51 protein-coding genes, 1 tRNA gene, 1 other RNA gene and 1 pseudogene (2 of these 54 running past the window's edge) are annotated in these 56,702 nt (G+C 67.3%); 25 read left to right on the forward strand and 29 right to left on the reverse strand.

From position 1 onward, the window contains the following. Positions 1-12, forward strand: partial view of a hypothetical protein gene (locus tag ACCQ05_RS19600; protein ID WP_228961839.1) — the 3' portion only. Its footprint begins 915 nt before the window's first position; the window shows 12 of its 927 coding nt (coding positions 916-927); its start codon lies beyond the left edge, outside the window; it ends in the stop codon at positions 10-12. A 211-nt stretch (positions 13-223) separates the two neighbouring features. On the opposite strand, the gene ACCQ05_RS19605 is transcribed toward ACCQ05_RS19600, so the two are convergent. The 3 genes from ACCQ05_RS19605 to ACCQ05_RS19615 form a co-directional block, all read right to left on the reverse strand. Next, positions 224-1,846, reverse strand: coding sequence for an ABC transporter ATP-binding protein (locus ACCQ05_RS19605; protein ID WP_372392179.1), 1,623 nt, complete (start codon positions 1,844-1,846; stop codon positions 224-226). A 207-nt stretch (positions 1,847-2,053) separates the two neighbouring features. After that, complete coding sequence (locus ACCQ05_RS19610) at positions 2,054-3,355, reverse strand: aminotransferase class V-fold PLP-dependent enzyme (protein WP_228961841.1); 1,302 nt, start codon at positions 3,353-3,355, stop codon at positions 2,054-2,056. A gap of 756 nt (positions 3,356-4,111) precedes the next feature. Beyond that, positions 4,112-4,188 (reverse strand) — tRNA-Arg (locus ACCQ05_RS19615). Between the two features lie 285 nt (positions 4,189-4,473). On the opposite strand from ACCQ05_RS19615, the gene ubiA reads away from it, so the two are divergent. Then, positions 4,474-5,379, forward strand: a complete 906-nt coding sequence (gene ubiA, locus ACCQ05_RS19620; RefSeq protein WP_104543137.1) for a 4-hydroxybenzoate octaprenyltransferase — start codon at positions 4,474-4,476, stop codon at positions 5,377-5,379. A 485-nt stretch (positions 5,380-5,864) separates the two neighbouring features. Here ubiA and ACCQ05_RS19625 read toward each other — a convergent pair whose 3' ends face one another. After that, positions 5,865-6,590 (reverse strand): ComF family protein, encoded by a 726-nt coding sequence (locus tag ACCQ05_RS19625; protein WP_228961842.1) that lies wholly within the window; start codon positions 6,588-6,590, stop codon positions 5,865-5,867. Positions 6,591-6,639: 49 nt separating this feature from the next. Between ACCQ05_RS19625 and bioB the strand changes: the two genes are divergently transcribed. From bioB to bioC, 6 genes are all read left to right on the forward strand, one after another. Then, positions 6,640-7,674 (forward strand): biotin synthase BioB, encoded by a 1,035-nt coding sequence (gene bioB / locus ACCQ05_RS19630; RefSeq protein ID WP_372392180.1) that lies wholly within the window; start codon positions 6,640-6,642, stop codon positions 7,672-7,674. A 515-nt stretch (positions 7,675-8,189) separates the two neighbouring features. After that, positions 8,190-9,395: an 8-amino-7-oxononanoate synthase gene (gene bioF / locus ACCQ05_RS19635; protein WP_372392181.1), complete on the forward strand. Its 1,206-nt coding sequence runs from the start codon at positions 8,190-8,192 to the stop codon at positions 9,393-9,395. 341 nt (positions 9,396-9,736) lie between these two features. After that, positions 9,737-10,132 (forward strand): DUF7079 family protein, encoded by a 396-nt coding sequence (locus tag ACCQ05_RS19640; protein WP_372392182.1) that lies wholly within the window; start codon positions 9,737-9,739, stop codon positions 10,130-10,132. Positions 10,133-10,189: 57 nt separating this feature from the next. After that, positions 10,190-10,951, forward strand: coding sequence for a pimeloyl-ACP methyl ester esterase BioH (gene bioH / locus ACCQ05_RS19645; RefSeq protein ID WP_372392183.1), 762 nt, complete (start codon positions 10,190-10,192; stop codon positions 10,949-10,951). 44 nt (positions 10,952-10,995) lie between these two features. Further along, on the forward strand, positions 10,996-11,778 hold the full coding sequence (locus ACCQ05_RS19650; protein WP_372392184.1) for an SDR family oxidoreductase: 783 nt from the start codon (positions 10,996-10,998) through the stop codon (positions 11,776-11,778). Between the two features lie 492 nt (positions 11,779-12,270). Next, complete coding sequence (bioC, locus tag ACCQ05_RS19655) at positions 12,271-13,155, forward strand: malonyl-ACP O-methyltransferase BioC (protein ID WP_372392185.1); 885 nt, start codon at positions 12,271-12,273, stop codon at positions 13,153-13,155. A 4-nt stretch (positions 13,156-13,159) separates the two neighbouring features. Here bioC and ACCQ05_RS19660 read toward each other — a convergent pair. Further along, positions 13,160-13,233, reverse strand: a non-coding RNA gene (locus ACCQ05_RS19660) — sX9 sRNA. A 244-nt stretch (positions 13,234-13,477) separates the two neighbouring features. Here ACCQ05_RS19660 and lpxO point away from each other — a divergent pair. Next, positions 13,478-14,383, forward strand: coding sequence for a lipid A hydroxylase LpxO (gene lpxO, locus ACCQ05_RS19665; RefSeq protein WP_064507780.1), 906 nt, complete (start codon positions 13,478-13,480; stop codon positions 14,381-14,383). Between the two features lie 192 nt (positions 14,384-14,575). Here lpxO and ACCQ05_RS19670 read toward each other — a convergent pair whose 3' ends face one another. From ACCQ05_RS19670 to ACCQ05_RS19680, 3 genes are all read right to left on the reverse strand, one after another. Continuing rightward, positions 14,576-14,995 carry a nuclear transport factor 2 family protein gene (locus ACCQ05_RS19670; RefSeq protein WP_228961849.1) on the reverse strand — a complete coding sequence of 140 codons (420 nt, stop codon included), beginning with the start codon at positions 14,993-14,995 and terminating at the stop codon, positions 14,576-14,578. 243 nt (positions 14,996-15,238) lie between these two features. Beyond that, a complete protein-coding gene (locus tag ACCQ05_RS19675; protein WP_104543153.1) occupies positions 15,239-15,856 on the reverse strand; it encodes a YdcF family protein in 618 nt (205 codons plus the stop codon). Continuing rightward, positions 15,841-16,800 carry a pyridoxal-phosphate dependent enzyme gene (locus tag ACCQ05_RS19680; protein WP_372392187.1) on the reverse strand — a complete coding sequence of 320 codons (960 nt, stop codon included), beginning with the start codon at positions 16,798-16,800 and terminating at the stop codon, positions 15,841-15,843. The genes ACCQ05_RS19675 and ACCQ05_RS19680 overlap by 16 nt, the downstream gene beginning before the upstream one ends. Before the next feature lie 157 nt (positions 16,801-16,957). Here ACCQ05_RS19680 and ACCQ05_RS19685 point away from each other — a divergent pair, with 157 nt between their 5' ends. From ACCQ05_RS19685 to ACCQ05_RS19700, 4 genes and pseudogenes are all read left to right on the forward strand, one after another. Beyond that, a complete protein-coding gene (locus ACCQ05_RS19685) occupies positions 16,958-17,410 on the forward strand; it encodes a hypothetical protein (protein ID WP_372392188.1) in 453 nt (150 codons plus the stop codon). A gap of 588 nt (positions 17,411-17,998) precedes the next feature. Continuing rightward, entirely contained in the window at positions 17,999-19,903 is a 1,905-nt protein-coding gene (gene mnmG / locus ACCQ05_RS19690; protein ID WP_372392189.1) for a tRNA uridine-5-carboxymethylaminomethyl(34) synthesis enzyme MnmG, read from the forward strand. Positions 19,904-19,978: 75 nt separating this feature from the next. Beyond that, a pseudogene (locus tag ACCQ05_RS19695) lies at positions 19,979-20,800 on the forward strand (nucleotidyltransferase domain-containing protein). 261 nt (positions 20,801-21,061) lie between these two features. Further along, on the forward strand, positions 21,062-21,772 hold the full coding sequence (locus ACCQ05_RS19700) for a DUF2490 domain-containing protein (protein ID WP_372360485.1): 711 nt from the start codon (positions 21,062-21,064) through the stop codon (positions 21,770-21,772). Positions 21,773-21,925: 153 nt separating this feature from the next. Here ACCQ05_RS19700 and ACCQ05_RS19705 read toward each other — a convergent pair whose 3' ends face one another. The 3 genes from ACCQ05_RS19705 to ACCQ05_RS19715 form a co-directional block, all read right to left on the reverse strand. Then, the gene (locus ACCQ05_RS19705; protein ID WP_372392190.1) at positions 21,926-22,873 is read right to left on the reverse strand and encodes an alpha/beta hydrolase; all 948 of its coding nucleotides are present in this window, start codon (positions 22,871-22,873) and stop codon (positions 21,926-21,928) included. Positions 22,874-23,151: 278 nt separating this feature from the next. Continuing rightward, on the reverse strand, positions 23,152-23,382 hold the full coding sequence (locus tag ACCQ05_RS19710) for a hypothetical protein (protein ID WP_372392191.1): 231 nt from the start codon (positions 23,380-23,382) through the stop codon (positions 23,152-23,154). A 40-nt stretch (positions 23,383-23,422) separates the two neighbouring features. Continuing rightward, positions 23,423-24,280, reverse strand: a complete 858-nt coding sequence (locus tag ACCQ05_RS19715) for a PA4780 family RIO1-like protein kinase (RefSeq protein ID WP_104543169.1) — start codon at positions 24,278-24,280, stop codon at positions 23,423-23,425. Between the two features lie 147 nt (positions 24,281-24,427). Here ACCQ05_RS19715 and ACCQ05_RS19720 point away from each other — a divergent pair, with 147 nt between their 5' ends. Then, a complete protein-coding gene (locus ACCQ05_RS19720; protein WP_372392192.1) occupies positions 24,428-25,291 on the forward strand; it encodes an IclR family transcriptional regulator domain-containing protein in 864 nt (287 codons plus the stop codon). 86 nt (positions 25,292-25,377) lie between these two features. Here the strand turns inward: ACCQ05_RS19720 and ACCQ05_RS19725 are convergent, their stop codons facing one another. The 9 genes from ACCQ05_RS19725 to ACCQ05_RS19765 form a co-directional block, all read right to left on the reverse strand. After that, positions 25,378-26,334: an alpha/beta hydrolase gene (locus ACCQ05_RS19725; RefSeq protein WP_372392193.1), complete on the reverse strand. Its 957-nt coding sequence runs from the start codon at positions 26,332-26,334 to the stop codon at positions 25,378-25,380. Between the two features lie 74 nt (positions 26,335-26,408). After that, the gene (gene pcaC / locus ACCQ05_RS19730; RefSeq protein ID WP_104543173.1) at positions 26,409-26,795 is read right to left on the reverse strand and encodes a 4-carboxymuconolactone decarboxylase; all 387 of its coding nucleotides are present in this window, start codon (positions 26,793-26,795) and stop codon (positions 26,409-26,411) included. 24 nt (positions 26,796-26,819) lie between these two features. Next, positions 26,820-27,602 (reverse strand): 3-oxoadipate enol-lactonase, encoded by a 783-nt coding sequence (pcaD, locus tag ACCQ05_RS19735; RefSeq protein WP_104543175.1) that lies wholly within the window; start codon positions 27,600-27,602, stop codon positions 26,820-26,822. 10 nt (positions 27,603-27,612) lie between these two features. Continuing rightward, complete coding sequence (locus tag ACCQ05_RS19740) at positions 27,613-28,965, reverse strand: 3-carboxy-cis,cis-muconate cycloisomerase (RefSeq protein WP_372392194.1); 1,353 nt, start codon at positions 28,963-28,965, stop codon at positions 27,613-27,615. 271 nt (positions 28,966-29,236) lie between these two features. Then, a complete protein-coding gene (gene pcaG, locus ACCQ05_RS19745; RefSeq protein ID WP_372392195.1) occupies positions 29,237-29,800 on the reverse strand; it encodes a protocatechuate 3,4-dioxygenase subunit alpha in 564 nt (187 codons plus the stop codon). A gap of 4 nt (positions 29,801-29,804) precedes the next feature. Beyond that, positions 29,805-30,536, reverse strand: coding sequence for a protocatechuate 3,4-dioxygenase subunit beta (pcaH, locus tag ACCQ05_RS19750; protein ID WP_372392196.1), 732 nt, complete (start codon positions 30,534-30,536; stop codon positions 29,805-29,807). 82 nt (positions 30,537-30,618) lie between these two features. After that, positions 30,619-31,827, reverse strand: coding sequence for a 3-oxoadipyl-CoA thiolase (gene pcaF, locus ACCQ05_RS19755; RefSeq protein ID WP_372392197.1), 1,209 nt, complete (start codon positions 31,825-31,827; stop codon positions 30,619-30,621). After that, complete coding sequence (locus tag ACCQ05_RS19760; RefSeq protein ID WP_372392198.1) at positions 31,824-32,612, reverse strand: CoA-transferase subunit beta; 789 nt, start codon at positions 32,610-32,612, stop codon at positions 31,824-31,826. The genes pcaF and ACCQ05_RS19760 overlap by 4 nt, the downstream gene beginning before the upstream one ends. Then, positions 32,609-33,472 carry a CoA transferase subunit A gene (locus tag ACCQ05_RS19765; protein WP_104543185.1) on the reverse strand — a complete coding sequence of 288 codons (864 nt, stop codon included), beginning with the start codon at positions 33,470-33,472 and terminating at the stop codon, positions 32,609-32,611. The genes ACCQ05_RS19760 and ACCQ05_RS19765 overlap by 4 nt, the downstream gene beginning before the upstream one ends. A 259-nt stretch (positions 33,473-33,731) precedes the next feature. On the opposite strand from ACCQ05_RS19765, the gene ACCQ05_RS19770 reads away from it, so the two are divergent. From ACCQ05_RS19770 to glpK, 7 genes are all read left to right on the forward strand, one after another. Next, a complete protein-coding gene (locus tag ACCQ05_RS19770; protein ID WP_104543187.1) occupies positions 33,732-34,808 on the forward strand; it encodes an aromatic ring-hydroxylating dioxygenase subunit alpha in 1,077 nt (358 codons plus the stop codon). A 22-nt stretch (positions 34,809-34,830) separates the two neighbouring features. Then, a complete protein-coding gene (locus ACCQ05_RS19775; protein ID WP_372392200.1) occupies positions 34,831-35,634 on the forward strand; it encodes a GntR family transcriptional regulator in 804 nt (267 codons plus the stop codon). Further along, positions 35,627-36,610 (forward strand): PDR/VanB family oxidoreductase, encoded by a 984-nt coding sequence (locus ACCQ05_RS19780; RefSeq protein WP_104543238.1) that lies wholly within the window; start codon positions 35,627-35,629, stop codon positions 36,608-36,610. Before ACCQ05_RS19775 ends, ACCQ05_RS19780 begins: the two co-directional genes overlap by 8 nt. A 139-nt stretch (positions 36,611-36,749) precedes the next feature. After that, positions 36,750-37,577, forward strand: coding sequence for a DeoR/GlpR family DNA-binding transcription regulator (locus ACCQ05_RS19785; RefSeq protein ID WP_372392201.1), 828 nt, complete (start codon positions 36,750-36,752; stop codon positions 37,575-37,577). A 286-nt stretch (positions 37,578-37,863) separates the two neighbouring features. Continuing rightward, complete coding sequence (gene glpD / locus ACCQ05_RS19790; RefSeq protein ID WP_372392202.1) at positions 37,864-39,378, forward strand: glycerol-3-phosphate dehydrogenase; 1,515 nt, start codon at positions 37,864-37,866, stop codon at positions 39,376-39,378. Positions 39,379-39,557: 179 nt separating this feature from the next. Next, positions 39,558-40,379, forward strand: a complete 822-nt coding sequence (locus ACCQ05_RS19795; RefSeq protein WP_372392203.1) for an MIP/aquaporin family protein — start codon at positions 39,558-39,560, stop codon at positions 40,377-40,379. A gap of 132 nt (positions 40,380-40,511) precedes the next feature. Continuing rightward, a complete protein-coding gene (gene glpK, locus ACCQ05_RS19800) occupies positions 40,512-42,011 on the forward strand; it encodes a glycerol kinase GlpK (protein ID WP_372392204.1) in 1,500 nt (499 codons plus the stop codon). A gap of 123 nt (positions 42,012-42,134) precedes the next feature. Here glpK and ACCQ05_RS19805 read toward each other — a convergent pair whose 3' ends face one another. Together ACCQ05_RS19805 and pobA are read right to left on the reverse strand one after the other, a co-directional pair. Then, positions 42,135-42,647, reverse strand: coding sequence for a nuclear transport factor 2 family protein (locus tag ACCQ05_RS19805; protein WP_104543199.1), 513 nt, complete (start codon positions 42,645-42,647; stop codon positions 42,135-42,137). A gap of 213 nt (positions 42,648-42,860) precedes the next feature. Next, on the reverse strand, positions 42,861-44,048 hold the full coding sequence (gene pobA, locus ACCQ05_RS19810; protein ID WP_372392205.1) for a 4-hydroxybenzoate 3-monooxygenase: 1,188 nt from the start codon (positions 44,046-44,048) through the stop codon (positions 42,861-42,863). 93 nt (positions 44,049-44,141) lie between these two features. Between pobA and ACCQ05_RS19815 the strand changes: the two genes are divergently transcribed. Further along, positions 44,142-45,038, forward strand: coding sequence for a helix-turn-helix domain-containing protein (locus ACCQ05_RS19815; protein ID WP_372392207.1), 897 nt, complete (start codon positions 44,142-44,144; stop codon positions 45,036-45,038). 84 nt (positions 45,039-45,122) lie between these two features. On the opposite strand, the gene ACCQ05_RS19820 is transcribed toward ACCQ05_RS19815, so the two are convergent. The 6 genes from ACCQ05_RS19820 to ACCQ05_RS19845 all read right to left on the reverse strand — a co-directional run bounded on the left by ACCQ05_RS19820 (position 45,123) and on the right by ACCQ05_RS19845 (position 52,297). Next, on the reverse strand, positions 45,123-46,604 hold the full coding sequence (locus ACCQ05_RS19820; protein ID WP_372392208.1) for a benzaldehyde dehydrogenase: 1,482 nt from the start codon (positions 46,602-46,604) through the stop codon (positions 45,123-45,125). A 49-nt stretch (positions 46,605-46,653) separates the two neighbouring features. After that, positions 46,654-47,421, reverse strand: a complete 768-nt coding sequence (locus tag ACCQ05_RS19825; RefSeq protein ID WP_104543207.1) for a coniferyl-alcohol dehydrogenase — start codon at positions 47,419-47,421, stop codon at positions 46,654-46,656. Between the two features lie 33 nt (positions 47,422-47,454). Next, the gene (locus tag ACCQ05_RS19830; RefSeq protein ID WP_372392209.1) at positions 47,455-48,474 is read right to left on the reverse strand and encodes a SphA family protein; all 1,020 of its coding nucleotides are present in this window, start codon (positions 48,472-48,474) and stop codon (positions 47,455-47,457) included. Positions 48,475-48,609: 135 nt separating this feature from the next. Beyond that, positions 48,610-49,086: a MarR family winged helix-turn-helix transcriptional regulator gene (locus tag ACCQ05_RS19835; protein WP_372360487.1), complete on the reverse strand. Its 477-nt coding sequence runs from the start codon at positions 49,084-49,086 to the stop codon at positions 48,610-48,612. Positions 49,087-49,613: 527 nt separating this feature from the next. Further along, positions 49,614-50,843, reverse strand: a complete 1,230-nt coding sequence (locus ACCQ05_RS19840) for an HD-GYP domain-containing protein (protein ID WP_228961882.1) — start codon at positions 50,841-50,843, stop codon at positions 49,614-49,616. Between the two features lie 149 nt (positions 50,844-50,992). Further along, positions 50,993-52,297 (reverse strand): MFS transporter, encoded by a 1,305-nt coding sequence (locus ACCQ05_RS19845; protein WP_372392211.1) that lies wholly within the window; start codon positions 52,295-52,297, stop codon positions 50,993-50,995. A 672-nt stretch (positions 52,298-52,969) separates the two neighbouring features. Between ACCQ05_RS19845 and ACCQ05_RS19850 the strand changes: the two genes are divergently transcribed. Next, positions 52,970-53,515, forward strand: coding sequence for a gamma carbonic anhydrase family protein (locus tag ACCQ05_RS19850; protein ID WP_372392212.1), 546 nt, complete (start codon positions 52,970-52,972; stop codon positions 53,513-53,515). An 80-nt stretch (positions 53,516-53,595) separates the two neighbouring features. Beyond that, a complete protein-coding gene (locus ACCQ05_RS19855) occupies positions 53,596-54,492 on the forward strand; it encodes a DUF2167 domain-containing protein (RefSeq protein ID WP_372392213.1) in 897 nt (298 codons plus the stop codon). Positions 54,493-54,762: 270 nt separating this feature from the next. Here ACCQ05_RS19855 and ACCQ05_RS19860 read toward each other — a convergent pair whose 3' ends face one another. After that, positions 54,763-55,029, reverse strand: a complete 267-nt coding sequence (locus tag ACCQ05_RS19860) for a YkgJ family cysteine cluster protein (protein WP_104543218.1) — start codon at positions 55,027-55,029, stop codon at positions 54,763-54,765. A 263-nt stretch (positions 55,030-55,292) separates the two neighbouring features. Between ACCQ05_RS19860 and ilvD the strand changes: the two genes are divergently transcribed. Further along, positions 55,293-56,702, forward strand: partial view of a dihydroxy-acid dehydratase gene (gene ilvD / locus ACCQ05_RS19865; RefSeq protein ID WP_228961877.1) — the 5' portion only. 429 nt of this gene lie beyond the right edge of the window; only the first 1,410 of its 1,839 coding nucleotides appear in the window; it begins with the start codon at positions 55,293-55,295; its stop codon lies beyond the right edge, outside the window.

Genomic DNA, 56,702 nt, shown 5'->3' on the forward strand with positions numbered 1-56,702 from the left:
CCGGCAGTCTGAGGCCCGACGCACGCCGCCGCCAGACCGGCAGGCCTGGGCCTGGTACCGGGGTGGCGGTCGCTGTCGTATCGCTGCTGGCCGCGCAACCAGGCGCCATGACGACTGCATCGCGCATCGGCCCCGACGCCACCGGCAGGAGATGCCATGCATGTGCATGCCAAGGCACAGGTGCGCAAGCAATCGATCTGCCGTCGACGCGGGCGCACGCGGCTTACGCAGATGTATCGCGAACCGGCCGCGCATGACTGTTTGGGACCGCGCCGGGCGATGACCGCGCATGCTGGCTGTCGCCGTCCAGCCAGATCACCCGATCGGTGGGCGCAACGCCGCTCCGGCGATGAGTGATGGCAAGAATGGTGACGTCGGCGGCAACGGCACGCAGGTGCATCATCACCGCATGTTGGGTGTCATCGTCCAGCGCGGAACTGGCCTCGTCCAGCAGCAGCACGGCGGGACGGCCATACAGCGCACGGGCGATCGCAATGCGCTGGCGCTCGCCACCGGAGAGCTTGAGGCCGCGCTCGCCGACGACGGTGTCCAGCCCGTCCGGCAGCGCATCGATGAGCGGCAGGATCGCTGCATTGGCCGCCGCCTCGCGCAGGCGCGTGTCCTCGCGCGGGCGGCCAAGCAGGATATTGTCGGCCAGGGTTTCGTTGAGCAGCATCACTTCCTGTGGCACCACCGCCACGCAGGCATGCCAGTCGGCGCGGTCGACGTAGGCAAGGTCCACTCCGTCCACCAGGATCCGCCCGGCATCCGGTTCGATGCTCTTCAACGCAAGCCGGAAGATCGTCGACTTTCCTGCGCCGGTGTCGCCCATCAGGAAAGTGATGCCGCCACGCTCGACCTGGAAGCTCACTCCAGCGACGCCTCGCCCATTGTCATAACGATATCCAACCGCATCGAACTCAATACGCCCATGACCGGGAACAAAGCGCCGTGCTCCATGCAGGCGCGGCTCCTCAGGCGCTGTCCAGAGCGCCACGAGCGGGACCAACATTGCCTTAGCGCGCGCAACGTCGTCGATGGCGCGGGCAATCGCTTCGAACGGCGTGTTGAGCTGCAACAGCAATAGGTTGAACAAGACCAGGTCGCCGATACTGACCGTACCAAGCTGATAGCGCGGCAGCAACAGATGGAACGTCACGCCGAACTGCAGCGCCAGGCCGAGCCCCAGCAGCGCGATATAGCCCAGACGCTGCAGCACATAGGCGCGCCAGTTATCGCGCACCTGGCGCGCCCGTTGCTCGAAGCGCCGGGTCATCCACGCATGGCTGCCGAACTGGCGCAGCGTCTCCATCGCATTCATCGCATTGCCGATAAAGCGGGCATTCTCCTGCCCGGCGTTGGTCGCCGCCTCAAGATACACGCGCGCACGCCGCGTGGCGAAGGACGACAGGCCGATGGCCACCGCCCCGTAGACCACCACGACCACCACCAGCTGCAGATCGATCAACGCACCCAGCGTCAGGAGACTCAGCAGGATCTGCAACACCCCGGGAATGAAGGCCACCAGCGCCAGCTGCACCAGGATCTTCAGCCCGCTACGCCCACGCTCGCCGGCAGCCTGGATCTCCGCCGGATTGTGTTCGACGAAGAACGCCGCGGTCTTCTTGAGGATCGTGGCGAAGTAGCGGGTGCTGGCGATGAAGCCAAGGTTCTCCGAGCTCAGGAAGGAGAGGTATTGCACCATCTGCTGCAGGGCCGCGCTCGCGCCCAGCAGCGCTCCATATCCGGCGAATGCCCAGGCCAGCGCAGGGGCGCCATCCAGCGGCAGGCGGTCGATCAGACGCGAAAACAGCAAGGGCGCCGCCACGGTCGCGAGGCTGGCCACGACGACGACTCCAACCACGCGTAGCACCGCCCAGCGATCCGAGCGCCAGTACGCAGCCAGGACTTCAGATGCAGGAGAGATCATGCAGACCGGCCGCGTGGTGAATGGACGTCTGGCCGGCCGTCCTCGATGACCGGCCGACTTTTGCCACTAACGATGACATCCACTGCAGCTTGGGACGGGCGCAAGTTGGCGACCGCAGGCGCCTCATGCATGTCGAGCGAGCTGGGCGACTGCATCGACCAGTCGATGTATGTCGGCCACCGGGGTGAAGATCTGCGGTGTCACCCGCAGACAGGAGCCGCTGTGCAAGTCGCTGCGAACCACGGTGAAAATGTCGAACGCGTGCTGCAGGCGCTGTTGCAGCGCATCGACCTCTGCCTTGGACGATCGGCCGCGCAAGCGGAACGCACCCATGCCCGAGGCATTGTGCTCGCTCGCCGCTCCCAAGACCTCCACCGCCTCCATCGCCCCCAGCGCGCTGGCCCAGACCTGGCGCAGGTAGCGCAAGCGTGCCTGCTTGTTGGCGCCACCAATTGCCTGGTGGAACTGCACAGCGGCCGGGACCGTCATGAATGCGGCAAAGTCGCTGGTAGCCAGGTGAACCCGGGTGGTGATGTCGGCATCGGAGTCCGGCTCACCGGGGAACGGCCTGACCGGACTGAGCGTGCCGCGCCGCATATACATGGCACCAACGCCTACCGGCGAACCGATCCATTTGTGCAGGTTGAACACCGCCCAGTCAACGCCCAACGTCTCGATGGTGAAATCGAGCAGGCCCCATGACTGCGCGCAGTCGCAGATGACCTGGATGCCGCGCTGTCTGGCAAGCGCTGCGATCCGGCGCACCGGCAGCACCAGCCCGTGCTGGTTGCTGACATGGGTCAGCAGTAGCAGCTTCAGGCGGGGGTGCGCATCAAAGGCCTGTGCGTAAGCGCGCACATAATCGTCGTCGGTGCCGCTACTCGGCAGTGCCAGCATGTGGCCGTCCACCTGCCGCGCGCGGGCCAGCCACGACATCATGCGTTTGAACTCCGGATAATCCGCATCGGCCCATGCGATTGCATCGCCCGGCGACAATCCGTCGTACTGCGTGATCACGTTGACGAACGATTCGGTGGCGTTGCGGGTCAACATCACCTCTTCAACGCGCGCTCCAAGCGCATCGGCCACGACCGTCCGCGTGTGCAGGAAATCCGCCTCGTACTCACGCCTGGCGTACCAGGACAGCTCACGATTGACGCGGTGCGTGTTGCGCGCCAGCGCCTCTTCCACGGCAGTGGACATTTTGCCCCAGTAGCCGTGTTCCAGATTGATGATGTCGTCCTGCACCGGATACAGGCGCCGGACTGCCTGCCAGTGCGCCTCCTCGCGCGCCAACGCCTCCGGTGCCTGGCGGCTGACCGGCACGACGCTCGCGACCGGCGTCGCGAGTGCCGGAACAGCCTCGACCATCGCCATCGCGGCCGCCGAAGTGAAACGCATCAGGAAGCGCCTGCGGTCGTGCATGCCACGAGTCCGTCATGTGTTATTTAATAACAATAGCCGACCTGGGGCGCTACATCTAGCACCGCAGTCGACGTTGGGCACGCCTTGCATCTGCATGCTTGCCGTGCAGTGCAGTGCAGCGCTAGCACAGCCGACACCGGGCGCAAGCGCGATGCCGCCGGACCGAGAGACACAGCACGGGGTCCGGAGCCGGCTGCTCCATGCTGCTGCACCCACCCAGCCCAAGACGCACCTTCGATGCGCTGCCGTGAGCACCGCCGCAGGAATGCGTGCGTTGCGAGGCGCTTTACGGTTGCGAGACGCTTTACGGAAGTCTCGCGCGCTCGCTTCAACCCACCGACGTCGGCCCCTGCCCCAGGCATGCGCGATCTCAGGACCACGCGGCCCAAGGTCCCAGACATCCGCCGCGTGACCCTAGGTCGGAAATGGATCGAATCCCCCCGAGTTTTGGAGCCGACGGCGACTCAAGGCGACAGGACATCGCACGACAGCCTTCAGGATCACCGGCCCATGCCTGCGTCATCTTTCCACGCTGGGTGAGCGTTGCGGGCGTCGCGCTGCGCACCGCAGAGTCACGTCGGGGCAGGGAGGTCTCCGTATCCGTGCAGGGAGCGCTGATACCGCGATCCACGCTTCCGCGACGCGGCTGGATTTCAATCGATCAGGGGATAAACCAGGGAATCTGCTGACAACAAAAAAACCCCCGGTGTCCCGGGGGTTTTCTGGATCTTCCCGGATGGTCCCGGAAGATGTATCTGGTGCGCCCGGAGGGATTCGAACCCCCGACCAATGGCTTCGGAAGCCACTACTCTATCCGGCTGAGCTACGAGCGCCTGGCCGCACAGTATGCCAGAACCCACGCCGCCGCGTGATGCCTGCCTCGGCAGCGTGGCCGGTAGCGAAGGGGCCGATCGCTGGCAGCGCCACTGACGCACCGCAAGCCGGCGCGTTGTTCCATGTGCGCCGCCCGACAAGACTGCCAGGCTCCCTCGGCACCCAAGTGGCACGCGGTGACTTGAGGCATCGCCCCTGCTGACCATGCAAGGTTCGGTTCGCACCCCACCGCTGCGCCGGCCTGCGCATGGCCGCATCCAGAGCGCGCTGCTACCCTTTGCAGCATGAGCAAGCATGGTTTCGAACAGGCCCCTGCGGCGCCCGCGCTGAGCTGGTCCGAGCGGCTGGGGCAGTACTGGAAGCTGGTGCGCGGCGACCGCCCGATCGGCAGCCTGTTGCTGCTGTGGCCCACGTGGTGGGCGCTGTGGCTGGCCGCCGACGGCCTGCCGCCGTTGTGGACGCTGTGCGTGTTCACTGCCGGGGTGTGGCTGACCCGCTCGGCCGGCTGCGTGATCAACGACTACGCCGACCGCTGGCTGGACCCGCATGTGGAGCGCACCAAATCGCGTCCACTGGCCACCGGCGCGGTGTCCGGACGCGAGGCGCTGTGGGTCTTCGTGGCGCTGATGCTGATTGCATTCGCACTGGTGCTCAGCCTCAACTGGCTGACCGTGGCGCTGAGCGTGCCCGGGGTGTTCCTGGCCGCCAGCTACCCGTATCTCAAGCGCCATACCCACCTGCCGCAGGTCTACCTGGGCATGGCCTTCGGCTGGGGCATCCCGATGGGCTTTGCCGCCGTGCAAGGCAGCGTGCCGCTGTTGGGCTGGCTGCTGTACGCGGCCAACATCCTGTGGGCCACCGCCTACGACACCTGGTACGCCATGGTCGACCGCGACGACGACCTTCGCATGGGCAGCAAGTCCACCGCCATCCTGTTCGGCAGCTACGACTTGCTCGCCCAGGGCGCGTTGTATGCATCGATGTTTGCCATCCTGGCCGCGGTCGGCCTGCGTGCCGCTCTCGGCCCAGCCTATTGGGCCGGCCTGTGCGTGGCGGCGCTGCTGGTGGCCTACGAATTCCGCATCGCCCGCCACCGCGAACGCGGCCCCTGCTTTCGCGCCTTCCTGCACAACAACTGGGTCGGCCTGGCGATCTTCGTTGGCATTGCGGTAGCGGTGGGCGGGCGCTGAGGGGCGGGGATTCGGGATTCGGGATTCGGGATTGGGGATTCGGAACTGCGGACTGCGGACTGCGCAGTCGAACTCGCTGCGATAGCGTTGCAAGGCTCCCACGTCGACCTATTCCTCGACAGGGAAAACGTCGCGCCTTGCCCGGCTGCGCCTTCCGGCGACAAGCCCCTCGCCTGAGTGAAAGAGGAACCGGGCCCAGGCAACTAGCCGTCCCCAGGCACCGACGCACCGGTGCCTTCAACGCTGCAGGGGGCTCTACCGATCCGCTCTACCGTCCTACGAGACACCTTCTCCTGCGGGAGAAGAGGAACCGCGCGTCACTTCCGCACTTCCGTCGAGACAACCGCCGATCGATCCAATCAGCCATATAGCCAGATCCGCAGCCCTGACGCGGAGCGCCAAACCACGCCCGCATTGCGCGCCGGCCCTGTCGTATCAACGCGATCGGCACCGGTGACGTACAAAGCCCCTGCCGAAGCCTGCCCTCATGGCACCCGCGCGCAGACCCAGGCATCCACCCGCTGCACGCCGGCCCGGCGCAGGGCCTGGGCGGCGGCGTGCAGGGTCGCGCCGGTGGTCATCACGTCGTCCACCAGCGCCACGTGGGCAGGCAAGGCGCCGCGGGCGATGAAGGCATCGCGCAGGTTGCGCTGGCGCTCGGCGGCATCCAGCTCCGATTGCGGCGCGGTGGCGCGCACCCGGCGCAGCAATGGCAGGCACGGCAGCTGCAGCGCGCGGCCCAGTGGCCTGGCCAGCTCCAGCGCCTGGTCGTAGCCACGCTGACGCAGCCGCTGCCGATGCAGGCTCACCGGCACCAGTGCCTGCGGCCGTGGCAACTGGGCACAGCGCCGGGCCATCAACTCGCTCAGCAGGCGACCGGCCGCCAGGTCCTGATGGAACTTGAAGCGTCGCAGCAGGCCATCCACCGGCCAGCGATAGGTGAAGCAGGCATGGACCCGCTGCAATGGCGGCAGCCGCTGCAGGCATTGCCCGCAGAGCGCCACGCCATCGGAGGCGAACAACGGGGTGGCACAGCACAGGCAGGCATGGCCGTGCTCCGGCAGGGCGGCGCGGCAGGACGGGCACAGGTCGCAGTCGGCCATGCCCGCTTCCGCGCACACCAGGCACAGGCTCGGCAGCAGCAGCCGCAGCACCCGCTGCGGCCACCTGTAAACCGAACCTACCGCATTGAAGTTGACAGCCTCGTCCATGCTCACCAGACTGCCTGGCTTCCAAGCCGCTGACTGTCAGGAAACTCCGATGTCCGTTGTCGTCCGCCATGACTGGGATCGCAAAGACGTGCAGGCGCTGTTCGACTTGCCTTTCCCCGAGTTGCTGCATCACGCGGCCAGCGTGCACCGCGCACATTTCGATCCGGCGCAGGTCCAGGTCTCCACGTTGCTGTCGGTCAAGACCGGCGGCTGCCCGGAGGATTGCGCGTACTGCCCGCAGGCACAGCGCTACGACACCGGCGTGAACGCGCAAAAGCTGATGGACACCGATGCGGTGGTCGCCAAGGCACGCCAGGCCAGGGATGCCGGCGCCTCGCGCTTCTGCATGGGCGCGGCCTGGCGCTCGCCCAAGGAGCGCGACATCCCCAAGGTGGCCGCGATGATCCGCGAGGTCAAGGCGCTGGGACTGGAAACCTGCGCCACGCTGGGCATGCTCGACGCCGGCCAGGCACGCGCACTCAAGGACGCCGGGCTGGACTACTACAACCACAATCTGGACACCGCGCCGGATTACTACGACTCGATCATCCACACCCGCCAGTACCAGGATCGGTTGAACACGCTGGAACATGTGCGCGACGCCGGGCTGAAGACCTGCTGCGGCGGCATCGTCGGCATGGGCGAGACCCGCGAGCACCGCATCGGCCTGTTGCTGGCCCTGGCCACCCTGCCCGCGCACCCGGACTCGGTGCCGATCAACCAGCTGGTGCAGGTGCCGGGTACTCCGCTGCACGGTACCCAGCAGTTGGATCCGTTCGAGTTCGTGCGCATGATCGCCGTGGCCCGTATCACCATGCCCAAATCGATGGTGCGCCTGTCCGCCGGCCGCGAGGCGATGAGCGACGAGTTGCAGGCGCTGTGCTTCCTGGCCGGTGCCAACTCGATCTTCTACGGCGAAAAACTGCTCACCACCGGCAACCCGGACACCGAACGCGACCAGGCCCTGTTCCAGCGCCTGGGTCTGCGCCCGATGCAGATCACTGTCGACGCCGCCGGGCACGACCACCCGGGCACCGTGCATGCGGACATCACCTGCGGTACGGCGTGCGAGCACGCGGCATGACGACGGATTTTCCGCGCAGCATGGGATCGTGATGCAGCGACGTCGTTGCGGTGGCCGGACGGAGTTCCACCGCTGCGGAGCAACTCCCTGACCACCCGCCGGAGATGCTGCTGCCAGTCGGCGATGATCGGCACGGTGCGATGACCCGATCGTGCCGGTAGATCTGTGACCGGTCTCGCTGCAGCCCCGTCACGCAAGTCCGCTGGCGCCTGTCGTTGCAGGACGGCCATGATTCGTCGATGCCGAATCACAGCCGCAGGTCTGATCCACTGGCGTTGAAGGCCATCCCCGCCACGCATGCACGCCGCCGATGCGCGAAGCCCCCTGGGGTCGGTCGGGCTGTTGAACCATCCGATTGGTGGACATCGCCGGCATCAGGCGGCACAGCATTCCGTCGGCATCCAGCAGCTGGCACGCGGGCGAACCCGGCATCGCCGGCACCGGCCGTCGGTACCAGCTGGGCGGCGCAGGCGCGGCACGCTACGCTAGCGGCCCTTTCCGTGACCGAATTCCCCATGACTCGCCCCGATCTGCACGAACGGATTTCGTCGCTGCGCAAATTGCGCGTGGCCCAGGAACGGGTGCGGGTGCGGCGGCAGGTCGGCCGCCGCGACGGAGTGCGGCTGGAGATCGACGGCCGCTGGCTGACCGGATTCTGCTCCAACGACTATCTGGGCCTGTCCCAGCAATTCGAAGTGGTCGCCGCGTTGCAGGATGCCGCTGCGCGCGATGGTGCCGGCGCCACCGCCTCGCACCTGATCTGCGGCCATCACACCGCGCACGAAATGCTGGAGCGCGAAATCGCCGACTGGTTGGGCTACCCGTCGGCCCTGCTGTTCGGCAGCGGCTTCATCGCCAACCTGGCCGTGCAGCAGGCCCTGCTCAGCGAAGAAGACGATGTGTGCGTGCAGGACCGGCTCAATCACGCCAGCCTGCTCGATGCCACGCGCTTGGCCGGCTGCCGGCTGCGGCGCTATCCGCATCTGGACGTGGAAGGCGCGATGCGCCAGCTCAAGGCTGCGCCCGAGGGCGCGGCGATGCTCGCCAGCGATGGTGTCTTCAGCATGGACGGCGACGTGGCGCCGCTGCGCGCGTTGAGCCTGGTGGCGCGCATGCAGCAGGCGCTGTTCTATGTCGACGATGCGCATGGCGTGGGCGTGCTGGGTCCGCAAGGGCGTGGCTGCGTCGCCGATGCCGGGCTGGGCGTGGCCGAAGTGCCGCTGCAACTGGTGACCCTGGGCAAGGCGCTGGGCGGCTATGGCGCCGTGGTGGTCGGCGAGCAAGCGCTGGTGCGCCACCTGGCCGAAACCGCGCGCCCCTACATCTACACCACCGCCCTGCCACCGGCACAGGTGGCCGCCACCCTGGCCGCGGTGCGCCTGGCACGCCGCGACGAGTGGCGCCGTGCGCGCCTGGTCGAACTGATCGGCACCTTCCGCGACGGTGCACGCCGGCACGGCTTCGAACTGATGGCCTCCGATACGCCGATCCAGCCCTTGCTGTGCGGCGAAGAGGCCACGGTGATGGCGATGTCGGCCGCGCTCGAGCAGGCCGGCTTCATGGTCGGTGCGATCCGCCCGCCCACGGTGCCTGAGGGCAAGGCGCGCCTGCGCGTGACCTTGTCGGCGTTGCATACCCCGCAGCAGGTGCAGGCGCTGGTCGAGGCCATCGTGCAGGCGCGCGATGTGGTCAGCCGGCAACCGCTGCGCGCGTCGGCCTGACGGTGGGCGACAGCGCGCCGGGGGGCTGGCCGGTGCCGGACTGTCGAGCGCCTCGCCGACACATCGATCCATCGCCCCGGCATGCGGGAGACGCTGCCCGAACGGAGGTTGGAACATGCCTATGGATGGACGAACACGGCCACGGGCGGTCCACCTGCGTGCTGGCTCCGGCACGTTGCTGACACCCGCATGAGCCGCGCGCGCGCCAGTTCGCCTGGCCCTTCCAGCCGGCATGTTGGAAACCGTTGCGTCTGTGCCAGGCGGATGGGCGAACCGTTTCGCTGTTTGCACGCTGTCCGCGCAAGCTACAGGCACCACGCGTCACCACATCCCGCGGCGACGTGGTTGCCACTGTGACCTCCGGCGCGCCCGATCCAACCGCCGCCACACCGGCACAACGCCGTGTCTGGGAAGCGCTGTCCTTGCTGTACCTGGACAGCGCCGGCGAGGACGAACATACCGGTATCGCGCAGGCACTGGCCGCTTCGCCATTCACGCTACCGCAGTTGCGCACGATGCTGCTGCATGAGGTGCATCCGGCGTTGATCGGCAATCTGCGCAGCGTGGCGGGCGTGTGGGATGCGTTCGATGCCGACTGGCTGGCGGCGACGATCGCCGCGCGTCGCGCGCGCCGCTGGCGATGGCCCGACCGCTGGTGCCGGCGTGGCTACGCACGCGCGCAGTGGGCAGTGCTCGCACCCAGGATCGAGGCGCTACGCGCCATCGACAGGCACTGACCCGAGCACACCACACCGGGCACCCTGCGGCGTCCACCGATCGGCGACAATGCGCGCATGCATATCGATGTTGTCGGCCACGGGCCTGCGCTGGTTCTTCTGCACGGTTGGGCGCTGCACGGCGGGGTGTTCGCACCGCTGGTGGAACGGCTGTCGCCGCACTTTCAATTGCATCTGGTGGATCTGCCCGGGCACGGTTTCAGCCGGCAGGAGCCCACGCCGCTGGCGCTGCCCGATGTGGTGGCCGGCGTAGCCGCCGCCACGCCGCCGGCGGTATGGCTGGGCTGGTCGCTGGGTGGCCTGTTCGCGCTGCATGCGGCTGCCACGCTGCCGCAGGTGCGTGCGCTGGCGATGATCGCCGCCACGCCCCGCTTCGTGCGCGGCAGCGACTGGCCGGAGGCGGTCGAACGCGAAGTATTCGTGCAGTTCAGCCACGACCTGGCGCGCGATTATCGCGGCACGCTGGAACGGTTCCTGGCACTGGATACGCTGGGCTCGGCGCATGCGCGCACCGAGTTGCGCAGCCTGCGCCAGACGCTCACCGCGCGCGGCGAGCCGGCTACCGAGGCCTTGCAGCAAGGTCTGCAGCTGCTGGAGCGCACCGACCTGCGCCGTACGCTGCCGCAGCTGACCCGGCCCAGCCTGTGGATCGGCGGCCAGCGCGACCGGCTGGTGCCGGCGGCCGGCATGCAGGCCGCTGCCGCACGCACGCCGCAGGCACAGACGCTGACCATCGCCGGTGGCGGTCATGCACCGTTCCTGGGCCACGCCGACCAGGTCGCCGAGGCGCTGCAACGCTTCGTTGCGTCCGTGCCCTGAGCAGATCGTCGATCATGCGGCTTCGCTGATCGAGGACGCACTGCATGGATTTGGGAATCGCCGGGCGCTGGGCACTGGTGTGCGCCGCCAGCAAGGGCCTGGGACTGGGCTGCGCACGCGCGCTGGCCGGTGAAGGCGTCAACGTGGTGATCGTGGCGCGTGGCCACGCTGCGCTGGAACAGGCCGCCGCGGCATTGCTTGCGCTCCCCGGCGCGGGGGACGTGCGCAGCGTGGCGGCCGACATCGCCACCGCACAAGGCCGCAGCGCCGCGCTCGCCGCCTGCCCGCAGGTCGACATATTGATCAACAACGCCGGTGGCCCGCCGCCGGGGGATTTCCGCCAGTGGGAACGCGAGGACTGGCTGCGCGCGCTGGACGCCAACATGCTGGCGCCGATCGAGCTGATTCGCGCCACTGTCGACGCGATGCGCGCGCGCCGCTTCGGTCGCATCGTCAACATCACCTCCAGTGCGGTGAAGGCGCCGATCGACATCCTTGGCCTGTCCAATGGCGCGCGCGCCGGCCTCACCGGTTTCGTGGCGGGCGTGGCGCGCAGCGTGGTGGCCGACAACGTCACGATCAACAACCTGCTGCCCGGCCAGTTCCTCACCGACCGGCTGCACGGCAATTTCGCTGCCATCGCCAAGCAACAGGGCGTTGCGCCCGAGGACGTCGCCGAACGCAAGCGCGCCGGCATTCCGGCCCGGCGCTTCGGCGAGCCGGATGAATTCGGCGCCGCCTGCGCGTTCCTGTGCGGCGCACAGGCCGGCTACATCACCGGGCAAAACCTGCTGATCGATGGCGGCAATTATCCGGGCACGTTCTAGCGCGCGTGCGCCTTGCCAGTGGCCGGCGCAAAGTGGGGCGGTCAGCTGAGGCCGCGCGCCCACCTTCGCGCACATGTCAGCGCTGCATGAGATGGCGGACTGCTGGCTGTGGACCATGCCTGGCAGGACGATGTGGCGAGGACCGACATGCACTGCGAACCGTGCCAGCGTGCGCACTGCAACCGCAGCCCCTCACCCGATCAGCCGGGCACGAGAGTCGTCACAGGACCGCCTTGGCAGGCCCGAGCGCGGCGCAGACGCGCAGTTGCATCGATGCAACCAGCGTATCGGCACGCGGCATGCCATAGCGAGCACGACGCAGTGATCGGTCGAACGCGCTGCACGCAACCCGGCGCGTCGCAGCACCTGGCCAGTCTCCATCCAAACCTTGCTCGACTGGCCCCTGGCCACAGTCAGATCTCCAGGCAAACGCGACACCAAAAACCCGCATCGATTCCCTCCACACCGGCCACAGGCGACAATAGCGCCGCAATGAACAGCACTTTCGACCCCCGCCACGTCCGCCGCGCCTTCGCGCGCGCCGCCAGCAGTTATGCCGCCGCCGCCGCGCTGCAGCGCGAAGTGGAAACACGTCTGCTCGAATCGCTGGATTACCTGGGCGACCAGGTGCCCAAGGTGGTGCTGGATGTCGGTGCCGGCCCGGGCAATGCCAGCAGCAGCATCAAGAAGCGCTGGCCCAAGGCCCAGGTGATCGCGCTCGACCAGGCCATGCCGATGCTGCGTCAGGCGCGCAAGGCGGCCGGTTGGTGGAAGCCGTTCGCGCAGGTCTGCGCCGATGCCCGCGCGCTGCCGGTGGCCGATGGCAGCGTGGATGTGATCTTCAGCAATCTGTGCCTGCAGTGGGTGGAAGACCTGCCGGCCGTGTTCGCCGGGTTTCGCCGTGCGCTGCGTCCGGGCGGGCTGCTGCTGTGCTCCACCTTCGGCCCGGAGACCCTGATCGAGTTGCGCGAGGCCTTCGCCCAGGCCGATACCGCCCCGCACGTCAGCCGGTTCCCGCCGATCGCCCAGTTCGGCGACGCCTTGATGATGTCCGGCTTCCGCGACCCGGTGCTGGACCGCGACCTGTTCACCCTCACCTACAACGACCTGCCCGCGCTGATGCGCGAGTTGCGGGCGATGGGCGCGACCAACGCGCTCAGCAACCGCCGCGCCACCCTCACCGGACGCGGCCGCTTCGCTGCCGCCAGTGCCGCCTACGAGCCGCTGCGCCGCCCGGACGGCACCCTGCCCAGCTCCTGGGAAGTGATCTACGCGCAGGCCTGGGCCCCGGCCGCGGGCGCGCCCATCCGCGAACGCGGCCAGGACATCGCCAGCGTCCCGGTGGCCTCCATCCCGATCCGCCGCCGCAACGACTAACCGCGGCTACCAACACCTCGCGAGCGGTCGTCAGGTAGGTGCGGACGGCGCGGAGGAACCGGAGTACGAGCGGTACATGCCGCACCCAGCACCGGCCGCGCCCGCCTGGCGGTGAGCGCGGCCCTCTTGCCAGCTGCCCTGAGCGGCGGTGCACAGCGGCCGTCAGCGTGCGCCGGTACCCGGTGACACACACTATTGCGCCGGCGCTGTTGTGCAGCAGGCAGGTGCGGCCGCCGGAGCCGGTAGAATTCACTAGTTGATGACAGCGCCCCCGCGCTGGCCTCCCCTTTCGTTGCGGCCCCCGCCCCAATTGGCGTTTCCCATGTTGAAGTGGCTTCTCATTGCGCTGTTCATCGCATCGGCGCTGTACATCCATTACCGCGGTCGCGTGCGGCACCGGCTCAGCCGGCAGCTGCTGGACCATTCCACCTTCATGGCGCCGATCAACACGCTGATGTACCTGTGTTCGCGGGTGCCGACCACGCCGTTCATCGACCCGGGCCGGGAGTTTCCGGAACTGGCGCCGCTGCGCGCGAACTGGCCGGTGATCCGCGACGAGGCGGTGGCGCTGCAGCAGATGCAGAAGATCCGTGCCGCCGACGGCTATACCGACATCGGCTTCAATTCGTTCTTCCGTCGCGGCTGGAAGCGCTTCTACCTGAAGTGGTACGGCACCGCGCACCCGTCTGCGGCCGAGCTGTGCCCGCAGACCACCGCACTGCTGAAATCCATCCCCACGGTGAAGGCGGCGATGTTCGCCGAGCTGCCGCCGGGCAGCGAGCTGCGCCCCCATCGCGACCCGTTCGCCGGCTCCATGCGCCTGCACCTGGGCCTGGCGACGCCCAACGACGACCGCTGCTTCATCGACGTGGACGGCCAGCGGCATAGCTGGCGCGACGGCGAATGGACCATGTTCGACGAAACCTATATCCACTACGCGCGCAACGATACCGATCAGGACCGCATCATCCTGTTCTGCGATATCGAACGCCCGATGCGCTGGCGCTGGGCCGGGGCGGTGAACCGCTTCGTCGGCCGCAGCCTGCTGTCGGCCGGCGCCTCGCCCAACCAGGAAGGCGACAAGACCGGCGGCATCAACCGCGTGTTCCGCTACTTCTATGCCGCACGCCTGAAGGCCAAGGCGCTGAAGGAGCGCAACAACCCGCTGTATCAGGTGCTCAAGTGGAGCATCTTCGTGCTGGTGGTGATCGGCATCGTGCGGCTGTAACGCCCGACCACCACGTAAGAGCGCGTCTGAACGTGCATGCCGATTGGCCCAAGCAGGCCATAGGCACCGTATTGCTGTAACACCGGACCACCCGCGTAGGAGCGCCCCCGGGCGCGATGAGGCGTCACCGGCAATGCCTGGTCGCGCCCAGCTGTGCTCCTGCGCAGCGGCAGTCCGTGTCCATCGATGCGATCAGCGCGAGACCTGCGCGATCCATTCCTGCAGGTTGTAGTAGTTGGTGACGCGGGTGATCTTGCCGTCGTGTATGTCGAAGAACGCGCCACCGGGCAACACGTAGGTCTGACCGTTCGCTTCCGGCAGACCTTCGTCGGTGGTGTGGTAGACCCCGTGCACCACGTATTCGGCACCGACACGCGTACCGTCTTCGTTGGCGGTCACCACGATGTCGTGCAACTGCTCGCGGTAGCTGTCGTTCATGCGTTGCAGGAAGGCCGCGAACTCCGCACGGCCGATCTCGCGCGGCCCCTGATTGAGGTCGTGGGCCACATCGTCGGCCAGGAACGCCAGCATGCCGTCCCAATCGCCGCGATTGAAGGCCTCGTAATAGGCCTGGACCAGGCCGGTGGCGCGTTGCCGGTTGCTCTCGCTCATGCTCGAACCTGCCGCTGGGAAAGCCGCATCATAGAGCGGCTTTTGCATGCGTGCGAAGACGCCGCCAGTGGCTGCATCGCAGTTCTGTACGCGGTCGGAGGCACCGAACCGAGAACGATCACCGCCAGCAGCGTCTTGCATCGTGATCTGCTGCGATGCAAGACCCATCATCGAAAACAACGCTGGTACCGCGTCCAAACGCCATCGCCGATGGACTACCGTGCGCGCAGCGCGCCGCCCGGCTCAGGGGCCTTGCACCACCAGATCGCGGTGGAAGTAATAGACCTCCTGCAGCAGAAAGCGCCAGCTGGTGTGGAAGCTGCGAAAGCGCGTACTGGGCGTGGACGAGGCCAGCGCATCCACACCCAGCTCCTGGCTCAGCCGCAGTGCGCGCGCCATGTGCAGCGGGTCGCTGACGATGATGGCCCGGTGCAGGCCGTGGCGCTCCATCAGCGCGCGCGCCTGTTCCAGATTCTGGCGGGTCGTCCGCGACCGGGTCTCGATCATGATCGCCTCCGGCGGCACGCCATGACGCAGTGCATAGCGCCGCGCCACCTGCGATTCGGAAAAGCGCGCGCCATTGCCGAAGCCGCCGGTGAACAACAGGTGCGGCGCGTAGCCTTGCGCGTACAGATCCAGCGCGTGCCGGATGCGTTCTTCGAACACTGGCGAAGGGCGTGCATCGTAGGCGGCCGCTCCCAGCACGATGATCACGTCGGCCGGCGCGGCCTGGTCGCGGTCGCCGACCCAGACGATCCAGCCGGCCACCGCCACCAGCCAGATCAGGGCCAGCATGCACAGTCGCCAGCCCCAGCCCCACAGGCCGAGCCCACGCGAACGCCTGCTCACGCGACAACCCACGGCAAGGCATCCAGATCGACATTGCCGCCGGACAGGATCAGCCCGACCCGGCGTCCGGCAAACCGCGCCGGGTCGGCCAGCACCGCCGCCAGCGTGATCGCCGACGACGGCTCCACCACCTGCTTGAGCACCTGCCAGAGCAGCCGCATCGCCTGCAGCACGGCTGCATCGTCCACCGTGATCACCTGTGCGCCGGCAGCCTGCAGCAGCGAGAAATTCGGCGCGCCCAGCGTGCCGCGCAGGCCATCGCAAAGGGTGTCGGGCACGAAGTCGACCAGGCGCTGCCCGGCCGCCAGCGACCGCGCGGTATCGGCCGCCCCCCGCGGCTCGGCCAGCACCAGCGCACAGTCTGGCGCCGAGTGCAGCGCCAGCGCCGCGCCGGCGGCAAGCCCCCCGCCACCGACCGGCGCCACCAGGACATCCAGCCCGCCGCTTTGATGCAGCAGCTCCAGCGTGGCGGTGCCCTGGCCGGCGATGACTGCCGGATCGGTATAGGGATGGACCAGGGTGGCGCCGCTGGTCTGCTGTACCTCGGCACACATCTGCTCACGCGCGGCAATGGTCGGCGCACACCGCCACAAGGTGGCGCCGTGACGGGAGATATTGGCCAGCTTGGCGGCCACCGCGCCCTCGGGCACCACCACGTGGCAGCCGATGCCCCGGGTGCGCGCCGCCAGCGCCAGCGCGGCGCCATGGTTACCGGAGGAATGGGTGACCACGCCACGCGCAGCCAGGTGCTCCGGCAGCGACCACACGGCATTGCAGGCACCACGAAACTTGAAGGCGCCACTGCGCTGCAGGTGTTCGGCCTTGAACAACAGCTGCGCACCGCAGAGCGCATCCAGGTTATGCGAGGTCAGCAACGGTGTCGGCGCGCAATGCGGCGCGATGCGCGCGGCCGCTTGCAGGACATCGGAATGGGCAAGAGGGGCCGTTTCGGTCATGCCCCAAGATTAACGTATCGTCCCGCTCTTCACGGCCAGCAGGCAGTCTGCCTGCGCATGCTGGATCGATGAAGAAGCACCCAATTGCCGCGCAGTTAAGGACCGATTCAATGCAGCGGTTCGAAAGTGAGAGCATGGTTGCAGGAGGGCACCATCCATGAAATTCCGTCTGATCCTTGCCGCCGGGCTGCTCGCCCTGGGTGGCTGCGCAACGTACGACTACACCGGCGCCGGGTCGGGCGGCTATTACCGGGGCGCCCCCGCCGTGCAGTATCGCTATCCGCCCGGCTACTCGCCGTTCTATTACGGCGCGCCGTATGGCGCTGGCGCGATCGGGCTATACGATTATCCGGTCTATCCGATCTACCGCGGCGGCGGCTATTACTACCGGCAGTACGATCGCCGTCCGCAGTACCGGCCGCCCCGTCACAACGGGTCGTTCAATAACGGGCCGCGACCAGGTGGACCGCGTCCGCAGCCGCCCAACCGCCCCCCGGCGAGTGCCCCGGCACCGGCCAGGCCGCCCGCCAGGATCGGTGCCCCGCCGCGGGTGATCCGCGAAATCCAGCGCCAGACCGCGCCGCGCAACCCGCGCCAGCAAATTCCATGACATGCTGACTGCGACGCACCCCACAATTGGCAAGATTGGGGGCTTGCGTTCAGCCGGCACTTGGTCGCAAGCTAGGTGCTCTGTGTGACCCGCTGCGTCATCTACTGACACGGCCCGCCCCACTGACCGACTTATGTCGATGTCCGACAGGGAAATCTGGATCCCCCCTGTTCCGGCCCTGTCGGATATCGGCGCCTCCAATGCATAAAGCCCCGGCATGCCGGGGCTTTATGTTTTCCGGGATGGCCGCCCGGACGATGCAGCGCCGGCAAACGGTGAAGGGCTTGCGACGCGGGCGTTGGCGGCCAAAAAAAAACCAAAAAAATAAGGGTCGGCAGTCCCCCGACTACCGACCCTTACGCTACCCCGACGCACGCGCGGCTGGCCCCTGTTCCAATTCCAGCCTTTGCGCCCATGTCGCAATGCCACGACGGGTGCAGTAGGGATATCCGCACGAAACATGCCAACTTGAGTACCAATATTCCTTAATGTGATTTGCATCACATTTTTAGTGATTTAGTGACCGCATCGGCCCTTCAGCCGATACTTGCCCGGCCGTTTCCTTCTTTCCGCTTCCAGTTCACGCCCATGTCCGACTCCTTCTATCGCTTCGATGTCATCGTGATCGGTGGCGGCCACGCCGGCACCGAGGCGGCGCTGGCGTCCGCGCGCGCCGGTGCCCGCACCCTGCTGCTGACCCACAACATCGAGACCGTGGGCGCGATGAGCTGCAACCCGGCCATCGGTGGGATCGGCAAGGGCCACCTGGTCAAGGAGATCGATGCGCTGGGCGGCGCGATGGCGCACGCGGCAGATCTGGCCGGGATCCAGTGGCGCACCCTCAACGCCTCCAAGGGGCCGGCAGTGCGCGCCACCCGCTGCCAGGCCGACCGCAACCTCTATCGCAACGCCATCCGCCGCATCGTCGAGGCACAGCCCAACCTCACCGTGTTCCAGGCGGCGGTGGACGATCTGGTCATCCACAACGGCGCAAGCCAGACCGACAGCGTGCGCGGGGTGATCACCCAGACAGGGCTGCGCTTCGAGGCGCCAGCGGTGGTGCTGACCGCCGGCACCTTCCTGGCCGGCAAGATCCATGTCGGCCAAACCCAGTACGCGGCCGGGCGCATGGGCGACCCGCCGGCCACCGCCCTGGCCGCACGGCTGCGCGAGCGCCCGTTCGCGATCGACCGGCTCAAGACCGGTACCCCGCCGCGCATCGATGGGCGCTCACTGGACTATGGGGTGATGGTCGAGCAGCCGGGCGACGACCCGCTGCCGGTGATGTCGTTCATGGGCCAGGTCGGCGGCCACCCGCGCCAGGTCAGCTGCTGGATCACCCAGACCACCGAGCAGACCCACGACATCATCCGCAGTGCGCTGCATCGCTCGCCGCTGTATTCCGGGCAGATCGAAGGCATCGGCCCGCGCTACTGCCCGTCGATCGAAGACAAGGTGGTGCGCTTCGCCGAGAAGACCAGCCACCAGATCTTCGTCGAGCCCGAAGGCCTGGAGGTGACCGAGATCTATCCCAACGGCATTTCCACCTCGCTGCCATTCGATGTGCAGCTGGCGCTGGTGCGCTCGATCCACGGCTTTGCGAACGCGCACATCACCCGCCCCGGCTATGCCATCGAATACGACTTCTTCGACCCGCGCGGGCTCAAGGCCTCGCTGGAGACCAAGGCAGTGGGCGGGCTGTTCTTCGCCGGCCAGATCAACGGCACCACCGGTTACGAAGAGGCGGCCGCACAAGGCCTGCTGGCCGGCCTCAATGCCGCACGCCATGTGCAGGGGCTGCCGGCGTGGTCGCCGCGCCGCGACGAGGCCTACCTGGGCGTGCTGGTCGACGATCTGATCACCCACGGCACCACCGAGCCGTATCGCATGTTCACCAGTCGCGCCGAGTACCGGCTGCAGCTGCGCGAAGACAATGCCGATGCGCGCCTGACCGGCGTTGGCCGCAGCATGGGGCTGGTCGATGACGCGCGCTGGGCACGCTTTTGCGCCAAGCAGGAGGCCGTGCAGCGCGAAAGCGCGCGGCTGTCCGCGCTATGGGCGACGCCGGGCAATGCGCTGGGACGCGAGGTGACCCAGACCCTGGGCGTGTCGCTCAGCCGCGAAACCAATGTGCTGGACCTGATCAAGCGCCCCGAACTCAGCTACGCCACCTTGATGCGCGTGCCGACCCTGGGCCCGGGCGTGGACGATACGCAGGTGGCCGAACAGGTGGAAATCAGCGTCAAGTACGCCGGTTATCTGGATCGCCAGCGCGACGATATCGCCCGCCAGCAGCGCCAGGAAACGACACCGATTCCGGACGGCTTCGACTATGCCGGCGTGCGTGGGCTGTCGATCGAAGTGCAGCAAAAGCTCGAACGCGTGCGCCCGCAACACATCGGCCAGGCCCAGCGCATTCCCGGCATGACGCCGGCTGCGATCTCGCTGCTGCTGGTGCATCTGGAGCGCGCACGCCGCAGCCAGGTGGCGTAGCCGGCCGCCCTGCGCACGGACGCCTTTGCGCGCGCTGGTTATCATGGGGCACGTCGTACGCAAGGACAGCCACGCATGGACATCCATCCCATCGCAGCGGACAAGCGCGAAGCCGTGCTGTCGGCGCTGCGCGACATCGAGCAGCAGCATGACGTGCGCATCCTGCTGGCCTGCGAATCGGGAAGCCGCGGCTGAGGATTTTCCTCGCCGGACAGCGACTACGACGCACGGTTCGTCTACGTCCATCGTCGCGATTGGTATCTGACGGTCAACGAGAGCACCGGCCCCGGCGAGCCGCAGCGCGACGTGATCGAACTGCCGATCTCCGACGATCTGGATGTCAGCGGCTGGGATCTGCGCAAGGCCTTGCGGCTGGTGTCCAAGTCCAATCCGACCCTGCTGGAGTCGCTGCATTCGCCGGTGGTCTATCGGCAGGATGCGGTGGCCGTTGCGCAGTTGCGCGCCATCTCCGCGCAGTTCTATTCGCCGCTCGGCATGTGGTGGCATTACTTCAACATGGCCAAGAGCAACTATCGCGGCTACCTGCGCGGCGAGCGCATTCGTACCAAGAAATATCTCTACGTGCTGCGCCCGATCCTGGCCTGCCAATGGATCGAGCGCAGGCAGGACATGCCGCCGATGGCGTTCGAAGTCTTGCTGGACGCGCTGTTGCCGAACGGCGAGCTGCGCCAGGAGGTGGATCGTTTGCTGGCGCTCAAGCGTGTCTCCACGGAGGTGGAAGACGGCCCGCGGATTGCCGCGATCAGCGATTTTCTCGAAGCAGAACTGGACCGCATGGGAGCGACGCAACCGCGCCTGTCGGCCGGCAGCGGACGCGCGGACGCCCTGGATACGCTGTTTCGGCAGATGCTTGCAGCCGACGCCGCATCGATCTGACGCAGCGTGCCGGGCTGCCCGCCCTGTGGCAGAGGACTGGCGGATGCAGATCGCCATCGCCTTGCGCCTGGCCAGAAGGTACACGCAACCCCACGCCTGTCGGACCGGGTGCTGCGCACGGTGCCACCGACTGCACTGAAACGATGGCATGTCGCGATTAACGAAGAAATCGGCACCGACCGGCGTGATGCGTCGACCAAACGGTCGAAGGAAGCACAAATCCTGTTGCTATGATTTGCCAACGACACCACAAAAAAATAAATGAACGCACTGAGCTTGTTCTTGGGCAAAACGTTTCGCATCGCCTGCCCTGTTCTGTTGTTGACCCTGGGAGCCCTGTCCACCGCGCGCGCCGCGACCGAAGAAGACGGCCGCTATTGGTTGAGCGTCTACGCGCAGGGCAAGTTGCCGGTCGAAAACCTGTATTGGAGCATGGATGTGCATCCGCGTTGGCGCGAGGAAGGCGAGCAGTTCGATCAACTGATCCTGCGCCCGGCGGTGTTCTACCGCCTCAACCCCAAGGCCAGCGTCTGGATGGGCTATGACACCATCATCAGCCATCCGGCCGGCCAGCCCTCCAACCGCGAAAATCGTTGGTGGGGACAGTTCCAGTACCAGTTCGATCCCATCGCCGACATCACCATCACCAGCCGCACCCGCCTGGAGCAGCGCCACCGCGAAGACTTCAGCGATGAGGGGTATCGGGTGCGGCAGATGCTCCGGGCCACGCGCCCGAGCGGATTCAGCCCGCAGCTGTCCTGGGTGCTATTCAACGAGCTGTTCGTCAATCTGGATCAGACGCAGTGGGGCGCGCGGCGCGGCATCGACCAGAATCGCGTGTTTGTCGGCATCAACTGGAAGTTCAATGCCATCGCCAATATGGACGTCGGATACCTGAATCAGTTCGTCAACACGCCTGCGGTGGATCGCGAGAACCACGTGTTGATGACGACCTTCCGGTTCAATTTCTGACGCGCGTCGGCGGATTCGGCAGCGCGCTGCGGCGCGTGTGCCGCCGGCAGCCGCCGTGACGCTGCCTTGATGCGGTGCCACGGCCAGGCGTGGATCGACCGCCTGCGCGATTGGTCCACCCAGGCGTCACATGGGTGAGGCAGGCGCACCGACCTACACCGGCAGAAGCTGTTTGCGCAGCATCTGGGCAAACAGTTCCATCGTCGTGTCGGCCGCCTGGATGACTCCCCCCATGGTGATGAAGCCGTGGATCATGCCAGGCAGGGTGTGCAGGGTGACCTCCACGCCAGCCGCACGCAGGCGTTCGGCATAGCGCGCCCCTTCGTCATGCAGGATGTCCAGTTCGGCCAGTACGATCAGCGCCGGCGCCACGCCGGCCAGATCAGGGGCCAGTAGCGGCGAGATGCGCCAGTCGTGCACGACGGCAGGATCCTGGAAGACATGCCGATTGAAGAACCGCACTGCCTCGCGGGTCAATGGCGGAACGTCGGCATTGGTCGTGCGCGAAGCATGTTCTGCGATGTCTTCGCGCGCATCGGTCAGCGGGTAGAGCAATAACTGGCAACGCAGCGCAATGCCGGCATCGCGTGCGACCAGTGCAACGACGGCAGCCATTGCTCCGCCGATGCTGTCGCCAGCCACCGCCAGACGCCGCACGTCCGCGCCGACCTGCTGCGGATGCGCGGCCAGCCAGTGCAAGGTGGCGATGACGTCCTCTACGCCCGCTGGCGCCGGATGTTCCGGGGCGAGGCGGTAATCCACCGCCAGCACCTGGCAACCGGCACGCGCGGCCAACTGTCGGCAGACGTCGTCATGCGAGTCCAGATCGCCCACGACGCCGCCGCCTCCATGCACGAACAGGCAGGTCGGCGCGGGATCGTCGGCCAGGCCGGGCGGGCGATACAGCCGCAGCGGTACGTTGCCGCTGGCGGTGCTGGCGTGCAGATCGCGCACCTGCATCTGCAGCACCGGAAAGCCGAGCTGCGCGCTCATGCCGCGCATTATGGCGCGCGCCTCCACCAAGGGCAGCGCTTCCATCGGCGGCGCGCCGCTCTGCTGCAATTGTGCGAACAGGCGAACGACATCTGGATCGAAGGACATGGCGGCTCCATCACGTGAGGACGATCCGCGGAGCTTGCCAGATTGTTATTGACAATAACCATTAATTTCAATAAACAGCTGCGCGGGACGCAGGAGCAGCTGGCAACACTCCGTTTGCGCGACTCCGCCCCCTGACCTGTCCTGTCGGATAAACGTGGATTGCTGCATCGCATCGCAAGCCTGCGCGCGGACACGCCTACGCCCTGCGCGAGGCAACGTCTGATCGGTCCGACGTGAATGAATCTCGGGCGAGCGCCCCATGACCGCGCGTGACCAGGCTAACCGACAAGCGATGCGATGCCTTCATCCCGGATGGTGCGCAGCGCCTCATCGAAGGCGGCTTGATCGCTTGCGAACAGATCGTCCCATACCGTGGAGTTGTCGAATTCATCGACAACCTCCAGCGTCCAATCCGTATCGGGCCCACGATAGATCTCCAGGCGAACGGTGTGCCCGTCGTGCGTGACCGCTCGACTCAGTGGCGAGATGACAAGCTGATATTCGCGCATAAAATTTTCGGTTGGGACGATATGACGCCAGCCCGCCGGCTCAGTCGTCTTCGGCAGCGGCTTCGCGGCCCTGCTGGCGGATCAGGTTTTCCTGTCGCGCGTCCTCGATCGAGGCGCGCACGGCGCGCACGTCCGCGCGCCGGGTATCGAACTTGAAGCGGCCGGTGAGCGCGCTGTCCGGGCGCAGCTCGCCCTTTTCGAACAGCGCCCACATCTCTTCGCCGTAGTGGGTGTCCAGCAGCTCGGGAGCGAAACGGCCCAGGCAGTCGCGCAGGTTGTGCACGTCGCGCAACAGCATCTCGCGCGCGGCATTGTTGCCGGCGGCGCTGACCACCTGTGGGAAGTCGATCACCACCGGGCCGTCGGGCGACACCAGCACGTTGTATTCGGACAGGTCGCCGTGCACCAGGCCCAGCGACAGCATCTTGACCACGTCGCCGATCAGGCTGGCATGGAAGGCGCGCGCCTGCTCCGGTTCCAGCTCCACCTCGCCCAGGCGCGGTGCGCTGTGACCGGCGTCGTCGGTGACCAGGTCCATCAACAGCACGCCGTGGAAATAACCGCGCGGCCTGGGTACGTGCACGCCTGCATCCACCAGCTGGTAGAGCGCGTCGGCTTCGGTGTTCTTCCAGGCAGTTTCGGCCTCGCGGCGACCGAACTTGGTGGCCTTGCCCATCGCCCGCGCCTGGCGGCTGCCGCGGACCTTGCGCCCCTCCTGGTACTGCACGCGCGCCTGGAAGCTGCGCTGCGCCATGTCCTTGTAGACCTTGGCGCACAGGATGTCCTCGCCGGCGCTGACCACGTAGACAGACGCTTCCTTGCCGCTCTTCAGTGGCCGCAACACTTCGTCGATGACACCGTCGTCGATCAGCGGCTGCAGGCCGGTGGGGGTTTTCATGGACGAAGGGGACCGATCCGAAACAAGTCAGCCGCGATTATGCGGCAACCTATGGTGAAGCGTTTACATGCGGTCGCATACACGGCGCCGGCGGCGTGCACCGGCACAAGCGCTTACCATGGCCGGACCTGTCCAGCACGCAATCCGATGCCCGAGCCCACCACCAGCCGTCGCAAACGTCCTGTCGCCATCGCTGCGGCCGGTAGCGAGCGCAGCCTGCCGCGCGAGCTGATGCAGCAGATTGCCGCCGCGCAAGGAGATCCGGACTTCATGACCTCGCTGGGGCGCGGGCTGGTGGTGTTGAGTGTGTTCGCCCAGCACGCCCGCGAGGTGACGATGTCGCAGATCAGCCTGGAAACCGGCATTTCGCGCGCGGCGGTGCGGCGCGTGCTGCACACGCTGGCCAAGCTGGGCTATGTGGGCGAACAGGGACGCGGCTATGTGCTGTTGCCGCGGGTGCTGGGCATTGGCGGTGCCTATGCGGCCTCGTCGTCGATGACCGCGGCGGCGCAGCCGGTGCTGGACGGCTTGCGCGACCAGCTGCACGAATCCTGCTCGCTGGGCGTGCTGGACGGCGACGATCTGCTGTACGTGGCGCGCGCGGAGACGGTACGGATCATGTCGATCGGGCTCCGGCCGGGCACGCGGCTGCCGGCCTATTGCACGTCGATGGGCAGGGTCCTGCTGGCCGCACTGCCCGGCGACACCTTGCAGGCGTACCTGGAGCGCACCACGCTGCGCCCGCGCACCGACCGCACGCTGACCCAGGCATCGGCGCTGCTGGAGGTGCTGGCGCGCACGCGGCGCGAAGGCATGTGCCTGACCGACCAGGAGCTGGAGATCGGCCTGCGCTCGATCGCGGTGCCGGTGCGCAACCTGCGCGGCGAGGTCATCGCCGCGCTCAACATCGGCGCCCAGGCCGGCCGCGTGAGCCTGCAGACCATGCAGACGCAGCTGCTGGACCCGCTGAAGCAGGCCGCGCAGCGCCTGGGCGCCTTGTTGAGTCAGTAGCTTCGCAGCGGGCCATCCGTGGATGCAGATCCGCACGCGTTTGCCGGGCAACCGCGCGCAACAGCGCAAACGCCGGCCCCGGACCTCTATCGATCGTTTCCGTCACGCCCGGGCGCCTGGCGCGGCCGGCGCAGAAAGCTGACCACCGCATCCACCCAGGCGGCATGGGTGTCTTCCACCTGCGCCACATGATCCGACTGCGGCAGGGTGACCCAGCTGCGGTCTGCGCTGCGCAGGCGTACGTACAGATGCGCGTAGTCGGCCTGGGTGGCGATGGGATCGTCGACCCCGCGCAGCAGCAGCACCGGCAACGCACTGATCTGCTCGGGCCGGAACGCGAATTGCTCCATCGCGCGCCAATCGGTGCGTACCGGGTCGGCGGCCAGCGCCTGCGCCACATAGGAATCGCGCACACGGGCCGGCGCCGCATCGGCGGTGATGAAATCCTCGCCGGCCGCCGCGGCCGTGGTGCGTTCGCGCTTCGGCTTGGGCGGCGATGGCGTTGCGGCGGCCGGGGCATCGACGTCGTCCGGGAAGCCATACAGCACCAGCGCCGATACCGAGCGCGGGTATTGCTGGCCGACCAGCAGCGCCACCCGTGCGCCGTTGGAGTAGCCGATCAAGGCGGGCGCCGGCAGTCCTGGATGCTGTCGGGCAGCCCAGGCCAGCACCTGCTCCACATCGCTGACCGCGCGCGCCGGGGTGTTCCAGCCGCTGCCATCGCGCGCACTGCCACCATAGCCACGCAAGTCCACCGCGTAGGCGGCGAATCCTGCCTGTGCCAATGCCGCCAGCACCGAGCGGGAATCGGGGCTTTCAGCGGGCACCTGCAGGTCGAAATTGGGCAGGGAACTCCAGGTGCGGCCGTGCACCAGCACGATCACCCCGCGCGGCTGCGCCGGGATGCGCGACCACACCGCCAGGCGCTGGCCATCGTCGGCGCGCACCTGCGCCAGCACAGTGCCTGGCCCGGGCTGCGGCTGTGCGCCGGCGGCCAGTGGGAGCAACAGCGACAGGAGCAGACAGGCAAGTCGTCGCGTCATGCGGTGCCTTGTGGTGGGCGCGATGGAATGCAGCATGGCAGGCGCGTGGCCCTGCGCGAAGCGAAGGCCGCGCATCAGGCTTCGGCAGCCTGTTCTTCCAGGATCGGCTTGGCCAGCGCAAAGGCATGGTTGGCGGCGGGCACACCGCAGTAGATCGCAGCCTGCAGCAGCAGTTCCTTGATCTGCTCGGCAGTGACGCCGTTGTTGCGCGCCGCACGCACGTGCAGCTTGAACTCTTCGTCGTGGCCGAGCGCGACCATCATCGACAAGGTGATCAACGAGCGGGTGTGTGCAGGCAGGCCATCGCGGGTCCAGATGGTGCCCCAGGCATAGCGCGTGATCAGCTCCTGGAATTCGGCAGTCAGCTCGGTCCGTGCGGCCAGCGCGCGCTCGACATGCGCATCGCCCAGGACGCGCCGGCGTTCGCGCATGCCGGCCTGGTAACGCTCGTCTTCGTGCATGAGGTGTCCTTCGGTACGGTTGAATCAATTGGCCTGCAGAAAGCCCAGCACCGCGTCATTGAACGCGGCCGGCGACTCCAGGTTGCACAGATGCCGGCCGGGCACCTGCGCGTAGTGGCCATCGGGTGCGGCATAGGCGATCTCGCGCAGATTCGGCGGCGGGCAGACCGGGTCGTCGTCGCCGGCCAACGCCAGCAGCGGCAGGGCCAGGCCATCCAGCGCACCACGAAAATCCGCCTCGGCCACCGCCTGACAACAGGCGATGTAGCCGGCCGGCGAAGTGGAGACGAACGCGGCGGCGATCATGTCCAGCCGCTGCGCGTGGCTGATCGCGAAAGCCGGCGTGAACCAGCGCTGCAGGGTGGCGTCGATCAGCACCGGCAGGCCTTCGCTGCGCACCGTCTCAATGCGCGTTTCCCAGGTATCGGTGCTGCCGATCTTCTGCGCGGTGGCGCACACCACCAGCCGCCGCAGCCGCTGCGGTGCGTGCAGGCCCAGCCACTGCCCGGTCAGTCCGCCGATCGACAGCCCGCAGAAATCGCTGCGCTCGATCTGCAGGCCATCCCACAGCGCCAGTACATCCTGGCCCAGGTCGGCGACGCTGTAGGGACCGGGCGGGGTTTCCGAATAGCCGTGGCCACGGCGGTCGTAGCGCAGGATGCGGAAATGCGGAGCGAAGGCCTCGATCTGCACGTCCCACATGTGCAGATCGGTGCCCAGCGAATTGCAGAAGGTCAGCCACGGCCGGCCTTCGGTGCCGTCCAGGCGATAGTGCAGGCGATGGGTGGGCAGTTGGAGATAGGCCATCGGAGCACCGTCAACGGGAAGGGGAGCCGGCCAGCACGCGGTCGATCCAGGCCGAGGACAGGCCGCGCCAGCTGTCGCTATCGAACACCGCCTGCAGTTGCGCGTGCGTGAGTACCGCACTCACCTGCGGATCATCGCCCAGTACCTCGCGCAGATGCCGCTGCTGGGCCTGCGCCTGCGCCACTGCCTGTTCGACCAGCGCGTGCGCCTGCGGCTTGCCGAGCCGGGTGGCCAGCGCGAACACCGCCGCTTCGGCGTAGAGCACGCCGCCGTGGCTGTCCAGGTGCGCGCGCATGCGCGGGCGGTCCAGTTCCAGCCCGGCCAGGCAGGCCTGCATCTGCGCCAGGCTGCCGGCGGTCAGCCGCACGATCTGCGGCAACGTGTCCCATTCGGCATGCCATTGGCCGGCAGCGCGCTCGTGCGGCTGCAACATCGCGCTGAACAAGGTGGCGACCAGCCCGGGCACGCGCGTGGCCGCCGCGACCGCCGCCACGCTGGAGACCGGGTTGCGCTTGTGCGGCATCGCCGACGAGCCGCCCTTGCCGGCCGCCGAGGGTTCGAACGCCTCGCCGACCTCCGATTGCATCAGCAGCACCACGTCGCCACCGAGCTTGCCCAGCGTGCCGGCCAGCAGGCCGAACGCGCAGCCAACCTCGACGATGCGGTCGCGCGCGGCATGCCAGGGGACGGCCGGCAACGGCAGCGCCAGCGTGGTCGCCAGCGCCTGGGCCACGTCGAGCCCGCGTGCCTGCAGCGAGGCCAGCGTGCCGGCCGCGCCGCCGAACTGCAGCACCAGCGCATCGGCGCGCAGCGCCTGCAGGCGCCGATGGGCGCGTTGCAGCGCATCCAGCCAGCCGGCCGCCTTGAGCCCGAAGGTCACCGGCACAGCCTGTTGCAGCAAGGTGCGCCCGGGCAGCCCGGTATCGCGCTCGCGCGCGGCCAGCTCGGCCAGTTCGGCGCACAGCTGTTGCAGGCGCGGCAACAGCAACTCCAGCGCCGCGCGCAGCTGCAGCACCGTGCCGGTATCGATCACGTCCTGGCTGGTGGCGCCCCAATGCACCCAGCGCGCGGCGTCGGCATCGTGCGCGCTCACCCGCGCGGTCAGCGCCTTGACCAGCGGGATGGCGGGGTTGCCGGCCAGGGCGGTGGCCTGCGCCAACGCGGCCAGGTCGTAGTGCCGCACATCGCAGGCCGCGGCGATGGCATGGGCTGCATCGGCGGGAATCACACCGCACTGCGCCTGCGCACGGGCAAGCGCCGCTTCGAAGTGCAGCATGGCCTGCACGCGCGCCGCATCATCGAACAGTGCGTCGCACGCGGCGTCGCCAAACAAGGAATCCAACAGCGAGGACGTCGCACTCATGCATTGCATCTCTTGGCGTGCCGGCAGCATGGCACCGAAGCATGGGGGTGCCAACTAGACGATCGGGCGATACGCCGGCGGCAGCTGACCGGCATGGTGGTAGCGATGGTCGGCTCCCGTGCCTGCACTCGGCACCACGCAGCCATGCGCCTGCGTGTGCCTCTCCAGCCTGTCGGCATGGCGCGGCGGCGTGGCATCGCAGCGTATTGCCGCCACCGGCTGCACATCGGCGCATCGGCGCGACGCGTGCAGGCAGGCAGGCGTCGGTGACTCAGTACTGGAAGAACACCGTTTCCGCATCGCCCTGCATGTGCACGTCCCAGGTATAGGCGCCGCCACCGCGGGGCTGGGCCAGCAAGCTGCCGCGGCGGTCGGCCGGCACCAACTCCAGCACGGGGTCGCTGTCCAGTTGCGGGTCGTCGGCAAAGTACAGCCGTGTCGATGCGGCACGCAGCAGCCCGCGCATCAGCACCAGCACGGTCAGGTGTGCGGCCTGGGGCCGGCCATCCGGCCCGGCCACGGTGCCCGGCTTGACCGTGGCGAAGCAGAACCGCCCCTGCGCATCGGTGGGCACCCGGCCCCAGCCATCGAAGGCGGCATCGTGCGCCTGGTGGCGCGCGTCGGCGGCGTGCGCATAGATGCCGGACGCATCGGCCTGCCACAGTTCCAGCACGGCGTCGGACACCGGCGCACCGGCGCCGTCATAGATGCAGCCGCTGATCTGCACCGGCGTGCCGGCCGCCTGCGGCGGCGCCAGGCGATCGCGGTAGAGCGGTTCCAGGCCGAGCCGGTAATACGGGCCCACGGTTTGCGACGGGGTGGCATTCAGGCTCATCGATTCACTCCCAGACCGTTTGCTTGCGGCCGCGCAGCACGATGTCGAAGCGGTAGGCCAGCGCGTATTCGCTGACCGCGTTCTCCCAATCGAGGCTGGACACCATGCGCTCGCGTGCCAGCACGTCGTCGACGCAGTTGTAGATGGGGTCGTGCGCCAGCAGCGGGTCGCCGGGGAAATACATCTGCGTGATCAGGCGCTGGCCGATGCCATCGCCATGCAACGAGAAATGGATGTGTGCCGGCCGCCAGGCGTTGTAGTGGTTGCGCCACGGGTACGCGCCAGGCTTGACGGTCTTGAACGCATAGCGCCCGTGATCGTCGGTGAGTACCTGACCGGTGCCGCGGAAATTGGGGTCCAGCGGCGCGTCGTGGCGATCGCCTTCGTGCTGGTAACGGCCGGCGGCATTGCATTGCCATACTTCCACCAGGCTGTTGCGCACCGGCTTGCCGTTTTCGTCCAGCACGCGGCCGGACACGATGATGCGCTCGCCCAACGGCTCGCCGCTGAAGCCTGCGGTGAGATCGGCTGCATGTGCGCCGAGGGTCAGCCGGTCCAGGCGTGGGCCGGTCACTTCCGACAGGGTCACCGGGATCTGGATCGGCGCGCGGCGCGGTCCGCGCAACGCCGTGGACGCATAAGGCGGATGCAGATAGGGCGGCTGCGTGCCGGGTTGGCTGCGGCGGTAGCCGAGCAACGGATCGGCAGCTGGCGCATCGACGGGGGTATCGCGCATCGTGAGGTCTCCCTGGCCGCATTGCGGCCTGTTCAGGCCAATGAGTGTGCAGGTGCTGCGTGATCGGTTGCCACGGCCAGGCTCACAGGCGTTCGATCGCCAGGGCCACGCCCTGCCCAACGCCAATACACATGCTGGCCAACCCGAACCGGCCGTCGACGGCTTCGAGCTGGCGCAACAAGGTCAGCGCCAGCCGCGCGCCGCTCATGCCCAGCGGATGACCCAGCGCGATGGCGCCGCCATTGGCATTGACGTGCGCAGCATCGTCGGCCAGCCCGAGCTGGCGCATGCAGGCCAGCGCCTGGGCGGCGAAGGCTTCGTTGAGTTCGATCGCATCGAACTGCTCGATGCGCAGGTTCAGCCGGGCCAGCAGGCGCTGCGTGGCGGGTACCGGGCCGATGCCCATGTAGGCCGGTTCGACGCCTGCTGCCGCAAAACCGAGCACGCGCGCACGCGGGGTCAGGCCATGCGCCTGTACCGCCTGCGCCGAGGCCAGAAGCAAGGCGGCAGCGCCGTCGTTGATGCCGGACGCATTGCCGGCGGTGACGGTGCCGGGCTGGCGGAAGACCGGCTTGAGCTTGGCCAGCATCTCGGCGGTGGTGTTCGGCCGTGGCGCCTCGTCGTGTTCGACCGTGACGGCTTCGCCACCCTTGCGCGCGGCCACCGGCACCGGGATGAGTTCGCCATCGAAGAAACCGGCCGCCTGCGCCGCTGCCACGCGTTGCTGGCTGCGCAGGGCGAACGCGTCCTGGTCCTCGCGCGAGATGGCGTGGCGCTGCGCGAGGTTTTCGGCGGTTTCGCCCATCAATTCGGTGCCGTAGGCGGCCTGCAGGCGCGGATTGATGAAGCGCCAGCCCATGGTGGTGTCTTCCAGTTGCTGGCTGCGGGCGAAGGCACTCTCGGCCTTGCCCATGACCCACGGCGCGCGCGACATCGATTCCACGCCGCCGGCGATCGCCAGCCCCAGTTCTCCGGCGCGGATGCCGCGTGCCACGGTGCCCACCGCATCCAGCCCGGAGCCGCACAGCCGATTGAGCGTGCTGCCCGGCACCGAACTGGGCAGACCGGCCAGCAACAGGCTCATCCGCGCGACATTGCGATTGTCTTCGCCGGCCTGGTTGGCGCAACCCAGATAGACATCGTCGATGGCGCCCGGGTCCAGCGAGGGGTGCCGCGCCAGCAATGCCGCCAGCGGCAGCGCGCCCAGGTCGTCGGCGCGCACGCTGGACAGCGCGCCACCGTAACGGCCGATCGGCGTGCGGATGCCATCGATCAGATAGACCTCGTTCATGCCTCGGCCCCGGCGGACTGGGTGCCGTGCGCGGCATCGGTACGTGCCTGCAGCGCGCGCAATGCCTGCAACTCAGTCGCGGTGGGCGGCGGGGTCTGGGCAAGCACGTCGGCAAAGCGGATCGGCCAGCCGGTGGCCGCAGTCACCTGCTCGCAGGTGATGCCCGGATGCAGCGCGGTGACCGTGAGTTCGCGGGTCACCGGATCGGGCTTCATCACGCACAGGTCGGTGACCACCACCGTGGGACCGGCGCCGGGCAGGCCGGCGCGCGCACGCGCATCGCCGCCCTCCAGATGCCCGACGGTGGTGATGAAATCCAGTGCCGGCACGAAGCTGCGTCTGGACTGGCGCATGATGATGAAGACCTGCTTGGCGCTGGCGGCGATTTCCGGCGCGCCGCCGGCCCCGGGCAGGCGCGTCTTGGGCGCCGCGTAATCGCCGATCACGGTGGTGTTGAGGTTGGCATGGCGATCGATCTGCGCCGCGCCCAGGAACCCCACGTCCACGCGGCCGCCCTGCAGCCAGTAGCGAAAGATTTCCGGCGTGGAGACCACGGTATCGGCGGTTTCGGCCAGCTCGCCGTCGCCGATCGACAGCGGCAGCACGTCCGGGCGGGCACCGATCGGGCCGGATTCGTAGATCAGGGTGACATCCGGCGCATGCGTCAGCCGGGCCAGGTTGGCGGCGGTGGACGGCAGGCCGATACCGACGAAGCACACCGCGCCGTCGGGCAGCCGCCGCGCCGCGGCCACGGTCATCATCTCGTTGGTGCTGACCTCGCTCATGCGGCCACCTGCTGCTGCGAGTGCGCGTACACGCGCTGGAAGTCGGCGAAATCCTGCGTGTCGAGAACGTGCGTCTGGATCCACTGCTGGAACCGCGCACGGTCGCGTGCAATCGCATCCCAGCCCAGATAGAAACGGTTGTCGCGCGCGTAGTAGCCATGCGCGTACGACGGTGCGGCGCCGCCAGGCACGTGGCAGACCGCATCGACCACCCAGCGCGGCAGGATGCAGGCGTTGGGCGGTGCGTCGAGCGTGTCCACGATCTGCTCCACGGTCACGATCACCTTGCGCGCGGCCAGCGCGGCTTCCTTCTGCACGCCCAGGATGCCCCACAGCAACACATTGCCGCGTCGGTCGGCCTGCTGGGCGTGGATCACGGTGACATCGGGGTTGACGGCCGGCGTGGCGGCCAGCGTTTCGCCGGTGAACGGGCACTGCAGGAACTTGATGCTGTCGTTGACGCGCGGCAGATCCGAGCCCACGTAGCCGCGCAATACCGCAAACGGCAGCCCGGAGGCGCCGGCGACGTAGGCATTGGCCATGTCCGCGTGGCTGTGCTCGCGCAACTGCAACGGCTGCGGCCAGGCATGTTCGACCGCATCGCGCAGACGGTGCAGCGACCCGACGCCGGGGTTGCCGCCCCACGAAAACCGCAGCGCCGCCGCGCAGCCGGCGCCGATCAGCTGGTCGTAGATCAGGTCCGGGGTCATGCGCACCAGGCGCAGGTTGCGCTTGTGCTGGCGGATCACCTCGTGCCCGGCCGCATGCGGAATCAGATGGGTGAAGCCCTCCATCGCCACGCAGTCGCCATCGACGATCAGATGGGATACCGCCTCTCTCAGGGAAACCACTTCAGCCATGGCAGCACGCCTGAATTGCGAACGAGCCATCACGGTAGAGCCGGCCAGACGACGCGGTCAATCCGATTATCGGCTTTTGCATTCGATAAACGCACAACTTCGCGAATAGGGTGATGCCTCGACATTGTCTCCGGTGTATACATAACTTCGCCTGCAAGCAGACGCCAGCGCTGGCATGCGCGTCAACTGACGGCCAGCCGCCACGTCGGCACCGCTTCGTACCCCAGGTTGTATACAAAAAACCCCAGGAGTCACGGTCATGTCCCAGTCCAAGCCGCTGTTCCCCCTCAATGCGTGGTACGCCGTCGCCTGGGACCACGAGATCAAGCATGCACTCACCCCGCGCAAGGTCTGCAAGCTGGACGTGGTGCTCTACCGCAGCACAGCCGGGGCGGTGGTGGCGCTGGAAGACGCCTGCTGGCACCGCCTGGTGCCGCTGTCGATGGGCAAGCTGCGCGGCGATGACGTGGTCTGCGGGTACCACGGGCTGGTCTACAACACCCAGGGCCGCTGCGTGCACATGCCGTCGCAGGAAACCATCAATCCCTCTGCCTGCGTGCGCAGTTTTCCGGTGGCCGAGAAGCACCGCTACGTATGGATCTGGCCGGGCGACCCGGCCAAGGCCGACACCGCACTGATCCCGGATCTGCACTGGGCGCACGACCCGGCCTGGGCCGGCGATGGCCGCACCATCTACGCCAAGTGCGACTACCGGCTGGTGCTGGACAACCTGATGGACCTGACCCACGAGACCTTCGTGCACGGCTCGAGCATCGGTCAGGACGAAATTGCCGAAGCGCCGTTCGACGTGGTGCATGGCGATCGCTCGGTGGTGGTGTCGCGCTGGATGCGCAACATCGACGCGCCGCCGTTCTGGGCCAGCCAGATCGCACGCCATCTCGATTACCGCGGCAAGGTGGATCGCTGGCAGATCATCCGCTTCGAAGCGCCCGGCACCATCGCCATCGATGTCGGCGTGGCCATCGCCGGCACCGGCGCGCCGGAGGGCGACCGCAGCCAGGGCGTCAACGGCTACGTGCTCAACACCATCACCCCGGAGACCGATACCACCTGCCATTACTTCTGGGCGTTCATGCGCAACTACGCGCTGCATGACCAGTCGTTGACCACGCTCACGCGCGCCGGCGTCACCGGCGTGTTCGGCGAGGACGAGGCGGTGCTGGAGGCGCAGCAACGCGCCATCGATGCGCACCCGGACCATACCTTCTACAACCTCAACGTCGATGCCGGCGGCATGTGGGCGCGGCGGGTGATCGACCGCATGATCGCGCACGAACTGCGCGCACAGGACCTGTCGCTGCGCATGGTGGGCTGAGCGCATTGCGCAGGAGATCAGCATGCCCCCGACCACTCCGTTCCACAGCAGCGCCGGGCAGACCACCCGCGCGCTGCTCACGCTGCGCGAACTGATCCTGGATGGCACCCTGCCCGCCGGAACGCGGCTGTCCGAACTGGCCGTGGTGCAACGCCTGGGCATGTCGCGCACGCCGGTGCGCGCGGCACTGCAGCGGCTGTGCGAAGAAGGCCTGGCCAGCGCCTTGCCGGGTGGCGGTTATGCGGTGCAGGCCTTCAGCGAACGCGATGTGCACGATGCGATCGAACTGCGCGGCACGCTCGAAGGCTTGGCCGCACGCATCGCCGCCGAGCGCGGTGTGTCGGCCGCGCAGCTGGCCCAGGCACGCGCGTTGCTGAGCGAGATCGACACCATCATCGGTGCGCCACGCCAGGGCGTCGACTTCTCGGCCTACGTGCAGGCCAACGCGCGCTTCCATGCCCTGCTGATGGCGATGGCCGGCAGCGATGTGCTCGAACGTACGCTGACGCGCGTGGTGCAGCTGCCGTTCGCCTCTCCCAATGGCCTGGTCATGGCGCAGACCAGCGATGCCGATGCGCGGGTCATCCTGACCCTGGCGCAGGAGCAGCATCGCGAAGCGATCGCCGCCATCGAACAGCGCCAGGGCAGCCGCGCCGAAGCGCTGATGCGCGAACACGCGCGTCTGGCCCATCGCAATCTCCGCCACCTGTTGCAAACCCCTGCGGCGGTCAGCCAGGTGCGCGGCGGCGCCCTGATCGGCCGCGCCCATGCATCCACCGCCGGCACCGACCGGCCTGCCCTTCTGCCTGGAGCCCCTCATGCGTAAAGACACCCAGTGGCATCGCGCCCATGTCGTCAGCGTTGCCGACGCCTGCCAGGGCGTGCGCGAAATCGTGCTCGATCCGGGCCCGGCCGCACGCAGCTTCGAGGTGGGCAGCCATCTGGATTTCCGCGTGCGGCTGCATGGCCGCGACGATGTGCGCTCGTACTCGCTGGTCGGCGAGCCACGCAAGGACGGGCATTACCGCATCGCCGTGCGGCAGATGCCCGACAGCCGCGGCGGCTCGCTGCACATGTGGTCGCTGCAGCCCGGCGACGTGGTGGAGATGTCGCCGCCCAGCAACAACTTCGCGCTGGATGAAAGCGGCGAGGAGATCCTGCTGATCGCCGGCGGTATCGGCATCACGCCCATCCTGGGCATGGCGCAGCGGTTGGCGCAGCGTCACCCCGCCTTCCGCCTGCTCTACGTCGGCCGCACGCGCAGTGCGATGGCCTACGTGGATGAACTGGAAGAACTGCTCGGCGAGCGCCTGCACCTGCATTGCGACGACAGCGCCGGCCCGGTCGACCTGGCCGCCGCCCTGGAGCCGCTCTCGCCCAACGCCGAGGTGTATGTCTGTGGGCCGCTGGGCATGCTGGAGGCGGTCCGCCAATGCTGGCATGCGGCCGGGCGGCCGCGCGCGCGGCTGCATTTCGAAACCTTCGGCAACAGCGGCCGAGTGCCGGCGCAGGCGTTCGTGGTCAAGCTGCCCGGGCTCGGCCTGGAGGTGCCGGTGGCGGAAAACGAATCCATGCTCGATGCGCTGGCCGATGCCGGCGTCGAGCTGATCGCCGAATGTCGGCGGGGCGAATGCGGCCTGTGTGCGGTGGAGGTGCTGGATACCGCAGCCGACATCGATCACCGCGACGTCTTCTTCAGCGACGAACAACGCCGCGAGAACCGCAAGCTGTGCGCCTGCGTGTCGCGTGCGGTGGGCGGCAGCATCAGCATCGATACCGGCTATCGCGGCGAGCTGGGCTGACAGCCGTGGCCAGCGCGTGCGCCGGCAGTGGACTGGCGCACGCGCTGGTCGGGGCCGCAGGCGCCGACAGCGCACCATCGCACCGATCAGCCCGCTCGATCGGCGCTCGGCCGATCGCCGTGTTTGCATCCTCACGCGCATGCGCGATCATCTGTGCATGGAGTCGACTCACTACAGGACTGTCCCGGCGCCGGCCTTGAACCCGCGCCAGGAGCAATTGGTGGCGCTGGTGCGGCAGCAGGGCTTTGCCGAGGTCGAAGGGCTGGCAACGCGCTTCGAGGTCACCCCGCAAACCATCCGCCGCGACCTGACCCTACTCTGCGACGCCGGCGTGCTGCGCCGCTATCACGGCGGCGTCAGCATGCCCTCGAGCGTGGAGAACCTGGCCTATACCGCGCGCAAGGCGCTGCAGGCCAGCGAGAAGCAGCACATCGCCGCGCAGGTGGCGCGTTTCATTCCCGACGATGCCTCGCTGTTCATCAACCTCGGCACCACCAACGAGGAAGTGGCGCGCGCACTGCTGCAGCATCGCGGCCTGCGCGTGATCACCAACAACCTCAACGTGGCGGTGATGCTCAGCGCCAACCCCAGCTGCGAGGTGATCGTGGCCGGCGGCGTGGTGCGCGGACGCGACCAGGGCGTGACCGGCGAGGCCACGGTGGAACTGATCCGCCAGTTCAAGGTGGACTTCGGGGTGATCGGCATTTCCGGCATCGATCTGGACGGCACCTTGCTGGACTTCGACTACCAGGAAGTGCGCGTGGCCCAGGCCATCATCGAGCACTCGCGCCAGGTACTGCTGGCCGCCGACCACAGCAAGTTCGGGCGCAATGCCATGGTGCGGCTGGGCGCGCTCGCCCAGGTGCACGACTGGTTCACCGACCGCGACCCGCCACAGGAGCTGGCCGGGGTGCTGGAAGAGGCCGGCACGCGGGTGCATGTGGCGGGTAAGAACGGCGCTACCTAGAGAGACCGGCATCGCCCCGGCGTGGCGCTGTCGATGCGCGCGGGCCGCCTAGCGGCTGAAGCCCAATGCCATGTTCGTTTTTGTGCGTTTTGGCATGGGGACGGCGCTACCTTGAGTATATCAATAGGCCTGGAAAATCTTATCTAGATTTTTGATAGCCTTGAAATTCCCATATCTCGCTATCGACAGGCGATTCAGTTCTTCACGCGCCCGCAAGGTGCTATGTTCGAATATGTTCGAACATGACAACTTGGGTTCGCTATCGCGAATCTGGACGGAGACCCCGATGAGCGAGACGTACGATCTTCTGGTGGTAGGCGGCGGCATCAACGGGGTTGGCATCGCCCGCGATGCGGCCGGGCGCGGTTTGTCGGTGTGCCTGTGCGAGCAGGACGACCTGGCCGCGCACACCAGCAGCGCCAGCACCAAGCTCATCCACGGCGGCCTGCGGTATCTGGAACAGTACGAATTCGCCCTGGTCGGCAAGGCGCTGGCCGAGCGCGAAGTGCTGCTGCGGCTGGCACCGCACATCATCTGGCCGCTGCGCTTCCTGTTGCCGCACCAGCCGCATCTGCGCCCGGCCTGGATGATCCGCGCCGGTCTGTTCCTGTACGACCACCTGGGCGGCAGCAAGCGAAGCCTGCCGCGCTCGCGCCGGCTGTCGCTACGCACGCATCCGGTCGGCGCGCCATTGCAGGAATCGTTGCGCACCGGCTTCGTGTATTCCGATGCCTGGGTGCAGGACGCCCGCCTGGTGGTGCTCAATGCGATGGATGCCGCCAGGCGGGGCGCGCAGATCCACACCCGCACCCGCTGCGTCGGCGCCTGGCGCGATGCCGGATTCTGGTACGCCGAACTCGAAGACCGCCAGGGCCGCCGCCGCACCGTGCAGGCGCGCGCCCTGGCCAATGCGGCCGGCCCATGGGCGGTAGCGTTCCTGGACAAGGTGGCCGCGGTACCGCACCAGCACGCATTGCGCCTGGTCAAGGGTAGTCACATCGTGGTGCCCAAGCTGTTCGATCACGACCACGCCTACATCTTCCAGCAACCGGACCGCCGCATCGTGTTTGCCATTCCCTACGAGCACGACTTCACCCTGATCGGCACCACCGATGTCGACTATGAAGCCGACCCTGCCGCGCCCAGGATCGATGCGGCCGAAGTGCAGTACCTGTGCGATGCGGCAAACCTGTATTTCCAGCAGCAGATCGGTCCACAGGACGTGGTCTGGAACTACAGCGGCGTGCGTCCGCTGTTGGACGATGCGCAGGACAATGCCGCCGAGGTCACGCGCGACTATCAACTGGAAGTGGTCAACGACGGCGCGCCGTTGCTCAACGTGTTCGGCGGCAAGCTGACCACCTATCGCAAGCTGGCCGAAGAAGCGGTCGACCGGATCACGCAGGCCCTGGGGACCCGCAAGCCGGCGTGGACCGCGCGCGGCGATGCGCTGCCCGGCGGCGAGCAGCGCGACATCGCCAGTCTGCTCGAGCGGGTGCGCACTGCGCGTCCCTGGTTGCCTGCCGCTACCGCGCAGCGCCTGGTGCGCAACTACGGCACCTGCGCCGAGCAGCTGCTGGGCGATGCCAAGGACCTCGCCAGCCTGGGCACCCACTTCGGTGCGGACCTGTACCAGGCCGAGGTGGACTACCTGCGGCAGCACGAATGGGCGCAAAGCGCAGACGATATCCTGTGGCGTCGCAGCAAACTTGGCCTGCGCATCGATGCAGACGGCCGCCAGCGCCTGGAGGCGTATCTGCAGATGCAGCCGGTGCCGGCCATCGACACCGCCGCCGCTTGAAAACACACCGCGTTGCCGGCGAGGACGGGTCGTCCGGCAACGTATCCTGGCGCACTGCCGGCATCATGACGATCCATGTGGAGGGCACACCCGATGAGCACCAAGCAATTTCCCTGCGCGCCAAGGCGTGCATCGCGCCCGCTTGCGCACAACCGTGACTGCGACGCGGGACTGCCCGCATGAACCGTCAGCTCGTGGGTGAGTTGATTTCCGAAGCGGTGGCGATGTTCATCATCATCGCGCTGGGCGATTCGGTCGCGGCGATGTATGTGCTGTACGACCCAAGCCCTTATCAGAACGCCTACTGGGGAGTGTGCATCGCCTGGGGCCTGGCGGTCACGCTGGCGATCTACGTCACCGGCGCGGTCTCCGGTACGCATGCCAATCCGGCCGTGACCCTGGCGCTGGCGCTGTTCCGCGATTTTTCCTGGAAGAAGGTGCTGCCGTACTGGATCGCGCAGGTGATCGGTGCATTCCTGGGCGCGGCCATCGTCTACCAGCTCTACGGGCCGGTGATCGATCACTACAACCAGGTGCAGCAGCTCACCCGCGAAGCCGGCGGTGCCGCCGGCGTGTTCTTCACCGCGCCGGGTCTGGCGGTCACGCCGATGCATGCCCTGGTCGACCAGATCATCATGACCGCGTTCCTGATCTTCGGCATCTTCGCCATCACCGAGCGCTTCAACGAAGCCGCACCCGGCGCCAACTCGGGCGCGTTGATGATCGGCCTGCTGGTCGCCACGCTGGGTGCCTCGATGGGATATCTGGAAGCCTGGGCGATGAATCCGGCACGCGATTTCGGGCCGCGTCTGTTCGCCTACTTCGCAGGCTGGGGCGAAGCCGCCCTGCCGGCCAAGGATAACTACTGGTGGGTGCCAATCGTCGGGCCGTTGATCGGCGGGCCGATCGGCGCATTGGCGTACCAGTGGCTGATTCTGCCGTTCCTCCCCGCACGTGTGCGGCACCTGCAGGGCGACACGCCGCCGCTGGATCCGCGCTGACCGCCGCGCCTTGCCGCACGCCCGACCGCATGCACGGATCGCCGCCGCCGGCGCGCCATTCGTGCAGCGTCACCCAGTTGCACCGACCACTCTCGCCGTGCGCCAACGCCGGCATTGTTTGAGGAATCTTCGATGGAAAAGCAATACGTCCTGGCGATCGATCAAGGCACCACCAGCTCGCGCGCGATGTTGTTCGATCGCCAGGGCAAGGTGGCCGGCGTGGCGCAGCGCGAATTCGGACAGATCTTTCCGCAGCCGGGCTGGGTGGAACACAACCCGCGCGAGATCATGACCAGCGTCTACACCACCATCACCGAGCTGCTCAACAACGCGCAGATCGATGCGCGCGCGATCTCCGGTATCGGCATCACCAACCAGCGCGAAACCGCGGTGGTGTGGGACAAGGCCACCGGCCAACCGATCTACAACGCCATCGTCTGGCAATCGCGTCAGACCAAGGACATCTGCACCCAGCTCAAAGAAGCCGGGCACGAGCAGATGGTGCGCGACAAGACCGGGCTGCTGATCGATGCGTATTTTTCCGGCACCAAGGTCAAATGGATCCTCGACCATGTGGAAGGCGCCCGTGAGCGCGCGCGCAACGGTGAGCTGGCCTTCGGCACCATCGACAGCTGGCTGATCTGGAACCTCACCGGCGGCAAGGTACATGTGACCGATTACACCAATGCCTCGCGCACCATGATGTTCAACATCCATACCCTGGAGTGGGATGCTGAGCTGCTTAAGATGCTGGATGTGCCGGCGCAGATGCTGCCGGAGGTGCGCTCCTCCAGCGAGGTCTATGGCACGACCCAGACCCAGTACTTCTATGGCGAACAGGTGCCGATCGCCGGCATTGCCGGCGACCAGCAGGCAGCGTTGTTCGGCCAGGCCTGTTTCGAGCCGGGCATGGCCAAGAACACCTATGGCACCGGGTGTTTCATGCTGATGAACACCGGCGACAAGGCGGTGGCCTCCAAGGCCGGCTTGCTCACCACCATTGCCTGGGGCATCGACGGCAAGGTGGAATATGCGCTGGAAGGGGCGATCTTCGTCGCCGGTTCGGTAGTGCAGTGGTTGCGCGATGGCCTGCGCATGCTCGGTAAGGCCAGCGACTCGCAGGCCTATGCCGAGCGCGCCGGCGACAACGATGGCGTGTATCTGGTGCCGGCCTTCGTCGGCCTGGGCGCGCCCTACTGGCGCAGCGATATCCGCGGCGCGGTGTTCGGCCTGACCCGCGGCACCAGCAAGGAACACTTCGTGCGCGCGGCGGTGGAGTCGATGGCCTACCAGACCCGCGACGTGCTCACCGCGATGCAGAGCGATTCGGGCATCGAATTGAAGGAACTGCGCGCCGACGGTGGCGCCATTGCCAACGACTTCATGGCGCAGTTCCAGAGCGACATCCTCAATGTGCCGGTGCTGCGCCCGGAAGTGGCCGAAACCACCGCACTGGGTGCGGCCTATCTGGCGGGTCTTGCAACCGGGTTCTGGAGCAGCCGCGAGGAAATCGCCAAGCAATGGGCGGTGGATCGTCGTTTCGAACCGGCCATGGCCGAGGACAAGCGCGAGCAGCTGTATGCCGGTTGGCAGCAGGCGGTGGAAGCGACGATGGGCTTCAAGATCAGCTGACCCGCTCTGGCCGCAAGGCTTGCAGTGAACGTCTCATCTTGCGCGATCTGGCACGGCAGCTATGCCGCCATCACGCGCATGACGCTGGCCTGCGGTGACGCAGGCCAGCGCCGTTTCAAGCGCTTACTGGCCGCCCGTGCTTGCCCGGCCGGCGATGGTGTCCGGATCCCAGTGTTCCTTGATCAGGCCCTTCTCGATGCGGAACATGTCGAACCACGTAGTGGTGTAGGTCTTGCCGGGATTACGCGGGTCCGGCAGCGTGCGCACCGACACCAGCGTGACCAGGTCATGGTCGGCGGTGATCGCCACCAACGGCAGTTGCACCCGCGGCTGTACCTTGGTCGGCGGCACAAAGGCTGTCAGGAAGGCGATGAATGCATCGCGCCCATTGGCCACATTCGGATTGTGCTGGATGTAGTTCTTGTCCATGTACATCGGCGCGTACTGCACCTGGCCTGCCTCGAACACGATGCGCCAGAAGTCGTAGACCAGACGCTTGTTGGCGGTTTCGTACCAGTTGGAGCCGATCAGCAACTTTTCGTGGTTGGGGTTGGCGGTCACCGCAGTCTGCGCAAACGCAGCCACGGGTGCGAGCAGCATGATCAATACCAGGGCGCGAGAGACGAATTTCTTCATGGGTCACTCCAGGGATGAAGCGGTCCGTGCGCTTGCAGGGGTGTCGGCGTACGGCACCGCAGTTGGGGGAATGACGCGTCCTTGCTTACGCATACTGCTACGCGTCGGGACAACCCTACCCAGCACGTCCGCGCGTACGCTAGCCACCCGAAAGTGCACCTGGGCACCTCGAAAATTCCAGGTGATCAAATGATTACCCTGTGCGGCGCACCCTCAGGGGTCGGGAAGGCCGACCATCGGCAGGCCCGCATAGTTCTCGGCAATGGTCGCGCGCCCGGCCTCGCTGCCCAGCAGGTACGCAAGCTCGGCCTGGCGGAGGCGCGCCGTAAAGGGATCTTCGTCATCGAAGGTGTGCAGCAGCGTGGTCATCCACCACGAAAAACGCTCGGCCTTCCACACCCGCTGCAGCGCCAGCGCCGAATATTGCTGCAAGACGTCGGCATTACCAGAGACCTTCCAGCGCGCGAACAGTTGCGCGAGCAGGCCCACATCGGCCAGCGCCAGATTCAGTCCCTTGGCACCGGTGGGCGGCACGATATGCGCGGCATCACCGGCCAGGAACAGGCGCCCGTACTGCATCGGCTCGACCACGAAGCTGCGCAACGGCGCAATGCTCTTCTTGATCGAGGGACCGGTGACCAGGGAGTGCGCCAGCGCAGCCGGCAGCCGTGCCCGCAATGCATCCCAGAAGGCCTGGTCGCTCCATGCCTCCACGCGTGCGTCGGCCGGCACTTGGACGTAGTAGCGCGTGCGCGTAGGCGAGCGCATCGAACACAGCGCAAATCCCAGGCGATGGCGTGCGTAGATCAGCTCGTCGTGCACCGGCGGGGTGTCGGCAAGCACGCCAAGCCAACCGAACGGGTACACCCGCTCGTACAGGCGCAGACGGTCGGCAGGGATGCTCGCGCGGCTGACGCCATGGAAGCCGTCGCAGCCGACCACGTAATCGCAATCGACCCGCAGCCGTGCGCCGTCGTGGCTGAATTCCACGCTGGGCGCGGTGCTGTCGACTGCCTGCAATCTGACATCGTGCGCGCTGTAGTAGCTGGGCGCGCCACTGTCCCGACGCGCCTGCATCAGATCGGCCGTGAGCTCGGTCTGGCCATACACGGTGACCCCGCGCCCGCAGCCGCGCAACAGGTCGATCCGCTCGCGCTGCCCGTCGTACAGCAGGTCGAAGCCGTGGTGTATCAGGCCTTCGCGCTGCACGCGCGCTCCGACCCCGGCGCGCTGCAGCAAGTCCACGCTGCCCTGTTCCAGGACACCGGCGCGGATGCGCGCCATCACATGCTCCGGTGTCTGCCGCTCGATCACCAGCGTATCGATGCCGACGCGCTGCAGCAGCTGGCCCAGCAGCAGGCCGGAAGGGCCGGCACCGATGATCGCAACCTGGGTTCGCATGAAGCGCTCCTGCCAAGAACCAGGCTCGCAGTGTCGGTAGCCAACCGCGGCCATTGAAGGGATGATTGCGTGCAGTGCTTGGACTTTTCGACGATGCCCACACGCGCGCGCCAGACCGCTGCAACCACCGCCGTTCCCGCATTCGGCCTGTACGGCGAGCAGCACGCCGATCCACCGGAGCTGCTGCATTGGGAATCGATCGCCGCACGCAGCCGATTGCACGACTGGCAGATCGACCCGCATCGGCACGAAGACCTGGCGCAACTGCTGTACGTGCAGCGCGGGCCGGCAACGCTGCAACTGGATGGGCTGACACGGCGCCTGCATGGCGCCACCGTGGTGTGGCTGCCGCCGCTATGCGTACACGGATTCGCGTTCGACCCGCGGGTGCGCGGGCACATCATCACCTTGTGCATGCCGCTGGTGCGCAGCGCGCTGGACACGGCACCCGCGCTGCAGCCGGGCCTGGCACGGCCGGCGGTGCTGCTCGCCAGTGGATCGCGCAGACTGCTCGACGTGCTGTTCGACAGCATTGCCAACGATCATGCGCACCAGCGTATGGGACACGCAGCCGCACTGCAGGCGGCTGCGGCGCACCTGGTGATCTGGACCGCACGCACGGCCTTGCAAGGCCTGCACGAAGAGGCGGAGGCCAGCCCGCAGGCAGACCCGGCGCTGCGCCACCTGCGCGCCTACCGGGCATCGATCGACCAGCACTATCGTGCGCACTGGCCGATCTCCCGCTACGCCGACCAGTTGGGCCTGACCCCGGGCCATCTGAACGCACTGTGCCGACGCCTGGCCAATGCATCGGCGCTGGAGCTGCTGCAACGCCGGATCATGCTCGAAGCCCGCCGCAGCCTGCGCTACACCAGCCTGAGCGTGCAGCAGATCGCCGCCACGCTTGGATTTTTCGATGCAGCCTATTTCAGCCGCTACTTCGCGCGGCATGCAGGGTGTTCGCCAACGCGTTTTCGCGCTGGCGAGTGACTACGCTCGTCGTGCGACTGCGTGCGATGGATAGGAGTGCGAAGGCGCCGGCCTGGCGATGACGCCAGACCTGCGCCCGGACGCTCAGAACGGGTACTGCGGCACCTCGCTCTTGACCGTCAGCCACTGCCAATGCGTGTACTGCTCCCAATCGGCCGGGCCGCCAACGCTGGTGCCGTTGCCGGATGCCCCGGTGCCGCCGAACGGGTTGATCACCTCGTCGGCCACGGTCTGGTCGTTGATGTGCAGCAGGCCGGTGTGCAGGCGTTCGCCGAGCGCCATCGCCCGCGACACCGACGCGGACAGGATGCCCGCCGCCAGGCCGTACTCGCCGTGGTTGGCCAGTTCGGCGGCTTCTTCGTCGGTGTCGAACACGCTGATGTTGACCACCGGCCCGAACACTTCCTCGTCGAACGCGCGCATGCCCGGCCGCACGTTGGACAGCACGGTGGCGGCATAGAACAGCCCCTCATTGGTGCCGCCAGCTTCCACGACCGCACCGGCAGCCACGCTGTCGCTAACGATATCGATGATGCGTTGCAGCTGGCGCTGGTCGATGATGGGCCCCAGCGCCACCGTGCCGCTGACCGGGTCGCCGACCGGCAGATGCCGCGCCTTGTCGGCCAACCGCTGGATCAAGGCCTGGGCCACGTTACGCTGGACCAGCACCCGGCCGGTGGCCATGCAGATCTGGCCCTGGTGCAGGTAGGCACCGAAGGCGATCGCCGATGCGGCGCGGTCCAGATCGGCGTCGTCGAGCACGATCACGGCATTGTTGCCACCCAATTCCAATGCCACTTTCTTCAGGTGTCGCCCGGCGATCTCGCCGATACGGCGGCCGGCAGCGGTAGAGCCGGTGAAGGCGATCATCGGGATATCCGGCGCCTCCACCAGCGCCTGACCGATCTGCGCATCGCCGTGCAGCACGTGCAGCAGGCCCTTGGGCAAGCCGGCTTCTTCCAGTACCTGCGCGATGATCACGCCACCGGTGTACGGAGTGCGCGGATCCGGCTTGAGGATCACCGCATTGCCCATCGCCAGTGCCGGCGCCACCGAGCGCAGCGACAGGATCAGCGGGAAGTTGAACGGCGAAATCACCGCGATCACGCCCAGCGGCAGATGCCGGGCAAGGCTGAGTTGGCCGGCGGCGGTTGGCAGCACCTGGCCCACCGCCTGCAGCGGCAGGCCGGCGGCCTGTTGATAGAACACCACCGCCTCATCCACTTCGCGCTGGGCCTTGGGCAGGATGCCGCCGGTTTCGCGCGCAATCAGCAACGCGGCTTCGGCGCTGCGGGCCTGCATGACCTGTGCAGCGCGATGGAAGATCGCGGCGCGCTCGCGCGGCGGGGTGGCGGCCCAGGCGCGCTGCGCCTGCTTGGCCTGTGCCACGGCGGCCGCTACATCGTCCAGGTCGGCCTTGCTGACCTCGTGCAACAAGCCACCGGTCGCCGGCTCATGGATCGGCAAGCTGCCGCCGTGGCCCGGCACCCACTCGCCATTGAAGATGCAGCCGTGCCACGCGGGCGTATCGGTCGCAGCGACCGCTGCGCTGGAAAGAGCATTCATGGTCTAGCCTCCTGCTAAAACAGTTGGGGAGAGTGACGGGTGGGAGGAACTACAGCGTGGTCGATGCCAGCCCGCCATCGACCGGCAGGGTGATGCCGTTGATCCAGCGCGCCGCATCCGATGCCAGGAACACGATGGCGTCGGCCACCTCGTCGGCATACGCCGGGCGGGTCATGCGCTTGGCATCTTCCTTGACGCGCTCCTCGCCCAGCATCGCGGCGAAGTCGCCCAGGATCGGGGTGAACACCGGCCCGGGAGACACGTTGTTGACGCGGATGCCGCGCTCGGCAAACCACGGCCGCGATTGCAGCAACGTCCACACGATCAAGGCTTCCTTGAAATACTGGTAGCAGGTGTCGTGGGCGACCGGATGCGCAGCCAGCCAGGCGGTGCCGGCCTGGAAACTGTCGGCGGCGGCCAGCTGCTTGTGCAACTCCAGCCGCTGCGGCCACTCTGCGCCAAGGATCGAGGCGACGTTGATGATGGCACCGCCCGAGACGATGCGCGGCAGCAGCGCCTGGCTCAGATGGCGCAGGCCCAGGTAATTGACGCGTGCCACCACATCCAGCGGCACGGTGCCGGGTACACCGGCCACGTTGGCCAAGGCATCGATCCGCTCCGGCAAGGCGGCGACCAATGCGTCGATGGACGCCGGGTCGCCCAGGTCGGCCTGATGAAAGCCGTGCAGGGTCATCTGCACCGGCGAGCGATCCACCCCGATCACCGTGGCGCCATGAAACCGCGCAAGCCGTGCGACCTCCGCGCCGATGCCCGACGCCACACCGGTCACCACGATCGTCTTGTTCTGCAAATTCATTGCCACCCTCCAAAGAAGCCGGATGCACCGGCGTTAGAACACATGGACGTACTGCAGGTTGACGTTGTTGCCGGACGCTGCATTTCTGACCTCCACCGGCAGATAGAGATTGGCGAACAGGATGTTGTTGGCGTCGAACCGCCACACGCCGCCCGGGCCCGCATAGAACACGCGCTGGCGGGTGTCGGGCACGCGCTCGCCGTTGGTACGGTTGTCGCGGAACTGGGTGAGGTAATACGCGTTGACGCCCAGCCGCACTTGCGGCGCGACTTCCCAGGAAGTGGCGACGTTGACCCATCCCGCGTCGCCGGCCTGCCCATTACGGAAGGCGAATCCGTCGGGAAGATTCGGCCGGCGCTCGCTGCGAAAGTTATAGATGTAGTTGAGGCGTGCACTGACTTCCCACTTGGGCGTCGGCAGCACCGTGAATGCATAGTTCGGCACCAGCGACCAATAACCGGCACCCTGATTCAGGTCGCGATCGCGGTCGAACTTGCCGATCGGTGCGACAGCGTCGAGTTCGAAGCGCTGCGAAAATACCGGCCGCCCGTCACGCATCACCGGCAGCATCTGCAGGTACGGACCGAAGGTCAGATCGCCGACGCCAGCGTCGTTGTCGCGCAGGGTGGCGATGCTGTTCCGACCGAAGGACGCGTCCAGGTTGATCAACGGCACCAGCGTGTTGATGCCCAGTGCCCCACCGAACAACGTGTAGGGCGTGACGTAGGCCACCTGGGTCAGCAGCAAGGTCGAATCGATGCGTGGATTGTCGAACACCGGCACATCGTTGCCGCGCGCATCCTTGATCGCATCCAGCGAGGTCTGGCGCAGGTAGGTGACGACGGCCCAACCGGGCGTGGTGCGGGTGAAACCGTCCAGAAAGCTGGTCCCGCCGGTGTTGATTCCGTTGGTCAATGCAGCGCTCTGTGGCACTGCCTGTGCACTTGCAGCCCCGGTCGCACACAGGCCCCCCAGCCCGAGCAGCACGGTTAGCGCCCATCCTGCTTGCCTGTCCTGGCCACCGCTAACCGACGATCGATTCACTGCGAACACTCCTATGGTGAGAGGGAACAGCCGGACGTGCGATCGTGCGTGCGTCAGGCAGGGCCGAACGCCGCGCTGCAGACAGCACGTGACATCGCAAGGTGATGAAGGCATGCCGCCTGGCCCACGCCAGGCGAAGGCGGACTAGAGTGTGTCCAGACGATCCAGGCGATCGAGCGCGCGCACCAGCGGCGCCTCGCTGGTGCCGAGCACAGCGCTGAGCTGCCGTTCCATGCGCAGCACTTCGGCTTCGGCGTCGGTCAGCAGGGTGACGCCGGCCGGCGTCAACGACAGATGCTGCATGCGCCGGTCCTGACGCCCGCGCACCTGCCGCAGCAGCCGGCGGTTGACCAGCCGCGCCACCACGATGGCCAGGTTCGGCGGCGACACATGCAGCACATCGCCGATCTGGCGCTGGTTGATGCCCGGGTTGCCGTCCACCAGCATCAGCAAGGAGAAATCGACCGGCTTCAGATCGAAGGCCGCCACGCACTCCTGGAACATCCGCCGCACCAGCAACTCGGTGCGGGTGATGCGGTACCCCAGCAGCCGCAGCAGGCGCGCCTGGTCCACCTCGGTGATGGAATCGGGCAACGGTGCGACAGGAGCGGTAGCGGGCATGACGGTTCTCGCGACGAAGGCAGCGGGCGGACCGGTACGCGCTGCGCACCCCATCCACAACGCCGATCCCCGGCGTGCACCACATTGTAGACGCGGCCAGGCCTGCCGATGTGGAGGCGCAGGCCGCTCTTGCATGCCATAAGCGCGTGGCGTGCCAACACTGCGCCAGCCCGCGCTTGCACGCCCGCCAGCTGTGCGACAGCGCTGCGGCATGCGGGGGACGGCGGTGATCCAGGCACGAAGTGAACATGGTTCCGGTCGGCAAGTGATTGCGTTCCAGAATAGTTATTGAACATAACTACATTGCCAAGCTGCAGCGCAGCATGGTCGCGTTCGCTAGGCGGTGCCGGATCTGGGCCGGGACAGCGACCGGCAGGCCGCATGGAGCCACGCGGTGCGATGTGACCGGCCGCCAGGCGTGGCCGGAATCAGCCATCAGCGGAGTGCCGATCAGCAAGGGCACGCAGCCGGGCACGCGCCACCTACCGGACGCGCCTGCGGCGCAGCCCCCACGCGACACGGCCCGATCAGGGCAGCCAGAGTTTCTCGAGATCGCGAAAGCCCCAGTCGCTCGGGCTTTCCATCTGCGCGATCCGGTCCTGGCAGTCCGGGCGCGCCAGGTCGATGTCCTGCACCAGCACGTGGCTGCGCAGCTTGGCCGAGTAGAACACCCGCACCTTCGGCTTGAGCAGCGCGTCCGGGGTCTGTTCGATCACCACGGCCAGCTTCTGCGATTCCAGCCGCACCAGCGAACCGACCGGGTAGATCCCCAGCCGGCGCACGAAGGCCTGGAAGATCACCGGGTCGAAATGGCCTTTCCACGAGGCCATCTGCTTGAGCGATTCGGCCGGATCCCAGCCACGTTTGTAGGGGCGGTCGGAACTGATGGCGTCGTAGACATCGCACACCGCACCCATCCGCGACATCAGCGAGATCTCTTCGCCGACGAGCCGATTCGGATACCCGCTGCCATCCATCTTTTCGTGATGATGCAAGGCAATTTCCAGCACCACCGCGTTCTGCACGCCGCCGGCCACCAGCAGGCGATGACCATCCAGCGGGTGCTGGCGCATGATCTCCATTTCTTCGTTGGTGAGCCGGCCCGGCTTGTTGAGGATGTCCAGCGGCGTCACCGCCTTGCCCATGTCGTGCAGCAGGCCACCCATCGCCGCTTCCACCACCTGCGCATCGGGCAGGCCGAGCTGGCGGGCAAGCCCGCTCATCAGCCCGGCCACGGCCATCGAGTGCAGATAGGTGTAGTCGTCGGCGGTCTTTAGCCGCGCCACGCTGATCAGCGCCTGCGGGTGACGCAACACCGAATCGTTGATGGCTTCCACCAGCGGCATGGCCGCCTCGGTGTCGACGGTGCGGCCGAGCCGCACGTCGCGAAACATCTCCTCCACCGTGTCGCGCCCGTCTTCGAAGATGCGCCGCGCACGCACCACCTCGGCCTCGATGCCGACCTGCGCGGTGACGCTGTTGGTCCGTACCGTGCGCGTGCTGGATGCCGGCTCCGGCGGCTCCGGTGCCGGTGGCGTGGCAGCGGCCGCCTCGGCCTCCGGCGTCCCCGCGTCCACATCCAGCCCGCGTGCGGTGTCGATCACCAGTTGCTCGATCCGGCTGCCATGGATCTTGTCCACGTCTTCCGAATCGACCAGGAACGAGGTTTTCCAGAACGGATGGTGCACCCACGCGCCCAGCAGCTTGTAGACGTACATGCCGGGGCGAAGTTGGTCGGAGTCGATGGTTCTGAGCATGCCGGCGCTGGTGTGCACGATGTTCGCGGAAGAGTCCGCCACGGGCATGGCGGTCTTCGGAGGTATCGGCAGCCGGCACGATTTCTTTGGTCCGCCGATCCGTCCTCGACCGGCGGATTCACGCCGTCGAACGCAGCCGGCTGAGCAGTTCAGCGATCCGGCAAGCGCATCGCCACCACGGCGGCGGCGGCGAACAGCAGCGGCACGGCACAGCCCAGGTACAACATGACCGGCGTCCACCCGGCATCCAGCAACGCCCCCGCGCACAGTGGCGACAGGATCGCGCCGAAGCGGCCCACGCCGATCGCCCAGCCCATGCCGGTGGAGCGTACGGCCGCCGGGAACACCACCGGCGCCACCGCATACAGCCCTCCCATGGCGGCTGTCAGTGCCGCCCCGGTCAGCAATGCCGTCACGAAAGCCCAGCTCAACACTGCGCTACTCAACCCGAACGCGAGCATCGCCACCGCCACCAGGATCAGCGCCCCCGCGGTGAGCCGTGACAACCGCGCGCGCAGGGCCAGCCAACTGAACAGCGTGCCGCCCGCGATACCGCCCAGATTCAGCAGCACCCCGCCGGTCACGCCCTGGGCGGCCGACAGCCCGGCCGTCACCAGCAGCTTGGGCGTCCAGCTGAGCACGAAGTAGAACGAGAACATCAGCAGGAAGAACGCCAGCGCGATCAGCAGCGACTGCCGCCGCACTGCGCCGACGAACAGCGCGGCATAGCCCTGCCCGGCCGCCTGTACCGATGGCATCGGCAGGTGCGGCGCAGCCGGCATCCCCATGCGCGCCAGCACCGCGTTGAAGCGTGCATGCGCGTTCGGCGGCCGGCGGGCCATCAGGAACTCCAGCGATTCCGGCAGGAAGGCGAGCACCAGCGGTACGCACACCAACGAACCCAGCGCGCCGAGCACGAACACCGACGGCCACGACCAGTGCTGCAGCAGCAGCGCGGCGATCGCCCCGCCCACCGTCGCGCCTACCGGGTAGCCAGTGGCCTGCAACACCGTGGCCGTGCTGCGCCAGCGCGCGGTGGAATACTCGGCAGCGGTCACTGCCACACAGGCCAGCATGCCGCCGATCCCGATCCCGGTGAACGCCCGCAGCGCGCCCAGTTGCCAGGCGTTGCCGGCCAGCGCCGAGGCGCCCATGCCCACGGTGAGGATCGCCAGGCAGATCAGGATCAGCGCGCGGCGGCCGATGCGATCGGCCAACGGCGCCAGTACCAACGACCCCACTGCCATGCCCACCAGTCCGGCACTGAACAACCCGCCCAGCAGTTTTCCCGACAGTTGCCAGTCCGCCGACACATGCGGCGCGGTGAACGCCATCGCCATCACGTCGAAGCCGTCGAGCATCGTCAGCAGCACGCACACGGCCACCGCCCGCCACTGGAAGGGCGTCATGCGCTCCAACACGAAGGACGCAGGCATCGAGGTGCTTTGGAGCATCGGGGTGTCCTGTGCAGTAGGGAGTGTTCCTGCAAAGCGGAATGCAGGCGGTCTTGCATCGACAGCGACCGACACGACGCGGCGATGACTTCGCGCGGCAAAGCGCCAGTTTTTTGCATTGCCAACGCGGCCGCCGCCACGCCACTGCACGCACGCTAGGCCGATCGCAGATGCTGTTCAAGCCGCATCGCCGCAGTGCTGTGCGCTTATCGGACGTGGCGGGATTGCGCTTCGCCTGGGCAACCACGCGTTCGGGCACGCCGGCGCCTGCATGCCGTGGCGGGCGACGTCGACAGATGCGTTGGCCGACCACCGCCAGCCCCGGGGCTCTCACACGCGGCGCCCGGAGCGCGCCGGTGACGGTGCCCATTGCATGTCCGATCGCGACGCAATGCGATTGGCAGTCAATGCCACGGCGGTACGTGCATGCCATTGCCAGGACACGACAGTGCAAGCGCGGGCAGTCTGCATTCGCGACCTTGGCCAGCAGCGGCACGCCATCCAGCGCATCGCGATGCCGCTGACATGCCGGCGGCTGTGGGCAGCGCACCACTGCGCCGGCAGATGCACGTCTGCCTCAGAGGCTGGGCTCTTCCGCGGCGGCCACCACGGCCCGGGTATCATGCATGCCGTGTCCGCACCTGGCGGCACGCTGACTTGCCGGAGAATGCCGTGACCCCGATTCGCCCGTTTCTGGACCACACCCCGCAACTGGGCGCGCGCGTCTATATCGACCCGGCCTGCACCATCATCGGCAAGGTGAGCCTGGGTGACGATGTGTCGGTGTGGCCGGGCACGGTGATCCGCGGCGACGTCAATCATGTGCAGATCGGCGCACGCACCAACGTGCAGGACGGCGCCATCATCCACGTCAGTCACCACAGCCCGTTCAACAAGGCTGGCTACCCGACCATCATCGGCGCCGATGTCACCGTGGGCCACGGCACCATCCTGCATGCCTGCACCATCGAAGACCTGTGCCTGATCGGCATGGGCGCCTGCGTGCTCGACGGGGCCACCGTCAAGCGCTACGGATTTGTCGGTGCCGGTGCCGTGGTCGGACCGGGCAAGGTGGTCGGCGAGGCAGAATTGTGGCTGGGCAACCCCGCCCGCCCGGCGCGCACGCTCAGCGACAAGGAAATCGAAAGCCTGCATTACTCGGCCCAGCATTATGTGCGGCTCAAGGATCAGTACCTGGGCATTGCCGGCGCGCGCTGACCCGTTGTCTGCCGTGTGAACGCATGGCAGAATCTGCGCCCTGCGGCGTGGGGACGCTGCCATCGAATGGATTCGACCTGATGCACACTTCCGTTGTCCTGCGCGGCCTGCTGGCCGCCTGCCTGCTTGTCGCAAGCCCGCTGCTGCTCGCCGTACCGGCCGAGGCCGCGGACGAGGCGCAAGTGCTCTCTGCGCTGCAGTATCACGACGGCCATATCGCGCTGCCGCAGGCCAGGGCGCACTTCGATCTGGACCCGGCCTTCCGTTACCTCGACAAGGCCGATACGCGCCGCGTGCTCGAGCAGCTATGGGGCAACCCGCCTGACGACAGCGTGCTGGGCATGATCGTGCCGCGGACGCCTGCGCTGGATGCACCGGACAGCTGGGCGGTGGTGGTGACCTATAGCGATGAGGGCTATGTGTCCGACGAGGACGCCGCCAAGATCGATTACAGCGAACTGCTGGAGCAGATGCAGCAAGGCACCGCCGAGGACAACGCCGCACGGCGCGAACAGGGCTACGGCACGGTGGACCTGCTCGGCTGGGCCGTGCCGCCGCGCTACGACGCCGGCAGCAAGAAGCTCTACTGGGCCAAGGAACTGCGCTTCGATGGGGCCCAGCAGCACACGCTCAATTACGACATCCGCGTCTTGGGGCGCAGCGGCTATCTCAGCCTCAACGCCGTCGCCGGCATGGGCCAGCTCGAGCAGGTGCGTCAGGGCATGCAGCAGCTGCTGCCGATGACCGAGTTCGACCAGGGCGCGCGCTATGCCGACCACAACCCGTCCACCGACAAGATCGCCAGCTATGGCCTGGCCGGCCTGATCGGCGGCGGCCTGGCAGCCAAGGCCGGCCTGTTCGCCAAGCTGGGCCTGCTGCTGGCCAAGGGCTGGAAGCTGGTGCTGTTCGGCGTGCTGGCGCTGGGCGCCGGCATCAAGCGTGTGTTCGCCGGGCGCAAGGCCAACGCCAACGGTTGAGCGCGCGTCGGCGCCGCCTTGCCGATCCACATCGGCATCGGCTTGGCGCCAACCAGGCGAGCCGGTCGCAACGCATGGGTGCGATGAACGCAAGGCCTGCATCGCCTTGGCCGACAAGGTCATCAGCGCGATGCCCTGCTCGATCATGTTTGCCGGCATGGTATCGATCGGCCTGCACGCGACAAGCCACGCACTTGAGCACGCGCGATTCTGCCGACACCTGGCGCCACGCCAGCGTTGGCCGCAGGCAAGGGCGTAGCGCCCGGATTTTCAAGGCTGCGTCGCACGCTCCAGGGCAGCCAGCATCGCCAACGCCTGCGTGCGCGAGCTGCCACACATTTCCATCGATGGCCGCAGGCTCGCGCAGACCGCCGGGCGGCTCGGCTGCCCGAACAGGCGGCAGCCCAACTGCGCATCCAGCTGCACGCAGGGCACACCGGCCGGCTTGCCCTGCGGCATGCCGGGAATCGGCGAACTGATGGAGGGGGCAATGCAACAGGCGGCACAGCCCGCGCGGCAGGACACAATGGCGCTCATGCGCACAGTCTAAACCGCCCGCGCTGACGGGCGATGGCAACGCATCACCAGCATTGCGCACAGCAATGAACCGTTCGGCGCAGGATCGATGGCCGGTCACTCGACGATATCGCCCGTGCGTCAGCCATTTCTTGCCGCGCGTGAGCGTGACAGCTGCGTGCTACCGTGCGGGATCATCCGAGCGCGTCTTGACGGTTGCAGCAGCAACAGTCCAGGCGCGGTCTAATTGCCAGCCACCGCTCGCCCTTGTCGTTGAATCCGCCATGCCCGACTACCGCTCCAAGACCTCCACCCACGGCCGCAACATGGCGGGCGCGCGCGCGCTCTGGCGCGCCACCGGCATGAAGGATGGCGACTTCCACAAGCCCATCATCGCCATCGCCAATTCGTTCACCCAGTTCGTGCCCGGGCATGTGCACCTGAAGGATCTCGGGCAGTTGGTGGCGCGCGAGATCGAGCGCGTCGGCGGGGTGGCCAAGGAGTTCGACACCATCGCCGTGGACGACGGCATCGCGATGGGCCACGACGGCATGCTGTATTCGCTGCCCAGCCGCGAAATCATCGCCGACTCGGTCGAATACATGGTCAACGCGCACTGCGCCGATGCGCTGGTGTGCATTTCCAATTGCGACAAGATCACCCCCGGCATGTTGATGGCCGCGCTGCGCCTCAACATTCCCACCGTGTTCGTCTCCGGCGGGCCGATGGAAGCCGGCAAGACCAAGCTGGCCGAGCACAAGCTCGACCTGATCGACGCGATGGTGATCGCCGCCGACGACAGCGCCTCCGACGAGAAGGTCGCCGAGTTCGAACGCAGCGCCTGCCCCACCTGCGGCTCGTGCTCGGGCATGTTCACCGCCAACTCGATGAACTGCCTGACCGAAGCGCTGGGCCTGTCGCTGCCGGGTAATGGCACCGTGGTGGCCACGCATGCCGACCGCGAGCAACTGTTCCTGCGTGCCGGACGTGTGGCGGTGGAACTGTGCCACCGCTGGTATGGCGGCGAAGATCCCACCGCCCTGCCGCGCGGCATCGCCACCTTCGAAGCGTTCGAGAATGCGATGACCCTGGACATCGCCATGGGCGGCTCTACCAACACCATCCTGCACCTGCTCGCCGCCGCGCAGGAGGCCGACGTTCCGTTCGGCATGCGCGATATCGACCGCTTGTCCAAGCGCGTGCCACAGCTGTGCAAAGTGGCGCCCAACACGCAGAAGTACCATATCGAAGACGTGCACCGCGCCGGCGGCATCATGGCCATCCTTGGCGAGCTGGCACGCGGCGGCTTGCTGCATACCAACGCCGCCACCGTGCACGCACGCACGCTGGCCGACGCCATCGCGCAATGGGACATCACCCAGACCGACGATGAAAAGGTGCACACGTTCTACAAGGCCGGCCCGGCCGGCATTCCCACCCAGATCGCCTTCAGCCAGGCCACGCGCTGGGACACCCTGGATGCCGACCGCAGCGACGGCTGTATCCGCGACGTGGCGCATGCGTTCTCGCAAGAGGGCGGCCTGGCGGTGCTGTACGGCAATATCGCCCGCGACGGCTGCGTGGTGAAAACCGCCGGCGTGGACGAATCCATCCACGTGTTCGAAGGCACTGCGCGCGTGTACGAGAGCCAGGACGCGGCGGTCAAGGGCATCCTCGCAGATGAGGTGGTTGCC

This window comes from Xanthomonas sp. NCPPB 3582 (genome assembly GCF_041475735.2).
In the GTDB taxonomy this organism is placed as follows: domain Bacteria; phylum Pseudomonadota; class Gammaproteobacteria; order Xanthomonadales; family Xanthomonadaceae; genus Xanthomonas; species Xanthomonas codiaei.

What these genes read in the sequence shown, in the direction of transcription:
- mnmG (WP_372392189.1), top strand. Translation starts at nt 17,999, where the DNA reads ATGTCCGACTCCTTCTATCGCTTCGATGTCATCGTGATCGGTGGCGGC.
- ACCQ05_RS19760 (WP_372392198.1), bottom strand. Translation starts at nt 32,612, where the DNA reads ATGAGCGAGGTCAGCACCAACGAGATGATGACCGTGGCCGCGGCGCGG.
- bioH (WP_372392183.1), top strand. Translation starts at nt 10,190, where the DNA reads ATGCATATCGATGTTGTCGGCCACGGGCCTGCGCTGGTTCTTCTGCAC.
- ACCQ05_RS19845 (WP_372392211.1), bottom strand. Translation starts at nt 52,297, where the DNA reads ATGCTCCAAAGCACCTCGATGCCTGCGTCCTTCGTGTTGGAGCGCATG.
- ACCQ05_RS19775 (WP_372392200.1), top strand. Translation starts at nt 34,831, where the DNA reads ATGCCCCCGACCACTCCGTTCCACAGCAGCGCCGGGCAGACCACCCGC.
- glpD (WP_372392202.1), top strand. Translation starts at nt 37,864, where the DNA reads ATGAGCGAGACGTACGATCTTCTGGTGGTAGGCGGCGGCATCAACGGG.
- pcaC (WP_104543173.1), bottom strand. Translation starts at nt 26,795, where the DNA reads ATGCACGAAGACGAGCGTTACCAGGCCGGCATGCGCGAACGCCGGCGC.
- ACCQ05_RS19710 (WP_372392191.1), bottom strand. Translation starts at nt 23,382, where the DNA reads ATGCGCGAATATCAGCTTGTCATCTCGCCACTGAGTCGAGCGGTCACG.
- ubiA (WP_104543137.1), top strand. Translation starts at nt 4,474, where the DNA reads ATGAGCAAGCATGGTTTCGAACAGGCCCCTGCGGCGCCCGCGCTGAGC.
- ACCQ05_RS19720 (WP_372392192.1), top strand. Translation starts at nt 24,428, where the DNA reads ATGCCCGAGCCCACCACCAGCCGTCGCAAACGTCCTGTCGCCATCGCT.
- ACCQ05_RS19685 (WP_372392188.1), top strand. Translation starts at nt 16,958, where the DNA reads ATGAAATTCCGTCTGATCCTTGCCGCCGGGCTGCTCGCCCTGGGTGGC.
- ACCQ05_RS19840 (WP_228961882.1), bottom strand. Translation starts at nt 50,843, where the DNA reads ATGCTCAGAACCATCGACTCCGACCAACTTCGCCCCGGCATGTACGTC.
- glpK (WP_372392204.1), top strand. Translation starts at nt 40,512, where the DNA reads ATGGAAAAGCAATACGTCCTGGCGATCGATCAAGGCACCACCAGCTCG.
- ACCQ05_RS19780 (WP_104543238.1), top strand. Translation starts at nt 35,627, where the DNA reads ATGCGTAAAGACACCCAGTGGCATCGCGCCCATGTCGTCAGCGTTGCC.
- pcaH (WP_372392196.1), bottom strand. Translation starts at nt 30,536, where the DNA reads ATGCGCGATACCCCCGTCGATGCGCCAGCTGCCGATCCGTTGCTCGGC.
- ACCQ05_RS19770 (WP_104543187.1), top strand. Translation starts at nt 33,732, where the DNA reads ATGTCCCAGTCCAAGCCGCTGTTCCCCCTCAATGCGTGGTACGCCGTC.
- bioF (WP_372392181.1), top strand. Translation starts at nt 8,190, where the DNA reads ATGACTCGCCCCGATCTGCACGAACGGATTTCGTCGCTGCGCAAATTG.
- ACCQ05_RS19860 (WP_104543218.1), bottom strand. Translation starts at nt 55,029, where the DNA reads ATGAGCGCCATTGTGTCCTGCCGCGCGGGCTGTGCCGCCTGTTGCATT.
- ACCQ05_RS19650 (WP_372392184.1), top strand. Translation starts at nt 10,996, where the DNA reads ATGGATTTGGGAATCGCCGGGCGCTGGGCACTGGTGTGCGCCGCCAGC.
- pcaD (WP_104543175.1), bottom strand. Translation starts at nt 27,602, where the DNA reads ATGGCCTATCTCCAACTGCCCACCCATCGCCTGCACTATCGCCTGGAC.
- lpxO (WP_064507780.1), top strand. Translation starts at nt 13,478, where the DNA reads ATGTTGAAGTGGCTTCTCATTGCGCTGTTCATCGCATCGGCGCTGTAC.
- ACCQ05_RS19825 (WP_104543207.1), bottom strand. Translation starts at nt 47,421, where the DNA reads ATGAATTTGCAGAACAAGACGATCGTGGTGACCGGTGTGGCGTCGGGC.
- ACCQ05_RS19765 (WP_104543185.1), bottom strand. Translation starts at nt 33,472, where the DNA reads ATGGCTGAAGTGGTTTCCCTGAGAGAGGCGGTATCCCATCTGATCGTC.
- bioB (WP_372392180.1), top strand. Translation starts at nt 6,640, where the DNA reads ATGTCCGTTGTCGTCCGCCATGACTGGGATCGCAAAGACGTGCAGGCG.
- ACCQ05_RS19670 (WP_228961849.1), bottom strand. Translation starts at nt 14,995, where the DNA reads ATGAGCGAGAGCAACCGGCAACGCGCCACCGGCCTGGTCCAGGCCTAT.
- pcaG (WP_372392195.1), bottom strand. Translation starts at nt 29,800, where the DNA reads ATGAGCCTGAATGCCACCCCGTCGCAAACCGTGGGCCCGTATTACCGG.
- ACCQ05_RS19725 (WP_372392193.1), bottom strand. Translation starts at nt 26,334, where the DNA reads ATGACGCGACGACTTGCCTGTCTGCTCCTGTCGCTGTTGCTCCCACTG.
- ACCQ05_RS19700 (WP_372360485.1), top strand. Translation starts at nt 21,062, where the DNA reads ATGAACGCACTGAGCTTGTTCTTGGGCAAAACGTTTCGCATCGCCTGC.
- pcaF (WP_372392197.1), bottom strand. Translation starts at nt 31,827, where the DNA reads ATGAACGAGGTCTATCTGATCGATGGCATCCGCACGCCGATCGGCCGT.
- ACCQ05_RS19705 (WP_372392190.1), bottom strand. Translation starts at nt 22,873, where the DNA reads ATGTCCTTCGATCCAGATGTCGTTCGCCTGTTCGCACAATTGCAGCAG.
- bioC (WP_372392185.1), top strand. Translation starts at nt 12,271, where the DNA reads ATGAACAGCACTTTCGACCCCCGCCACGTCCGCCGCGCCTTCGCGCGC.
- pobA (WP_372392205.1), bottom strand. Translation starts at nt 44,048, where the DNA reads ATGCGAACCCAGGTTGCGATCATCGGTGCCGGCCCTTCCGGCCTGCTG.
- ACCQ05_RS19680 (WP_372392187.1), bottom strand. Translation starts at nt 16,800, where the DNA reads ATGACCGAAACGGCCCCTCTTGCCCATTCCGATGTCCTGCAAGCGGCC.
- ACCQ05_RS19805 (WP_104543199.1), bottom strand. Translation starts at nt 42,647, where the DNA reads ATGAAGAAATTCGTCTCTCGCGCCCTGGTATTGATCATGCTGCTCGCA.
- ACCQ05_RS19785 (WP_372392201.1), top strand. Translation starts at nt 36,750, where the DNA reads ATGCGCGATCATCTGTGCATGGAGTCGACTCACTACAGGACTGTCCCG.
- ACCQ05_RS19610 (WP_228961841.1), bottom strand. Translation starts at nt 3,355, where the DNA reads ATGCACGACCGCAGGCGCTTCCTGATGCGTTTCACTTCGGCGGCCGCG.
- ACCQ05_RS19835 (WP_372360487.1), bottom strand. Translation starts at nt 49,086, where the DNA reads ATGCCCGCTACCGCTCCTGTCGCACCGTTGCCCGATTCCATCACCGAG.
- ACCQ05_RS19740 (WP_372392194.1), bottom strand. Translation starts at nt 28,965, where the DNA reads ATGAGTGCGACGTCCTCGCTGTTGGATTCCTTGTTTGGCGACGCCGCG.
- ACCQ05_RS19625 (WP_228961842.1), bottom strand. Translation starts at nt 6,590, where the DNA reads ATGGACGAGGCTGTCAACTTCAATGCGGTAGGTTCGGTTTACAGGTGG.
- ACCQ05_RS19815 (WP_372392207.1), top strand. Translation starts at nt 44,142, where the DNA reads ATGCCCACACGCGCGCGCCAGACCGCTGCAACCACCGCCGTTCCCGCA.
- ACCQ05_RS19855 (WP_372392213.1), top strand. Translation starts at nt 53,596, where the DNA reads ATGCACACTTCCGTTGTCCTGCGCGGCCTGCTGGCCGCCTGCCTGCTT.
- ACCQ05_RS19715 (WP_104543169.1), bottom strand. Translation starts at nt 24,280, where the DNA reads ATGAAAACCCCCACCGGCCTGCAGCCGCTGATCGACGACGGTGTCATC.
- ACCQ05_RS19795 (WP_372392203.1), top strand. Translation starts at nt 39,558, where the DNA reads ATGAACCGTCAGCTCGTGGGTGAGTTGATTTCCGAAGCGGTGGCGATG.
- ACCQ05_RS19820 (WP_372392208.1), bottom strand. Translation starts at nt 46,604, where the DNA reads ATGAATGCTCTTTCCAGCGCAGCGGTCGCTGCGACCGATACGCCCGCG.